Raw genomic sequence first — 46,555 nt, 5'->3', positions numbered from 1 at the left:
AACCGAGCCAGCATGTCGCCAGATGCCTCAACAACATCGTTCAGATCGTTTGCAATAGACATAAAAAATCCGGAACCAGTGATTGGTTCCGGATTGTCCTACAGCAGAAGGATCGGTCAATGGATCCTTAACTGATCAGCATTGCCCGGGTGGCGGGGGCTGGTGCATCGATGAGGGAGATCACTCGATGTTCTGGATCTGCTCGCGCATCTGCTCGATGAGCACTTTCAACTCGACGGCGGACTGGGTCACCTCGGCGTTGATCGACTTGGAGCCCAGCGTGTTCGACTCGCGGTTGAACTCCTGCATCATGAAGTCGAGGCGACGGCCGCAGGCGCCACCCTTCTTCATGATCTTGTTGGTTTCGCTGATGTGCATCTCCAGGCGATCCAGCTCTTCGGCCACGTCGATCTTCTGGGCCAGCAGCACGATCTCCTGCTCGATGCGGGCAGGATCCAGCTCCACTTTGGCCTCGGCCAGGCGGTCGGTGAGCTTCTGGCGCTGCCACTCGATGATCTGCGGCAGGTGCTCCCGCACCTTCTTCACTTCTACCTGAATGCCGGCCAGACGCTGTTCGATCAGCGCCTTGAGGTTGGCCCCTTCGCTGGCGCGGGAGGCGAGGAAGTCTTCCATGGTCAGGTCGAAGCCGGCCATCAGCTCGGTGGCGACCACGTCCATGTCCTGCTCGGCGGCAGCCATCACGCCCGGCCAGCGCAGCACGTCCACCGGGTTGAGCTGACCCTGGCCCGCCTCTTTCATCACCCAGTTGGCGCTCTCGATGATGAGTTTGGCCAGCTCTTCATTGATGTGCAGCTGGCTGGCGGCGGCCTGGGCGGCCTCGAAGCGCAGGTTGCACTCCACCTTGCCGCGCTGCAGCTTGGCGCGGAAGCGCTCACGCAGAACCGGCTCCAGGCTGCGCAGTTGTTCCGGCAGGCGAATGTAGGTCTCCAGATAGCGCTGGTTGACCGAACGAATTTCCCAAACGGCTGTGCCCCAGTCGCCCTTGAGTTCCTTGCGGGCGTAGGCGGTCATGCTGTGAATCATTGATTGTTCCGGGCTTGATGAAGTGTGCGGCCAGTATACTCAGCCAGGCCTGCTCCGTCAGCCGACGAGGTGGTTTTAGCGGCTGATATTTGAGTAGCGATCGCTTATACTCCTGCGCCAATTCAGCCAGCCCAGAGGTCAGTCCCATGTCCCGTCCCAGCGATCGCAGCGCCGCCCAGGTGCGTCCGGTAACCATCACCCGCCACTTCACCAAGCATGCTGAAGGGTCCGTGCTGGTGGAATTCGGCCACACCCGCGTGCTCTGCACCGCCAGCGTCGACACCAGCGTGCCGCGCTTCCTCAAAGGCAAGGGGCAGGGGTGGGTCACTGCCGAGTACGGCATGCTGCCGCGCTCCACCCACTCCCGGATGAACCGCGAAGCGGCCTCCGGCAAGCAGAGCGGCCGTACCCTGGAGATCTCCCGTCTGATCGCCCGCTCCCTGCGCGCGGCGGTGGACTTGAGTGCCCTGGGCGAGCACACCATTACCGTTGACTGCGACGTGTTGCAAGCCGACGGTGGTACCCGCACCGCCGCCATCACCGGGGCCTGCGTGGCGCTGGTGGATGCGCTGAACTGGATGGTGGAGAAGGGGCTGATCAAACAGAGCCCGCTCAAGCAGATGATCGCAGCCGTCTCCGTCGGCATGTTCGAAGGGGAGGCAATCTGCGATCTGGAGTACATCGAAGACTCCGCCGCCGAGACCGACATGAACGTGGTGATGACCGAAGATGGTCGCATCATCGAGGTGCAGGGCACCGCGGAGGCCGAACCCTTCACCCACGAGGAGCTGCTGGCCATGCTGGCGCTCGCCAAGGGCGGCATCGCCGACATCATTGCGCTGCAGAAGCAGTCGCTTGCATGATTTTAAAAACGCGGCATTGACCGCGTTTTTTTATACCCCCACACAAGACAACGACAAGCCAAGCAAGGAGCCAGAATGAAAGCCTACCAGCGTCAATTTATCGAGTTCGCCCTGGAGAAACAGGTCCTCAAATTCGGTGAATTTACCCTGAAATCCGGTCGTAAAAGCCCCTACTTCTTCAACGCCGGCCTGTTCAACAGCGGCCGCGATCTGGCCCGTCTCGGCCGCTTCTACGCCGCCGCCCTGATGGATGCCGGTATCGAGTTTGATGTGCTGTTTGGCCCGGCCTACAAGGGGATCCCCATCGCCTCCGCCACCGCGGTGCAGCTGGTGGAGCAGCACGACGTGGACGTGCCCTGGTGTTTCAACCGCAAGGAGACCAAGGATCACGGCGAGGGCGGCAACCTGGTGGGCAGCCCGCTCAAGGGGCGCATCATGCTGGTGGACGACGTCATCACCGCCGGCACCGCCATCCGCGAATCCATGGATCTGATCCAGGCCAATGGCGCCTCCCTGGCAGGGGTGCTGATCGCCCTGGATCGCCAGGAGAAGGGTAAGGGGGAGCTTTCCGCCATTCAGGAGGTGGAGCGTGACTACGGCGCCCACATCATCGCCATCATCCAGATGAGCGATCTGATCCAGTATCTGGAAGAGAAGCAGGCCGAACAGCCGGAGCTGGCGGCGCAACTGGCCGCCATGAAGGCTTACCGCGCCCAGTACGGTATCTGAATCACCGCGCCCACCGCGCAATAGCTGAAGGCGGCGCTCGTTTGTTCTCTGGCAGCAAACGGGCGCCGTTTTTTCATCTGCAAAAAGTGGATCATGTGGCTTGAGCTTACCCTTACAGTAAAGGTTAGGGTTTGCCAGTCGGCGTTTTGTGGTGCCGACGGGTTCCTGGGAGGAACAACATGACCACTCATCTTCAATCACCCATTCATCTGCAGTTGCCGCTCAGCGGCATGAGCTGCGCCAACTGCGCCGGCCGCATCACGACCGCCCTCAACAAGCTCGACGGGGTATCGGCCACCGTCAACTTTGCGCTGGAGCAGGCGGCCATCGAGCTGACCAGCCCCGACCGTCTGCCGGCGGTACTGGAGAGCATCCAGGCGCAGGGTTATGACTACGGCAGTGAGACCATCCTGTTTCAAATCACCGGTATGACCTGTGCCGGTTGCTCGGCCCGCCTGAACAAGATGCTGGCGGCGCTGCCCGGCGTCATCTCCGCCGACGTCAACTTCTCCATCGAGCAGGCTCGTATCGTGCTGGTACCCGGGATGCAGACGCCCGCGGCCCTGCGCGAGCAGATCGAGGCCCTCGGTTTTGGCGCCCAACTGGCGCAAGGCTCGGCCAGCGGCCGCCGCCAGCAGTTGCTGGAGCGGGAAGCGCAGGAGGCCGCCAGCGCCCGTCAGGCGCAAACCCGGGTCATCGTCTCGGCTTTGCTTACCCTGCCGCTGCTGGTGGGGATGCTGGCCATGGCCGGTCTGCTGCCCTGGCATCTGCCCGCCTGGCTGGAGCTGGTGCTCGCCACCCCGGTGCAGTTCTGGATCGGGGCCCGCTTCTATCGCGGCGCCTGGCTCGCCATCAAGAACCGCTCCGCCAATATGGATGTGCTGGTGGCGACCGGTACCAGTGCGGCCTACTTCTACAGCCTCTATCTGCTGCTTAATCTGGGGGTGGCCGCCAGTGGCCAACTCTACTTCGAGGCGAGTGCCATCATCATTACCCTGATTTCCCTCGGAAAACTGCTGGAAGCGCGAGCCAGACGCAGCACCCAGTCCGCCATTCGCGAACTGATGGCGCTGCGGCCGGAAACCGCCACCGTCTGGCGCGGCGAGCGCTGGCAGATCGTCGCCATCGACGAGGTGCTGCGCGGCGACAGGCTGCAGGTGCTGGTGGGGGAGCGGGTGCCGGTGGACGGCAGAATCGTGAGCGGTGAGAGTGAGCTGGACGAGTCGATCCTCACCGGCGAGAGCCTGCCGGTGCCGCGCGGTGAGGGCGACAAGGTGCTGGGCGGCGCCATCAACCGCTCCGGCGTGCTGGAAATTGAAGCCACTACGGTGGGGGAGGACTCCAGCCTCAGCAAGATCATCGCACTGGTGGAGAACGCCCAGATGGGCAAGGCGCCGCTGCAACAGCTGGTGGACAAGGTCTCCGCCGTGTTCGTGCCGGTGGTGATGGCCATCGCCCTGTTCACCCTGCTGGTGTGGTACGCCATCAGTAACGACTTCGGTCAGGCGCTGCTGGCGGCGGTGGCCGTGCTGGTGATCGCCTGCCCCTGTGCGCTGGGGCTGGCGACACCGGCGGCCATCGTCACCGGTACCGGGGTGGCGGCGCGCCACGGCATTCTGATAAAAGACGTGGATACCCTGCAGAAGGCCCACGCCATCAAGGCGTTGATCTTCGACAAGACAGGTACGCTCACTCAGGGCAGGCCCGTGCTGGCCAGCTGGAGCGGCAACGACGAGCAACTGTGCCTCGCTGCCGCCCTGCAGCAGGCGAGTGAACACCCGCTGGCACTGGCCATGCGCGAGGCGGTCGACAAGGAGACTACGCTGCCCCAGCCGGAGGCGGTGGAGGTGCGGGTCGGTGCCGGTATTGTCGGTCAGGTCGCCGGTCATACGGTCACCATCGGCAATGGCTCTTTGCTGGCCCAGCTCGGCATTGAGGTGCCCGCGCAGGATAAACAGCCTGCCGACGGCGCGACCCGGGTCTGGGTGGCCATCGACGGCGTGGTGGCTGGCATTGCGGCGCTGGCCGATACCCTGCGCCCGGAGAGTCCGGATGCCATCGCCACCCTGCGCCAGCGCGGCATCGCCAGCTGGCTGGTGAGCGGTGATGCGCCGGCGCCGGTGGCCCATATCGCCGCCAAGCTGGGGCTGGACGGGGCCTTTGACTCCGTGCTGCCAGCCGGCAAGGTGGAGAAAGTGGAGGCGCTGCGGGCGCAAACCAGCGGGCTGGTCGCCATGGTGGGAGACGGGGTAAACGACGCCCCGGCGCTGGCGGCGGCGGATGTGGGTATCGCCATGGGCTCCGGCTCCGACGTGGCGATGGAGACCGCCTCCATCACCCTCATGCGATCCGACCCGCGGCTGGTGGCCGATGCCATCGACATCTCGGCGGCCACCTGGCGCACCATCCAGCAGAACCTGTTCTGGGCCTTCGTGTTCAACATCATCGGCATTCCGCTGGCGGCACTGGGTTACCTCAGCCCGGAACTGGCGGGGGCGGCCATGGCCCTGAGCAGCATCACCGTCTTGAGCAATTCCCTGTTATTGAAGCGCTGGCAGCCCCGGGCGGGCAGCCTGCGTGCATCTGAATCCCAAAGGAGTCATTCATGAACATCAGCAAGGTCGCCAAGGCCACCGGCCTGACCGCCAAGACCATCCGCTACTACGAGAGCATCGGCCTCATCTCGTCGCCAGTGCGCAGCGACAACGGGTATCGCAGTTATACGGATGCCTCCCTACGGGAGCTGCGCTTCGTCAAGCGGGCGCGGGAGACCGGCTTCAATCTGGAGGAGTGTCAGGAGCTGCTGGCGCTCTATCGGGACGAGCACAGAACCAGTGCCCAGGTGAAGAAGCTGGCCCAGGAGAAAATCGTCGATCTGCGCTCCCGCATCGCCGGTTTGCAAGCCATGCTCAGCGCCCTCGAGGAGGTGGTGAGCTGCTGTCACGGAGATGCGAATCCCCAGTGCCCCATCCTCGACGAGCTGGAGAAAGGGTGAGGGAGGGCTGCGCCTTTCGACCCTGCAGAAAAGGGTCTGTCGGGGCCTGTACGGGAGAGGACGCGCTGAGTGGCAGCTTAATAGCGGTCGATTGATTGTTGAGCAGGAAAGGGGAGTGTTAAACTGTGCGGCTCTTGTACAGGGAGTACCCAGTTGACACAGAGTGTGAAATATCAGGTGCGGCGGGCCATCATGGTCCAGCTCTATACCCACGCCTCCTTCAGCCTGCCTTGCCTGGGGCTGCTGGCGATCAGCTGGAGCCTGCTGTTCCACGATTACCTGCCGGCCAGCGAGTCGCTGGGCTGGCTCGGTCTGGTCCTGCTGCTGTTGCTGGGGCGCTGGTGGCATTTGCGCTGGCGCCAGCCCAGGCTGGCGGAGCTTCCGCTGCCGGTGCTCGAGTGCGAGCTCTTTGTCGGGGTGACCATCACCTCCATCATCTGGGCACTGGGCGTGCTTCTCTACATGGACAAGCTGCCCGACACCTATCGTGCCGCCATGATGATGCTCTCCAGCCTGATCCTGACCGGCAGCGCCATCATGCTGTTCGGCAGCCGTCGTACCCTCTATGGGGCCGTGCTGCCCCTCGGGTTTGCCATGTTGTTCGAGCTCAGTGGCGGCAACACCCAGGAGCGTATCGTCTCCTGCATGCTGGCGGGATATCTGTTCGTCTTTCTGCCGACCCTGCTGCGGCGCCTGCGGCGGGATCAGGTGGCCTCTCTCTACCACAGTTTTTCAAATGCGGATCTGGTGGCCGAGCTGAAGGCGGTCTCCGAGCACCTCAAGCTCACGTCCCGCCTCGACGGTCTGACCGGCATCGCCAACCGGGCCCATCTCGACGACTCCCTGGCGCGCGCCTGGCGTCGCTGTCACCGGGCCAGGGCGCCTCTCTCTCTGGTGCTGGTGGATGTGGACTACTTCAAGCAGTTCAATGATCACTATGGTCACCAGGTGGGGGACCAGTGCCTGCAACAGGTGGCGAGCCTGCTGGCCGAAGTGCTGCGGCGGGAAGACGATCTCGCTGCCCGTTACGGCGGAGAGGAGTTCGCCCTGCTGCTGCCCTGCACCACCTTGCAGGGGGCCATGCAGATCGCCGAGCAGGTGCGTACCTCGTTGCGAGCCCTCGGCATTCCCCACCACAAATCCCGGGTCTCGGGGCGGGTCAGTTGCAGCTTCGGGGTGGCGACCCTGGTGCCGGATCAGCATCACTCCATTGCCGAGCTTATCCAGAAAGCGGATGCGGCGCTCTATCAGGCCAAGCATAATGGCCGGGATCGTATCGAAGTAGCCTTGATGGGTAAGGTTGCCTGAGTTTCACAAGACAGATTAAAGAGGTCGTCTATGCAATGTCATCGTATCGAAGAGCTGCTGGAACTGCTGCAGCCTGCCTGGATCAAGGAGCAGGATCTCAGCCTGGTGCAGTTTGTTGCCAAACTGGCCGAGGAGGCGGGATTTGACGGTCCCCTGTCCGCACTGACCGACGACATGCTGATCTACCACCTCAAGATGCGGGAATCCGACAAGCAGGCGATGATCCCGGGGCTGGCCAAGGATCACGTGCCCGACTTCAAGGAAGCCCTGCTCAAGGCCCGCGGCATCAAGTAATCCGGCCGTCACATCGCCATCAGAGAAAGGTTTCAAGAGAATCTGTGAAAAGGCGCATAGTCAACTGGCTATGGGCCTTTTTTGTTGCCTGAAATTGCGACGGGACTCGAACTATAGATACATTTAACCCACACAATTAGCAGGTTGTTTAAGATATAATCGCTTTCATAACAATATGAGTGGAGCGATGTGTTGCAATGGCCGACAAGGACAAGATCGACATCAAGGATGTGACCGGTGACGTCACCGGGACTTTCAATCCCAACACCTTCAAGGCGGGAGATGACAGGTTCAACCCCGGCAACCGCATCTATGTCCGCTCCCAGACCGGCTACTGGCAGCGGGTGCGCAAGGCCATGGGCTGGTTCTTCGTCGCGCTCTTTGTCCTCCTGCCCTGGCTGCGTTATGACGGCCGTCAGGCGGTGCTGTTCGATCTGGAGCACCAGCAGTTCCATATCTTCGGTGCCACCATCTGGCCGCAGGATCTCACCCTGCTGGCCTGGGTCTTCATGATCGCGGCCTTCGCCCTCTTCTTTGTGACCACCTTCCTGGGCCGGGTCTGGTGCGGCTACCTCTGTCCCCAGACGGTGTGGACCTTCCTGTTCATCTGGTTCGAGGAGAAGCTGGAAGGGGCCGCCAACAAGCGTCGCAAGCTGGATGCGGCGCCCTGGAGCGGCGAGAAGCTGGCCCGGAAGGGCGCCAAGCACCTGGCCTGGATCCTGCTGTCGCTGGGCACGGGGCTGACCTTCGTCGCCTACTTCCAGGATGTCTTCCACCTGGTGCCCGATTTCTTCACCCTGCAGGCGGGAGGCTGGGTTATCTTCTGGGTGCTGTTCTTTGCCGCCTGCACCTATGGCAACGCCGGCTGGATGCGCGCCATCATGTGTATCCACATGTGCCCCTATGCCCGCTTCCAGTCCGCCATGTTCGACAAGGACACCTACATCGTCGGCTATGACAGCCAGCGTGGCGAGACCCGCGGTGCCCGTGGTCGCAAGGCCGATCCCAAGGCTCTGGGGCTGGGGGACTGCATCGACTGCGACCTCTGCGTGCAGGTCTGCCCGACCGGCATCGACATCCGTGACGGTCTGCAGTACGAGTGCATCAACTGCGGCGCCTGTGTCGACGCCTGCGACCAGACCATGGAGCGGATGGGGTATCCGAAAGGGCTCATCAGTTACACCACCGAGCACAAGCTGGCCCACAGTGAAACCCAGGTGGCGCGGCCCAAGCTGATTGGCTATGGCCTGGTGATGGTCGTCATGCTGGGGGTTTTCGTCTATAACGCCATGTCCATCATGCCCATGGGGCTCGACATCCTGCGGGATCGCAACCAGCTGTTCCGGGAAAACAGCGAGGGGCTCATCGAGAACACCTATACCCTGAAGATCCTCAACAAGACCCTGAACTCCCAGACCTACCGGCTGGACGTGGAAGGGCTGCCGGAGTACCAGTGGTTCGGACCCCGCGAGGTGACACTGAAGGCGGGCGAGATCTATACCCTGCCGGTGAGCCTGGCGGTGGATCCCTTCAACCTGAAGCGCCCCACTCTGGACGTCCAGTTCGTGCTCAAGCGGGAAGGCGCGGCGCCGGATGACAGCAAGGGGACCTTGCGCCAACCGAGCAAGTTTATCAGCAGGTTGTGACGGCAAGGCGCACCGCCATGCACGGAAACGGCAGACAGTGGTGATAGAATGGGGCGCAACAGCGCCCCTTTTCTATGGTGGATGACATGCGTTTCAACTATTCCGACCTCAATCCCGATCTCATCATGGATGCCATCGATCTCAGCGGCTTGCGCATCGACTCCGGCCTTATCGAGCTCAACAGTTACGAGAACCGCGTCTATCAGTTCCAGGATGAGGATCGCCGTCGCTACGTGGTGAAGTTCTACCGCCCCGGTCGCTGGAGCCGGGCACAGATCCTAGAAGAGCACGCGTTTGCCGCTCGCCTCTGTGAAGCTGAGATCCCGGTCGCCGCTCCCATTGCCTTTGCCGGCGAGACCCTGCTGGAGCATCAGGGCTACCCGTTTGCCATCTGGCAGAGCGTCGGGGGGCGTCAGTTCGAGGTGGACAACCTGGACCAGCTGGAGTGGGTGGGGCGTTACCTCGGTCGCATTCACAGCGTCGGTGCCAGCCATGCCTTTCATCACCGGGTTCCGCTGGATGTGGAGAGCATGCTGCACGAGCCGCGTCAGTTGCTGGCGGCAGGCGAGTGGTTGCCGAGCGGGCTGGCCAAGTCCTTCTTCGGGGTGCTGGACGAGCTGATCCGGCACGTATGCGACGCCATGACCCTGGACGTGGCGCGCATCTCCCTGCATGGGGACTGCCACCCGGGCAACATCCTGTGGCGTGACGGCCCCCTGTTTGTCGACCTCGACGATTGCCGCACCGGCCCCGCCATCCAGGATCTCTGGATGATGCTGAACGGGGAGCGTCATGAGCAGCAGATCCAGCTCGATACCCTGCTGGCGGGGTATGAGGAGTTCATGGAGTTCGACCCGCGGGAGCTGGCGCTCATCGAGCCGCTGCGTGCCATGCGCATCGTCCACTACATGGCCTGGCTGGCAAGACGCTGGGAAGATCCCGCCTTCCCCCGCCACTTCTCCTGGTTCAACACCGAACACTACTGGCGCCAGCAGATTGCGACCCTGCATGATCAGCTCGAGGCATTGAAGGCCCCGCCGCTCAGCCTGATGCCGCAGTGGTAGGGGCGTGAACCCGGCAGATCGCCACGCCACGGGGCGTCCGCTGGTGGTGTCGCCCGCACCATTGCCACAGCGGCAAGGTGCCCGTGGGAGGCGGGATGGCGGTCCCGCCTGTCTGCCTTTGCCATTGACGGCACGAGGGTGAGGCAATAGGCTTGGACTGCTTCGGTTCGCCGGGCGTGCCTCACAGTGATCCCTTAACAGGAAACGTCATGAAAAAAGTACTATTTTTCCTCGCTGCCATGCTGATGATCCCCATGGTTCACGCCGCCCCGCAATTCAAGGAAGGTGTCAACTATGACGTGGTCAGCCAGACCGGCAGCGCCCAGCCGGAAGTGATGGAGTTCTTCTCCTATTTCTGCCCGCACTGCGCCAAGTTCGAGCCGATTGCCGAGGATCTGAAGAAGAGCCTGCCGGAAGGCGTGCCGATGAAGAAGAACCCGGTGGCCTTCCTGGGCCGTGAAATGGGTCCCGAGATGCAGCGTGCCTACGCCGTCGCCAATCTGCTGAACGTGGAAGGCAAGCTGACCCCGGCCATCTTCGACAAGATCCACACCCAGCGCCAGATCCCCCAGAGCCGTGGTGACGTGAAGCAGATCTTCGTGGACAACGGCGTGCCGGCCGAGGAGTTCGACGGTGCTGTCGACAGCTTCGCCGTCTCCGGCATGGTCTCCCAGTTCGACCGCAACACCGAGAGCTACAACGTGCGCGGCGTGCCGGCCTTCCTGGTGAACGGCAAGTACATGGTGAAAATCGAATCCATCACCTCCCAGGAACAGTTCAACCAGCTGGTGCAATTCCTGCTGGCGAAGAAAGACTGATCCAGACTGACCTCGTGAAAAAAGGCCCGCCGGTGCAAACCGGCGGGCTTTTTGTTTATCAGGGCCATGTAAGGCGGGCCTCAGATCTGGCAATCCCGCTGGCTGGGGGCCGGGCGAGGCAAACGGGTGCGGCGGCTGAGGGCCTCCGCCAGCCAGACCAGCAGCAGTATGGCCAGCAGCAGGGTGGCGGTCTGGTCGTAGCGGAACAGGCTGAGCGAGACATAGAGCTGCTGTCCCAGGCCGCCGGCGCCAACCACGCCGAGTATGGTGGCGGCCCTCAGGTTCATCTCGCCGCGATAGAGGCTGTAGGCCAGCCACTGGCGCGCCACCAGGGGGAACACCCCGTACCAGAAGCAGGCCGTAGGGCCGGCCCCGCTCAGCTGCAAGGCGAGGCGAGGGGCGGGATCCGCGTTCTCCAGGGTCTCCACGAACAACCGCGCCAGCACCCCGGTGGTGTGCAGGGTCAGCGCCAGTATGCCCGCCACCGGCCCCAGTCCGACCGCGATCACCAGCAGGCTGGCGAAGATGAGTTCGGGCACGGAGCGCAGCAGGTTGAACAGCAGCCGCAGCGGCCAGCAGTGGCGCGCGAGGCAGGCCAGCGGCAGGGCCAGCAGGGCGCTGAAGAGGGTGCTTAGCAGCGCCATCTGCACCGTATCGAGCAGGCCCATAGCCACTGTCTTGAGGAAGGGCCATGACCAGTCCGGTCGCAAAAACTCCCCCAGGAAGGTGCCCAGGCCCCCCAGTGAGAAGCTCAGCATGCGCCAGTCGAGCTGATACAGCGCGAGGACAGCGGCCAGCCCCAGGCAGATCAGCAACAGCAGGCCGGGGGAGCGGCTGTGGCGCAGCCAGGCGCTGAGGCCATCCGCGAGCGTCACCAGCAGGATGAAGGCCAGCAGCAGGGTCACCACCTCGCCACCGGCAAACATGCGCAGGGAGAGTTCGAGCTGCTGACCGAGCCCGCCGGCGCCGACGAAGCCCATGATGACGGAGGCGCGCAGGGCGCACTCCCAGCGGTAGACGGTGTAGGAGAGCAGTTCCTGACGCACCGCAGGCAGCACGCCGTACCAGAGCGCCTGCAGCCGGCCGCTACCGCCCAGCAGCAGGGCGCGGGCCGGTTGCAGGGCACCGCTCTCCATGATCTCGTTGTAGACCTTGGCCAGCATGCCGCCGTAGCTGACGGCGATGGCCAGGATGGCGGCGAGCGGCCCGAGCCCCGACAGACGCACGAACAGCAGCGCCCAGATGAGCTCGGGCAGGCTGCGCAGCACGATGGCGACGAGGCGCGAGAGGGCCCGCAAGGCGCCGCGCAGCGGGCTGGGCACCGGCCCCAGTTCGGCCAGCGACAGGGCGCGGGAGCCGAGCAGGGCGAACGGCACGCCGAGCAGCAGGGCGCCCGCCAGTCCCAATGTCGCCACCGCCAGACTCTCCAGGGTCGCGGTCAGGGTCAGGACGAGGAAGTCCCGATCCATGCGGGGCGGCCAGCTGGTGGCGAGGAAGTTGCCCATCTGCCGCCAGCTCTGGCCGTCGAACAGGCCGAGCCAGCCGTCGGCCTGTTGCCACAGGCTGTAGCCGATGAGCAGCAGCAACCAGGGCAGGGGATGGCGCCAGCGGCTAGTCAAATTGAACACGCCGCCGCCTCGTCATCACCGGCGTAGAGCTCGGCCAGCATGGCCGGGGTGACGGCCGCCGCCGGACAGTCGAACAGCACTCGCCCCTCCCGCAGGCCGATGATGCGGGGGAAACGGCCGAGCGCCAGCTCGACCGCATGCAGGTTGGCGATGAGTGTGCTGCCCCGGGCGCGGGCCTGTGCCAGCAGGGCATCCAGGCTGCCTTGGGCGAGCACGGGATCGAGGGCGGAGACGGGCTCGTCCGCCAGGATCAGATCCGGCTGCTGATAGAGCACCCGTGCGATGCCGACCCGCTGCAACTGGCCACCGGAGAGCTCGCCGCAGCGCTGTTGCCACTTGTCGGCGAGGCCGAGGCGCGCCAGCTCGGCTAGCGCGCCTTCGGGGTCGCAGGGGCGCAGCAGGGAGAGTAAGGAACGGCCGAGGGACCACTGACCGAGCCGGCCGGCCAGCACGGCGGTCACCACCTGCTGGGAGGCGGGCAGCGGCGGTTGCTGCCAGACCATGCCGATCCGGCTGCGCAGCCGCTGGCGGTCCCGGGTGGAGAGGGTCCAGGGATCCTGGTCCCAGAGGGTGAGCCTGCCTTCGCCGCGCAGCTCGGTGCCGAGCAGCCGCAGCAGGCTGGTCTTGCCCGCGCCGCTCGGCCCTATGATGGCCACGCACTCGCCTGCCGTTATCTGCAGGTTGAACGGCTGCAGGATGCGGCTCTGGCCGAGCCGCAATCCTTCCCCGTCCAGCGCGACGGCGATCACTTCAGCAGGCCGGCCTGGGTGGCGGCGGCTTCGATGCCCAGGTAATTCTCGGGCTTGGTCTCGATGAAGCGGGTAGCGCGTTGCAGCTTGAGGATCTCGGCCTGGGCGGGCACCGCCGGATCCAGGCTGAGGAAGGCTTGCTTGATCTTCTCTTGCAGGGCCGGATCCATATCACCGCGTACTGTCCAGTTGTAGTCAAAGTAGGTCGGGGTGGTCCAGATCACCTTGACCTTGGTGGTGTCGACCTTGCCCTCTTCCACCAGTTTCTCCCACACGGAGGCGTTGAGCGCACCGGCCGGCACCTTGCCGGAGGCGACCCAGGCGACGGTGGCGTCGTGGGCGCCGGAGAAGGCGACGTGGGCGAAGTCACGTTCCGGGTTGATGCCCTGCTCGGCCAGGAAGTGGCGTGGCATCAGGTGACCGGAGGTGGAGGAGGGGGAGCCGAACGCGAAGTCCTTGCCCTTGGTGTCGGCCAGGGTCTTGATGCCGCTGTCGGCATTGGCGATGAACTTGGAGGTGAACTGGGCATCTTCCTGACGCTGCACCAGGGGTACCACCTTGTCGGCACGGCGGTGTGCCTGCACATAGGTGAAGCCCCCGAGCCAGGCCATGTCCAGCTTGCCGGCGGCCAGCGCCTCGACCACGGCGGCGTAGTCGTTGACCGGCACGAACACCACCTCGCGGCCTGTTTTCTCGGCCAGGTAGTCACCCAGGGGGGCAAACTTGCGCTGCAGCTCGGTGGGGGCTTCGTCCGGGATGGCGGAGACCCGCAGCGGTTCGGCGGCGACGGCGCTCAGGCTGGCGAGCAGGGTGGTGAGGGCGAATATCCATCTGGAGGTCATGAGTGGTTCCTTGTGGTCTGGCGTTCGAACAAGCGAAAGGTCCGACGGGGGCCGGACCTTTCAGGTGAGTCATGGTAGGGGGCCATCGGCGCAGTGCGCAAGATGGGACACTCAAAAAGGCGTCTTATACCCCGACGTGGAAGGCCTGCTTGAGGTTGCGGATGAAGTCCGCGTCCCGGCACAGGGTCTTGCCCGGGCTGTCGGAGATCTTGGCGACCGGGCCGCCGTTGCACTCCATCAGCTTGAAGACGATGTTCATCGGGGTGACGCCTGGCAGATCGCAGGTGAGCTTGGTGCCGATGCCGAAGCTGGTGTTGATGCGACCACTGAAGTGGCGGAACAGCCGGACTGCCTTGTCGAGGTCGAGGCCGTCGGAGAAGACCAGCGTCTTGGTGGCGGGATCGATACCGAGGCGCTGGTAGTGGCTGATGGCCTTCTCGCCCCAGACCACGGGGTCACCGGAGTCGTGGCGCAACCCCTGATATCGGCTCGCCAGCTCGAAGTCGAAGTCGCGCAGGAAGGCATCCATGGTGATGCAGTCGGTCAGGGCGATGCCGAGGTGGTTGGTGAACTCGTCCAGCCAGCTGGTGAGGGCCGCGCGCTGGCTGAGTTCCAGCGGGAAGCCGAGTTGCTGGTGAGCCTGGAACCACTCGTGGGCCTGGGTGCCCACCGCCGGCAGCCGGTATTTCTGGGCCAGCTGGTAGTTGCTGGTGCCGCGAAACGCCGGCAGCCGATCCTGGAGGCGGCCCACCACGGCATCCTGCACCGCATGGGAGAAGCGGCGGCGGGTGCCGAAGTCGATGAGGTTGAACTCGGTCATCTCCTCCCGGCTCAGCTCCCGTTCCAGCTTGTCGATCTTCTGGTCGAGCCGCTCCAGTGCCTGGCTGACGCCGAACTGGGGGTAGCGGAAGCGGTTGCGCATCTCGCTGATGATGGCGAGCACCGGGATCTCCCACAGGATGACGTCCTGCCAGGGCCCTTCGACCCGCACATTGATGCGGCCATCCTGCTCGAACACCTTGAGCAGGGAGGCATCCAGCGGCTTGCGGCGCAGGTGATCCAGATAATCCGGGGTGAAGAAGGGGCGCTCGGCCAGAAAATCGAGCTCGGGTCGGGTCAGCCGCAGGGAGCCGGCGAGGCGCAGTTGTTCCTCGATCTCGCCCATCATGGGCAGCAGATCCTCTTCGTTGCGGCTGTGGAATTCGGCCACCACCTCGGCATCCGGGTAGCGATGGAACACAGCCTGCTGCATGTGCAGCTTGTAGGCATCGGTGTCGAGCAGGCTGTTGAGGATCGGGGGCATATCAGGCGTCCAGCAGGCGTTGTACATCGGCCAGGGTCTGGGCCAGCTCGGCGCCGGCCTCGATCATCCGGGTGCGGGCCTGGTCGATTGTCTCGGGGGCGATGCCGCGGCAGGCATCGAGGTGGACGATGACCCGGAAGCCGGCGCGGAGCAGTTGCAGCACGCTGGTCTTGACGCAGTAGTCGGTGGCGAGGCCGCCGACCAGCACGGTCGCGACGCCGCGGGCCTGCAGGAACTCGATAAGCCCGGTGCTGCGACGCTCGGCGAGGTCGTGGTAGCAGGCGCCATAGGGGTGCAGATCCGGCTCGACCCCCTTCCAGACGAAGAAGTCGTAGTCGATGGGGGCGGGCAGGCCGTCGAGCAGCTCGAAGCCAGGGGTGCCCGGCACGCAATGGGCCGGCCAGGTGAGGTCGGCGTTGGGCAGATCCAGCGGTTGCAGCATGGCGGCCGGCTCGCTCACGACCCAGGCAGCGTTCGCGGGGTGGGCGTCCTTGCTGCCGACTCGCAGGGTGGCGAGGGCAGCCTGGGCATTGAGCGCCGCCACTATGGTATCCCCGCCAGCGACGGGCAGCTCGTTCGGGCAGAGGGGAGTGAATCCCTTCTGCGCATCAATATCCAGGCTGGCGATGATTCCCATGGATGGCTCCTTCACATAATATTCTTGTGATATTATCTACCAAACATTATTAGAAGGCGAGCAGGTCGACCAGGATGCCGAGAATGAGTCTGGATATGGTGGTGCTGCGGTTGCGCGAGGAGCGGCTCGAACTGCTTCTCGAGACCCGGGATCGCCCCCCCTTTGCCCACTGCTGGCAGTTGCCGGCCCTGCGCATCGACGAGACCCGGGATCGGGATCTGGACGCGGCTCGCCATCGCCTGCTGGCAGAGTGGGGGCTGGAGCACTGCTACAGCGAGCAGGTCTGTACCCTCGGCAACCTGGAGCGGGATCCCCGCGGCTGGTCCACCACCCTCGTCTATCTCTGTCTGGCGGATCCCGATGGGGGGGCGGTGCGCGGTCGCTGGCATCCTCTGGACGATCTGCCCGGCCTGCAACTCGCCTTCGATCACGGCAAGCTGGTCGCCATGGGGCTGGAGCGGCTGCGCATCAAGAGCCGTTACAGCACCCTGCCGTTGCATCTGCTGGGGGCAGAATTCACCCTCTCCGAGGTGCAACGGGCGTTCGAGATCGTCCTGCAGACCCCCATGAACACGGCCGCATTTCGCAAGCGGCTCCACCGTGCCGACATCCTGGTGGACACAGGGCGCAAGCGCACCGGCAAGCAACGTCCCGCCATCCTCTATCGGCTGGAGACCCCCTGTTGCGTCATGTTCGATCAGGTGATGCACGGTGCGGAAGCATAAGCCGATGTCTGCGAAAGCCGGATTGTCGCCCCATAGCGGGTCTGGTGCACTGGCACCTCACACAGGAAGTGAAAGCATGGGAGAGACGGGAATGCACAAGGTGCTGGTGAGCGCCTGTCTGCTGGGGCAGCCAGTGCGTTACGACGGCCAGAGCAAGGGGATTGTCAGCGACTGGCTGCAGGCGCTGGGAGCCGAGGGGCGGGCACTGGCCTTCTGCCCCGAGGTGGCGGGTGGCCTGCCGACGCCACGCCCCCCTGCCGAGCGCCAGGGGGAGCGGGTGGTCACCGAAAGCGGGCTGGATGTGACGGCCGAGTTCGATCGGGGCGCCGCCCTTGCGCTGGCCCTCTGTCAGCAGCAGGACATTCGCTTCGCCCTTCTGAAGGAGGGGAGCCCCTCCTGCGGCAGCGGTCGCATCTACAATGGCCGCTTCGAAGGGGTTTCACTGGCGGGAGAGGGCAAGACCACGGCTTTGCTGCGCCGCCATGGCATCGCGGTGTTCAGCGAGGATCAGCTGCCCGAGCTAGCCTCGGCGCTCGCCTTGGCTGCCTGCGGATCGGTCTGAGCCGCCGCATCGGCCGCCTGCCACTGCGCCAGCACCTCGTCTTTTTCCTTCCAGCGTGCATTCAGCCACTCCTGGAAACCGCGTTTGAACTGCTTGTCGTTGAAGTAATCCCCCACCAGTTGCTCGTCCACCGGCAGCTCCTCGATCCGCACCCGGATGCGCTTCATCCTCCCCATCAGGAAATCCTTGAAGGGGGTGTCGGGGTTGTCCGGGTAGCTGATGGTGACGTTGATCAGGCTGTCGAACTGATCGCCCATGGCTGCCAGGGTAAAGGCGAGTCCTGCCGCCTTGGGGGGCATGAGATGGCGATAGCGGGAGCGGGCGGCCTCGCGCTTCTGATCGGTGAAACGGGTCCCCTCCACGAAGTTGATGACGGTGGTGGGAATGTGGCGAAACTTCTCGCAGGCGCTGCGGGTGGTCTCGATATCCTTGCCTCGCAGATGCGGATTTCTTAACAGAAACTCTCTCGAGTAGCGGCGCATAAAGGGCATGTCCAGCCCCCAGCACGCGAGCCCCAGCAGCGGGATGTAAATGAGCTCGTGCTTCATGAAGAACTTGGGCACCGGCAGACGATTGCGAAACAGGTGGCCGAGCACCACGATATCGGTCCAGCTCATGTGGTTGCTGATAATGAGATACCAGCCATCCTTGCGCAGCCGGGTATTGTCCTCAATCTGCCAGTCTATGCGGGTAGTGAGGCGGATCACCAGGGCGTTGCAACCGAGCCACAGGCCCATGAAGCGATTGTTGAGCCGGCTGCAGGCGCGACCAAAGGCCGGCACGGGCAGCAGCAGTTTGGCCAGAGAAACCAGCAGGATCAGGCTGGCACACAGGGCGGTAAACAGTATGGTCAGGCCGGCGCTGATGAACAGCACCAGGGGGCCCGGGAGCAGGTTTGGCATGAGTGTCTTACTGCGTCTTGTCCGCCAGCAGCTTATCCAGGGTCTGGTCCTTCTCGTGCCAGATCCCGTTCAACCACTGTTGAAACTCTTGTTGGAACTCGGGGTCATTGAAGTAATCCCCCACCAGATTGCGTTCGATCGGCAGAAAGCGGACCCGAACCTTGATCTCCTTGACCCGACCGCACATGAAGTCCCAGTAGCTGGGGACGCCGCCGGGATAGGCGATGGTCACATCCACCAGCTTGTGCAGTTGATCCCCCATGGCCGCCAGGGTGAAGGCGATGCCCCCTGCTCTCGGGTGCAGCAGATGACGATAGGGTGCCCCTTGCCTGTCGTGCTTGCCGACGGTGAAGCGGGTCCCTTCCGCGAAGTTCATCACACTCACCGGCATATGGCGGAAACGGGCACACGCCTTGCGCGTGGTTTCTATGTCTTTTCCCCTCAGATGCGGGTGCTTTTCCAGAAATTTTCGGGAATAACGCCGCATGAATGGGAAATCCAGCGCCCACCAGGCCAGACCGAGAAAAGGTACCCAAATCAGTTCTTTCTTGAGGAAAAACTTCAGGAAGGGGATTTTTTGATTAAAAATCCGCTGCAATACCAATATGTCGACCCAGGATTGGTGGTTGGCAATCACCATATACCACTCATTCCGGCGCCCTTTGTCCACTCCGACCACATCGAAAGGGGTGTTGATGATGGTTTTCTGGATCAGATTGTTAAAACCTATCCAGTGGGTGGCGCAGCCGTCCAGGAGTGTGTTGCAGAGACGTCGCGCCCCCTTGAAGGGCAGCAGCAGCTTGATGAGGCCAAGCAGCAGGACGGGGACAAACCAGAACAGGGTGTTGATGAAATAGAGCAGGGTCGAGAGGCTGCCGCGCAGTCGCTCTATCAGCTTGTTGGGCATGGTGGAATCCGTCTTCGTATCGGTGGATGGCAACCAAGTGGTCAGATCTGTTGCCATAATATCAGCCGGCCTACGACTAGACCATGGTGGCGCCCTTTCCGGGTCGGGAGGTGGCTGCTGCCGTTCCCCCGCTCACTGGCCCCCGCGCAGCCGTGACAACAGCCTGTCCATGGCACGATAGCCCAGGGCTTCGATCAGATGCGCTCTCTCGATGGTGGCGTGCCCCGCCAGATCGGCGATGGTGCGTGATACCCGCAGGATGCGGTGCCAGGCCCGGATGCTGAGCCCCAGCTTCTGGATGGCACCTTCCAGAAACTCGGCATCCTGTGGCGATAATCTGCAAACATCTTCGATTTCACGACTATCCAGCAGGTTGTTGAGTTTTCCGCTGCGACTCAGCATGCGCTCTCGCGCCCCCAGCACCCGTTCGCGTATCTGCTGGCTCGATTCCCCCCGCTCCGCCTTGCCGGTCAGGCTCCCCCTGGGCAAGAGCGGGACCTCTACCGTCAGATCGAACCGATCGAGAAAGGGGCCGGAGAGCTTGCCCAGATAGCGCAGGATCTGATCCGGGCTGGAGCGGGTCTGGCCGTCGCCATAATGGCCGCAGGGGCTGGGATTCATGGCACCCACCAGCTGGAAGCGGGCGGGAAAATCCACCTGGCGGGCGGCACGACTGATGGTGATGTGCCCGGTCTCCAGCGGCTCGCGAAGGGAATCGAGCACCTTGCGCTCGAACTCCGGCAGTTCATCCAGAAACAGGACCCCGTTGTGGGCGAGGGAAATTTCGCCAGGCCTGGGATGGGTACCCCCGCCCACCAGCGCCACCGCCGAGGCGCTGTGATGGGGCGTGCGATACGGCCTGTGGTGCCAGTGGCCGGCGCGGGGGGTGAGGCCGCCGATGGAGTGGATGGCGGCGGTCTGCTGCGCCTCCTGTTCGCTCAGCGGTGGCAGAATGCCGGGCAGACGGCTGGCCAGCATGCTCTTGCCGGTGCCGGGGGGGCCGATAAACAGCAGGTTGTGGCTGCCGGCTGCGGCGATCTCCAGCGCCCGCTTCGCCTGGGACTGACCGATCACGTCCTGCAGATCCGGCACGTCGGGCAGGGTCTCCGCGCTCTGGGGTTCCGGCAGCGGCAGTTCGTACTGGCCCGCCAGCCAGGCGGTGACCGCCAGCAGCTGGTGGGCGGTGCGCACCTCAGCATCCTGTATGAGGGAAGCCTCCGGACCGTTCTCCCGTGGGACCAGCAGGGTGCGCCCCGCGTCGCGGCAGGCGAGCACCGAGGGGAGCACCCCAAGCACGGGGCGGATCTCGCCCGTCAGGGCCAATTCCCCTAAAAATTCGTGATCGAGCAGGTATTTTGCGGGTATCTGCTTGGATGCGGCGAGAATGCCGATAGCGATGGCCAGGTCGAAGCGGCCCCCCTCTTTGGGCAGATCCGCAGGGGCCAGGTTGACCGTGATGTGCTTGGCCGGAAATTCGAAATTGCCGTTGAGAAGGGCGCTGCGCACCCGATCCCGCGACTCTTTCACCGAGGTTTCCGGCAACCCCACCATGTTGAAGGCGGGCAGGCCGTTGGAGAGGTGCACTTCCACCGTGACTTGCGGCGCCGCTATCCCCAGGATGGCACGGCTATAAACAACAGCTAATGACATAAATACCGTCCTTGGTTTGATGTATATGCTGGTTAACCGTTTTTTATTAGTTTTTTGTTCCAGTCGTCAGGTTTCAGAGCAGTCAAAATCAGAGTCTTGTCAGGTAAAAAGTGCTTGCCCAATAAAAATCACCGTGCTAGTTCTAATAGCCATTCGCGGCAAGCTCCGCTCCCATTTCACAGGATTTCCGGTTGTAACTATGAACATGGCCTCCCGTTTCGTCAGCATTATTGTGGTCCTAGTGGTGATTATTATCTCACCGCTCGGGGCTCGTTTGGCTGCACGGAACAAGGGATAGACCCACCACCGGACAGAACGAAACAAGCGACCCCCGAGCCTCACGGCCCGGGGGTTTTTTTTCGACCAAAGGACAGGATTTTCCACATGAACGGCGCGCAGTTTTTGGTACAGGCTCTCAAGAAACAGGGTGTGACCCAGGTGTTTGGTTACCCGGGCGGGGCCATCATGCCGGTCTACGACGCCCTGTATGACGGTGGCCTGGCCCATCAGCTCTGCCGCCACGAGCAGGGTGCCGCCATGGCTGCGGTGGGTTATGCCCGCGCTTCCGGTCAGGTGGGGGTCTGCATCGCCACCTCTGGCCCCGGCGCCACCAACCTGGTCACCGGCCTCGCGGAGGCACTGCTCGATTCGGTACCGCTGGTGGCCATCAGCGGCCAGGTGCCCTGCGCCGCCGTCGGTACCGATGCCTTTCAGGAAGTAGACGTGCTCGGCATGTCCCTCTCCTGCACCAAGCACTCCTTCATGGTGACGGACCCGGCGGATCTGGGACGGGTCATTGCCGAAGCCTTCGCCATCGCCACCGAAGGGCGTCCGGGCCCCGTGCTCATCGACCTGCCCAAGGATGTGCAACTGGCCGCCGTTCCCTCTCAAAGCCCGCTGTTTGCCGTGGAGGAACCCGACCCCCTGAATCCGGCCGAACTGACGGTCGCCCGTACCCTGCTGGCCGGTGCTGAGCGTCCGGTACTCTACGTCGGCGGCGGGGTGGGCATGGCCAATGCCGAGCAGCAGCTGCGCGACTTTGCCGCCACCACGGGGATGCCGGCGGTCACCACCCTCAAGGGGATAGGTGCCCTCGACCCCGACAGCCCCGTCTATCTGGGCATGCTCGGCATGCACGGTACCAAGGCCGCTAACTTGGCGGTACAGCAGTGCGATCTGCTGGTGGTAGTAGGCGCCCGTTTCGATGATCGGGTGACCGGCAAGCTGGAAGAGTTTGCCCCCGAGGCAAAGGTGATCCACCTGGATGTGGACGCCGCCGAGTTCGGCAAGCGTCGCGCCGCCGATGTGGGGATCACCACGGATCTCAAGCGTGTGCTGCCCGCCCTGGCGATGACGCTGACCCTCGACCCCTGGCGCGAGCACTGCGCCACCATGGCTCGGGAATACGCCTTCCGCTACGACCATCCGGGTCAGGCCATCTACGCCCCGGCCCTGCTCAAAGAGCTTTCAAGCCAGCTGCCTGACACCAGCGTGGTGGCCTGCGACGTGGGTCAGCACCAGATGTGGGTGGCCCAGCACATGCGTTTCACCAGCCCGCGCAACCACCTCTCCAGTGCCGGCCTCGGCACCATGGGTTTCGGCCTGCCCGCCGCCATCGGCGCCAAGATGTCGCGCCCCGATGACGAGGTGGTGCTGGTGAGCGGTGACGGCTCCTTCATGATGAACGTGCAGGAGCTCGGCACCATCCGCCGGGCCCGGCTCAAGGTGAAGATGGTGCTGCTGGACAACCAGCGCCTCGGCATGGTGCGCCAATGGCAGGAGCTGTTCTTCGACGGTCGCTACAGCGAGACCAATCTGTCCGACAACCCCGATTTCGTCGCCCTGGCTGCCGCCTTCGGCATTCCCGGCGAGACTATCACATGCAAGGAAGAGATAGGTCCGGCACTGGATCGCCTGCTGGCGAGCGAGAGTGCCTATCTGCTGCATGTGGCTATTTCAGAGGAAGAAAATGTCTGGCCCCTGGTTCCGCCAGGAGTCGCCAACCACAAGATGATGGAGCAACGCCCATGAACCAGCTCAATACCAGCACCCTGGAAATCCATGCCCAACCCAGACCCGAAGTGATGGAACGGGTGCTGCGGGTGGTCCGTCACCGCGGTTTCAATCTCTGCGCCCTCAACATGGAGCAGGATTGCCAACAGCTGCGGATCACGGTTACTGTCGAATCGGTACGTCCCATCCAGCAGTTGTGGAGCCAGCTGGTGAAGCTGGTGGATGTCTCCCGGGTCGATGCACTGGAACAGCAACCCCGGATCAGAGCTTAAGGAGCCAAGCCAATGTCACAGCCTTCCCAATCCGCCGCCCACCCCCAATACATCTGGTTCAACGGCAAGCTGGTCCCCTGGCAGGATGCCCAGGTGCATGTCATGAGCCATGCCCTGCACTACGGCTCCTCGGTGTTCGAGGGGGTACGGGCCTATGACACTCCCAAGGGGACCTGCATCTTCCGCCTGCAGGAGCACACCCGCCGCCTGTTCGACTCCGCCAAGATCTACTGGATGGACGTCCCCTACAGCGAGTCCGAAGTGAATGAAGCCTGCCGCACCGTGGTGCGCGAGAACGGCCTGAAGAGCGGCTACCTGCGCCCGCTGGCCTTTGTCGGCAACGTGGGGCTGGGGCTGCATCCGCCGCTGGATGCCAAGGCCGACCTCATGGTCGCGGCCCTGCCCTGGGGCGCCTACCTCGGTGAAGAGGGGCTGAAAAACGGGGTGGATGTGTGCGTCACCTCCTGGAACCGGCTCGCTCCCAACACCATCCCGACCGGTGCCAAGGCGGGAGGCAACTATCTCTCCTCCCAGCTCATCAGCCGCGAGGCCAAGCGCAACGGCTTCGCCGAGGGGCTGGCGCTGGATGTGAACGGCTATCTGAGCGAAGGGGCGGGGGAGAACCTGTTTCTGGTGAAGAACGGCGTGCTGTTCACCCCGCCCGCCACCGCCGCCATCCTGCCCGGCATCACCCGCGACACCATCATGACGCTGGCGCGCGACTTGGGTTACGAGGTACGCGAGCAGGCGCTGCCCCGTGAGGCGCTGTACGTCGCAGACGAAATCTTCATGACCGGCACCGCCGCCGAGGTGACCCCGGTGCGCTCGGTGGATCGGATGAAGGTGGGCGCCGGTTGCCGTGGCCCGGTGACCGAGCAGTTGCAGAACGCCTTCTTCGGCCTGTTCAACGGCAAGACCGAAGACAAGTGGGGCTGGCTGACGCCGGTCAACGACTGATGATAGCGGGGAGGCGTCACGCCTCCCCGAGTCGCTTCCGGTGAAGGCTCCCCGAGGTGCCTTCACCAGGATCGATTCCCGATCCGCGAATCACACATTCATGTTGAAAGACAATGCGCCCCAGGGGCATTCAGGGAGTAGAGACAATGCCGAAGTTGAGATCCGCCACCACCACCCACGGACGTAACATGGCCGGGGCCCGCGCCCTCTGGCGTGCCACCGGCATGACCGATCAGGATTTCGGCAAGCCCATCATCGCCGTGGTCAACTCTTTCACCCAGTTCGTGCCGGGCCACGTCCACCTCAAGGATCTGGGCCAACTGGTCGCCCGCGAAATCGAGGCGGCTGGCGGGGTCGCGAAGGAGTTCAACACCATCGCCGTGGATGACGGCATCGCCATGGGCCACGGTGGCATGCTCTATTCCCTGCCGTCCCGGGAGCTCATCGCCGATTCCGTGGAGTACATGGTCAACGCCCACTGCGCCGACGCCATGGTCTGCATCTCCAACTGCGACAAGATCACCCCGGGGATGCTGATGGCTGCCCTGCGCATCAACATCCCGGTGATCTTCGTCTCCGGCGGCCCCATGGAAGCGGGCAAGACCAAGCTTTCCGACCAGATCATCAAGCTGGATCTGGTGGACGCCATGATCCAGGGCGCCGACCCCAAGGTCTCCGATGCACAGAGCGATCAGATCGAGCGCAGCGCCTGCCCCACCTGCGGCTCCTGCTCCGGCATGTTCACCGCCAACTCCATGAACTGCCTGACCGAGGCACTGGGTCTCTCCCAGCCGGGCAATGGCTCCCTGCTGGCGACCCACGCCGATCGTGAGCAACTGTTCAAGCTGGCGGGCCAGCGCATCGTCACTCTGGCCAAGCGCTGGTATGAGCAGGACGATGCCTCGGCACTGCCGCGCAACATCGCCACCAAGGCGGCGTTCGAGAACGCCATGGCGCTCGACATCGCCATGGGCGGCTCCACCAATACCGTGCTGCACCTGCTGGCGGCAGCCCAGGAGGCGGGCGTCGACTTCACCATGGCCGACATCGACCGCATGTCCCGCAAGGTGCCCCAGCTGTGCAAGGTGGCGCCTTCCACCCAGAAGTACCACATGGAAGACGTGCACCGCGCCGGCGGCGTGGTTGCCATCCTGGGTCAGCTGGAAAAAGCGGGCCTGGTGCACGGGGATACCCGCAACGTGCTGGGCACTTCCCTGGTGGAGCTGCTGGCCGAATATGACGTCAGCCGCAGCAATGACAAGGGGGTTCACGACTTCTACCGTGCAGGCCCTGCCGGCATCCGTACCACCAAGGCGTTCAGTCAGGATTGCCGCTGGCCCGAGCTGGATCTGGACCGCGCCGAGGGGTGCATCCGCTCCTTCGATCACGCATACAGCCAGGAAGGTGGCCTGGCGGTCCTCGCTGGCAACCTCGCCCTCAACGGGGCCATCGTCAAGACCGCCGGGGTGGACGAGGAGAATCTCACCTTCCGCGGCCCGGCCCGGGTATTCGAGAGCCAGGAGAGCGCGGTGAGCGGCATTCTGGACGGCACGGTGAAAGCCGGTGAAGTGGTGGTGATCCGCTACGAGGGCCCGAAAGGGGGCCCCGGCATGCAGGAGATGCTCTACCCCACCACCTATCTCAAGTCGATGGGATTGGGCAAGGCATGCGCCCTCATCACTGACGGTCGCTTCTCCGGCGGTACCTCGGGTCTCTCCATCGGCCACGTCTCCCCGGAGGCGGCCTCCGGTGGCACTATCGGTCTGGTGGAGGATGGCGACATCATCAACATCGACATCCCGGCCCGCAGCATGGTGCTGGAGGTGGCCGACAGCGTGCTGGCTGCCCGTCGCGCCGCCGTCTCTGCCCGTGGCTGGAAGCCGGTCGATCGTCAGCGCGAGGTCTCCTTTGCCCTGCGCGCCTACGCCATGTTCGCCACCAGCGCCGACAAGGGCGCGGTGCGCGATCGCACCCTGCTGGGGGAGTGAGAGAATGAACTGTCATGATATGGGCGCATTGCGCGCCCTTCGCCACGAGACGGGGGTATAAACCATGGTCTCTGCGGCGGATTATCTACGCAAGGTACTGCTCTCCCCCGTCTACGAGGCGGCGAGGGTCACCCCTTTGCAAACCCTGAAGAAACTCTCCGAGCGGCTCGGCAATCACGTCAGCCTGAAGCGGGAGGATTTGCAACCGGTTCACTCCTTCAAGCTGCGCGGCGCCTACCACAAGATCGCCACCCTGACCCAGGAGCAGAAAGAACGCGGCGTCATCGCCGCCTCTGCCGGCAACCACGCCCAGGGGGTCGCCCTGTCGGCCGCCAAGCTCGGCATCAAGGCGATCATCGTGATGCCCAAGACCACGCCGGACATCAAGATCGACGCGGTGCGCCGTCAGGGCGGCAACGTCATGCTGTTTGGCAACAGCTTCGATGAGGCCTACGGCGAGAGCCGCCGACTCGCCGAGTTGGAGGGCTACACCCTGATCCCGCCGTTCGACGACGTCGAGGTGATCGCGGGCCAGGGCACCATCGGCAAGGAGCTGCTGGAGCAGGATACCCACCTCACCCACGTCTTCGTGCCGGTGGGCGGCGGCGGCCTGGCCGCCGGGGTGGCGGTCTACATCAAGCAGCTGCTGCCGGATGTGAAGGTGATCGGGGTGGAGGCGGAGGGGTCCGCCTGCCTCAAGGCGGCGCTGGCGGCTGGCGAGCCGGTCAATCTGGAGCGGGTCTCCCTGTTTGCGGACGGGGTGGCGGTCAAGCGCATCGGCGAGGAGACCTTCCGGCTGTGCAACCAGTATCTGGACGAGGTGGTGACCGTCTCCAACGACCAGATCTGCGCCGCGCTGAAAGACATCTTCGATGACTGCCGCGCCATCGCCGAGCCGTCGGGGGCCCTGTCGCTGGCGGGCCTCAAGGCCTACAGCGAGCGGGAGCAGGTCAAGGGTGGCCGGATGGCGGCCATTTTGTCCGGCGCCAACGTCAACTTCCACAGCCTGCGTTACGTGTCGGAGCGCTGCGAGATCGGCGAGAAGCGCGAGGGCATGCTGGCGGTGACCATCCCCGAGCGCAAGGGGGCCTTCCTCGACTTCTGCCGTCAGCTGGGGCCCCGCATGGTGACCGAGTTCAACTATCGCTATGCGGACGCGGAGCAGGCGTCGCTGTTCGTTTCGGTGCGCCTCACCGGCGGTGACGAGGAGCTGGGCCAGATCATCGATCAGCTCGGCGGCAACGGCTATCCGGTGGTCAACATGACCGAGAGCGAGCTGGCCAAGAACCACGTGCGCTACATGATTGGCGGTCGCCCGGCCCGGCCCCTCGGTGAGCGTCTCTACAGCTTCAAGTTCCCGGAGCAGCCGGGGGCCCTGATGCGCTTCCTGGAGACCCTGGGCTGTCGCTGGAACATCAGCCTGTTCCACTACCGCAACCACGGAGCCGACTATGGACGGGTGCTCTGTGCCTTCGAGCTGCCGGACGAGGACGTGGCCGCCTTCCACGACTACCTGCACGAGATTGGCTACGGCTGGAAAGAGGTGAGCGAGGATCCCGCCTACCGCCTCTTCTTGGCGAGCCAGGGCAGTCAGTGAGCGGGGAGCCATCCCCTTGCCAGATGAAAAACGAAGAGCCCGGCTCTTCGTTTTTTTATGGGCAACGCGCCGGCCCCCATGATTGGGGGCACGGTGGCCGATAATGTCGCCAATATCACACTCCTGAGTCCCTGGTCGTTTGAGGCTGGTTGCAGATGGGATAATCTGAATGCGGGGCTTGGGTTCAGGGCCCCGTCAGGGAAGAGAGACGCAGCCGCGTCATAACAATTCATTGCAGGGGCTCATCCATGAACAGATCTATGCTCGCCGTCCTGATCGGCGCTTTGATGGCAACAGGGACGGTGCAGGCTGCCGCCCAGGACAACACCTGGTATGTCGGCGGCAAGGCCGGCTGGTCAAATTATTACGGGGTGGATTACAACGCTCAGGTCGAAGAGCTGTTCGATGCGACCAAGGTGAACGAGAACAGCGATGATCTCGGTCTGGGGCTGTTTGCCGGTTATCAGGTAAACAGAAACGTGGCGATTGAGCTCGGCTATGACTGGCTCGGCAAGTATCAGGTGGACAAGCACTACTCGGGCAACGGGGTTGATTTCGCACTCGATGGCGAGGCCAAGGCCCAGATGGTGCAGGCCACCATGAAGATCATCCTGCCTGCAACCTCGGCACTGGATATCTACGGCCGTCTCGGGGGGGCCTATGCCTGGACCGAGAGCTCACTCAACGTCAGGGCCAGCGATGGCACCAGCAGCCTCTCCGAATCCCATGAGGGCAACAAATATCATGGTGCCGCCTTTGTCGGGGCGCTGGGGGTCGAATACGCCATCGACAAGGATTGGGCCGCCCGCCTCGAATACCAGTACACCACCCCCCTTGGCAAGACTTCCCTCGACGAGTCAGGCATCGAGATGGACAACGGCCTGCTGTCGGTCGGCATGCTCTATCGCTTCGGCCAGATCGGCGAAGAGCCGGTGGCACCAACGCCTGCGCCCGAACCTGCGCCCGCCCCGGCCCCCGTGCTGGTGGAGAAACAGTTCAGCCTGGATTCCGATGTGCTGTTCGAGTTCAACAAGGCGACCCTGAAGCCAGCCGCCAGCCAGGCCCTCGACAACCTGTTTGCCCAGATCCTGGCGGCCAATCCGAAAGACGGGGTGGCGACGGTGATCGGTCATACCGACCGCATCGGCTCGGAGGCCTACAACCAGTCCCTCTCCGAACAGCGTGCCCGCACGGTGGCGGATTATCTCATCGCCAAGGGATTGTTTGCCGACAAGGTGCGTGCCGAAGGGCGGGGAGAGTCTTCGCCCGTGACCGGGGGCAGCTGCCCGGATGGCGCCAAGGCGCAGATGATCGCCTGCCTGGCCCCAGATCGCCGGGTCGAGGTACGCCTGACCGGGGTCTCCCAGGTCGCCGAATAAGCCATCTTTGCCTTGCTATTAAACAACGAGGGGGCCTTGGCCCCCTCGTTGTTTATGTGGTTGTGAGTCGTGACGTTTGCAGCCGCCTGGCGCAATGACTCACCATGATCAGCAGCAAGGCGCCGGGCAGCACTGTTTGCCAGAGGAAAGGCCAGGACTGGGTGGTGAGCAGGATCAACAGTGGATTGGCTCCGGCAGGGGGGTGGATCAGCCCCAGTCCCTGCATGAGTGCAATGGACAGGCCCACACCCAGCGCCAGCTTGAGTTCCATCGGTAGCGGTAGCAATTGCACCACCAACCCCACGGTGGCCGATAACAGGTGGCCTCCCAGCACGTTCTGCGGACGGGCCAGCGGACTGTCCGGCAGGGAGAAGAGCAGCACACAGCTTGCCCCGAACGGTGCCATCAACAGGGTCGACTGCCAGCTCATGTCCAGCCAGCCGAGCAACATTATGGCCAGGCAGGCACCGAGCCCTGCCAGCCAGGCACTTCGCCATCGTCTTGTTTCCATCTCCTGTCTCCTTGTCTGTGCCGGATCACTTGATCCAGCCTGCGACATTAGGTAGACAGATCGGTGTACTTCAAGAGGAAAGTCACCATGAGCGACAAACGGCAACAGCTGATGACGACAGCCTATCGGCTGTTCAATCGTCACGGTTTTCACGCCACCGGCATCGATCGCATCTGGGCCGAGGCGGGCAGTACCAAACGCACCCTCTATCGCCACTTCCCCACCAAGGATGCCTTGATCGAAACGGTGCTGATGGCGCGGGATGCGGAGTTCTTTGCCCTGCTCGATGCCAGGATGGATGGGGTATCGGGGCGGGAGGCCAGGTTGCTGGCGCTGCTCAATGGCTTTGCGGACTGGTTTGGTCGCAGTGACTTCTACGGCTGCAACTTCATCAACGCGAGCGCCGAGTTCTCCGATCCTCGCCACCCGGTGCGCAAGCTGGTGGTGGCCCACAAGCGTGCGTTGCTGAACTGGGTCAGGGAGGCCCTCGAATGCACCGAGGTGCAGGCCACCGGATTATGCCTGCTGCTGGAAGGGGCCGTAGTGATGGCCCACAGCTATCAGCAGCCTCTGGCTCTGGAACAGGCCAGGGTGTTGGCGGAGGCCGTGCTGGCAGAGCCGCGCTAGCTCAGTTCCGTGGGGTCGATATCCAGACTCCAGCGCACCCGCTTGGTCTCGGGCCACCCCTCCAGCTCCGTCACCGCCCAGTCGAGCAACTGGGCCAGCGGTGCCCGGCTGGGCCCCTGCACCAGCAGCTGCATGCGAAACTTGCCCGCCTTGCGCTCCATGAAGCCGCTGATGGGCCCCAGCACCTGCACCTGGGGATAGCGGGCGCTGCGCAGGGTATCGGCGAGGCGACTGAGGAACAGCTGTACCTCGTCGCGGCCGTTGGCCTCGGCCCGGAACAGTCCCTGATGGCTGAAAGGTGGCAGCCCCAGCAGGCGGCGCTCTTTCAGCGCCGTGTCGGCGAAGTGGCCGTAACCGTTCTGGGTCAGATCCTGCAGCAGGGCATGCTCGGGATGGTGGCTCTGCAACACCACCAACCCGGGTTTGCTGGCACGACCAGCCCGGCCCGCCACCTGGGTGTAGAGCTGGGCCAGTTTCTCGGCGGCGCGAAAATCGGCGCTGAACAGGGCGCCATCCACATCCAGCAGGCCCACTAGCGTCACGTCCGGGAAGTGGTGGCCCTTGGCCAGCATCTGGGTGCCGATCAGGATCTTGTACTTGCCCGCCTTGATGTCGCCGAGGTGCGTTTCCAGCTCCCCCTTGCGGCGGGTGTTGTCCCGGTCGATGCGCACCACCGGATATTGCGGGAACACGGTGCCAAGCAGTTGCTCCAGCTGCTCTGTGCCGACCCCGGAGCCGATGAGCTCGCTGCTGCCGCACTCGGGGCAGTGGTGGGGCAGCGGGCGCACGCTGTCGCAGTGGTGGCAGTGCAGCCGCCGACCGGCCTGGTGCCAGGTGTACCAGGCGTCGCAGCGCTCGCAGGCGGCACTCCAGCCGCACTGGTGGCAAATCAGAGCCGGGGCATAGCCACGGCGGTTGAGAAACAGCATCACTTGGTTGCCCGCCGCCAGGTGCTCTGCCATCAGCTGTTCCAGCTGGGGGGAGAGGCCCGCCTGCAGCCGCACGTTCTTGATGTCGAGGATCACCTGGCGAGCGGTCTGGGCGTTGCCGGCGCGGCGAGTGAGAGTGAGGTGGTGATACTTGCCGCTGCGGGCGTTGTGCAGCGTCTCCAGCGACGGGGTGGCAGATCCAAGCAGGATGGGAATGCCGGCGCGATGGGCCCGCATCACTGCCAGATCCCGCGCGTGGTAGCGAAAGCCGTCCTGTTGCTTGAAGGAGCCGTCGTGCTCCTCGTCGATGATGATGATGCCGAGGTCCTTGAACGGCGTGAACACCGCGGATCGGGTGCCGATCAGAATGGCGGCACCGCCGTCGCGGCAGGCCAGCCAGGCATCGAGCCGCTCCCTGTCGTTCATGGCGGAGTTCATCGCCACCACGGGCACGTTGAAGCGGCGGCGAAAGCGGTTGATGGTCTGGGGGGTGAGGCCGATTTCCGGCACCATCACCAGCGCCTGCTTGCCAGCCTTGAGCAGGGGCTCGAGGATGCTGAGGTAAACCTCGGTCTTGCCGGAGCCCGTGATGCCGTCCAGCAGGAAGGCACCGAACTTGTTGCTCTGGCTGGTGACGGCGGCCACCGCCAGCGCCTGCTCGCCGTTGAGGCGCAGCCCCTCACCCGGCTCGAAGCGGGTGGCCCAATCACCATCATGGCTCGGCTCCAGCGAGCGCTTCTCCAGCAGTCCCTTCTTCTCCAGCGCGGTGAGGGCTGCGCTCTGGATCTCCTCCTGTTTGAGGGCGGAGGGGGTCTGCGGCCCCTTGCGCAGCAGGGCGAGGGCCTGCTGCTGCTTGGCCGCCCGCTTGAGCTCGTTGAGGTCGATGGCCATGCCGGCCTCGGTGGCAAACCAGAACTCCAGCTCCCGATAGGCGGCGGGCTCCCCCTTGCGCACCAGCACCGGCAGGGCATGGGGCAGCACTTCCCCCAGCGGATGCTGGTAGTAACCGGCGCTCCAGGCCATCAGCGCCAGAATGTCGGGCCCCAGCACGGGGGAGCTGTCGAGCACCCTCTTCAAGGGTTTTAATTTGTTGCGGGGGACCTGGCTCTCGGTCGGGTGATCCACCACCAGACCAACCAGGGTCTGCGGGCCGAACGGGATCTCGACCCGGCAACCGGGGGCAGGCAAGGGCAGGGGAGAGAGATAGTCGAAATGACGGCGTAACGGCACCGGCACAGCCACACGAACCAGATCCAGCGTTTGGGAAGAATTCACCAGGGGTTGCCTATTTTTTCTGCGAAGCCACTTGCCTGATCTCAGGCGTTTCCTATATTATTCGCAGCCTTTGAAACTGTGTTCAACAATCGTGTGGTGTCCGACAAGAGATCGGATGGCGACACGGCCTGATAATTGAGGTTGTCCATGAAAGCTGGTATCCATCCTGACTACGTAGCCATCACCGCCAAGTGCTCTTGCGGTAACGTCATCAACACCTTCTCTACCATTGGTAAAGATCTGAACCTGGACGTGTGCTCCGAGTGCCACCCGTTCTACACCGGCAAGCAGAAAGAAGTTTCTAGCGGCGGCCGCGTAGACAAGTTCAACAAGCGTTTCGGTGGCTTGACCTCCAAGAAGTAATCTTGCTTCTGAAGAATTCTGAAAAAGGCGCCCATCGGGTGCCTTTTTTATTGGCCGCCATTCTGTAATTCCCCGCTTTGCCCTATGGTGTTGGCTCAACCAAGGGAGAAGAGCCGATGCGCACATGTCTGGTGATGGGAGCTGCCGGGTACATAGGATCCTACCTGGTGCCCCATCTGCAGGGTCTGGGGTACAGGGTCATCGCCGGGGCCCGTCGTCCCTGCCGTCTGCCGGAGGGGGTGGCGTTTCGCCTCGCCGACAGCCTCAAGCCTGCCACCCTGCCCCCTGCGCTGGCGGGGGTCGACACCGTCTTCTATCTGGTACACGCCATGGGGGCGGGGGCCGGTTTTCACCGGCTGGAGCAGCAGGGAGTGAAGAACTTCGCTGCTGCCGCCCGTGCCGCCGGGGTGCGCCGCATCGTCTATCTCGGCGCCATCCAGCCCGAGCCCTGCAACAGTCGCCACCTCAACTCCCGGCGCTACTGTGGCGAGCTGTTTCGCAGCGCAGGGGTGCCCACGGTAGAGCTGCGTGCCGGCATCATCATAGGCCCCGGCTCGGCGGCGTTCGAGGTGATGCGGGATCTGGTGTACAACCTGCCCATGATGGTGACGCCCAAGTGGGTGCGCTCCCGCACGCCCCCCATCGCCCTCTCCAACCTCTTGCACTATCTGGGCGGGCTGGTGGAAGCCGACGGGGTGGATGGCCAGATCTTCAATGCGGCGGGCCCCGAGCTGCTCAGCTACCAGCAGCAGCTCCAAAAATTCGCCGCCCATATCGGCAAACGCTGCCCCATCATTCCGATCCCCTTTTTGAGCCCCCGGCTCTCCGCCTGGTGGCTGCAGTTCGCCACCTCGGTTCCCCAACCCATCGCCAAGGCGCTGGTGGGGGGGCTCAAGCACGACATCCCGGCGGATGACGGCCCCTTGCGCGCCCTGCTGCCCCAGCATCTGCTCAGCTTCGATGAGGCGCTGGCGGAGAGCCTGGCGCTGGAGCAGAGGCTCGGTGCCGAGCAGCACGGGGAGGAGACGCCCCTTGGTCTGCGCTGGCGTCATCCCGAGTATGGCTTCTACGACCGCACCGCCAGCGGGGAGGCGGATTGCCTCGCCGCCCGCGAGGTGGTGTGGCAGGTGTTGCAGCAGCTGGGGGGTGAGCAGCGCTACTTCTACATGAACGAGCTGTGGGTGGTGCGCGAATGGATGGATCATCTGATCGGCGGCCCGGCCCGGACCCGGGGACGCACCAACCCGGATCGCTTCGTGAAGGGGGACATGCTGGACTCCTGGCAGATCCTCGGGGTGGATGAAGGACGCAGGCTGGATCTGCTGTTCAACATGAAGGCCCCCGGCGTCGGTCGGCTGGAGTTCAACATCCAGCCCCTGGAGTCCGGCCTGACCCGGCTGCGGGTGACGGCCCACTGGCATCCGCAGGGGGCCTGGGGGCTGGCCTACTGGCTTGCCATGCTGCCGTTTCACCTCTTCATCTTCCAGGGGATGACGGAGGCCATCGCCCGGCAGGCAGAGGCAAAAGCCGGCATTCCAGTCATGGATTGAAATCGAATCTATAACTAATTGGGTGGTTTTGGGTGGCATGACATGCTACTGATTAGTCTGTCATTGCTATCCAGCGATATTTTATGCTGTGAAAGGGCGGGGGATTTCTTTATGATCCTCAGCCCTCGCCCGCTGGCGAGCCAACGCATCACTCATTCATTTCCGTATCGGGGTCCCCCATGTCCGATCAGCAGCACGATCTCCGCCAACAAGCACTCGACTACCACGCCCAACCCGTTCCGGGCAAAATCGCCATCGCCCTCACCAAGCCCGCCGAGACCGCTCGCGATCTGGCGCTGGCCTACAGCCCGGGCGTTGCCGAACCGGTACGCGAGATCGCCGCCAATCCGGCCGATGCCTACCTCTACACCGGCAAGGGCAATCTGGTGGCCGTCATCTCCAACGGCACCGCCATCCTGGGGCTGGGCAATCTGGGCCCGCTGGCCTCCAAGCCGGTGATGGAGGGCAAGGCCCTGCTGTTCAAGCGCTTTGCCGGCATCGACGCCATCGACATCGAGGTGAAGCACGAGACCAGCGCCCAGTTCATCGATACGGTGGCCGCCATCGCCGACACCTTCGGCGGCATCAACCTGGAAGACATCAAGGCCCCCGAGTGCTTCGAGATTGAAGAGGCACTGATCGCCCGCTGCGACATCCCGGTGTTCCACGATGACCAGCACGGTACCGCCATCGTCACCGCCGCCGGGCTGCTCAACGCGCTGGAAGTGCAGGGCAAGGAGATTGGCACCAGCCGCATCGTCTGCATGGGCGCCGGCGCCGCCGCCACCGCCTGCATGGATCTGCTGATCAAGTGCGGGGCTGCGCCGCACAACATCTTCATGCTGGACCGCCAGGGTGTGATCCACAGCGGCCGCACCGATCTCAACCAGTACAAGCAGCGTTTCGCCAACGACACCCCTCTGCGCACCCTGATGGATGTCATCGACGGGGCTGACGTCTTCGTCGGCGTCTCCGGCCCGGACGTACTGCCCGCCGAGGCGGTGGCCCTGATGGCCCCCAACCCGGTGATCTTCGCCTGTTCCAACCCGGACCCCGAGATCAAGCCTGCCCTGGCTCACGCAGTGCGCGGGGATCTCATCATGGGAACCGGCCGTTCGGACTACCCGAACCAGATCAACAACGTGCTCTGCTTCCCCTTCATCTTCCGCGGCGCCCTCGACGCCCGTGCCAGCCGCATCAACGATGCCATGAAGATCGCGGCAGTGGAGGCGATCCGTGCTCTGGCCAAGGAGCCGGTGCCCGCCGAGGTGCTGACCGCTGCTGGCGTGAGTGAACTCGCCTTCGGCAAGGACTACGTCATTCCCAAGCCCATGGACGCCCGCCTGCTGCCGCGGGTTGCCCGTGCCGTGGCACTGGCGGCGGTTGCCTCCGGGGTGGCCCGCATCGAACTGCCGGCGGATTACATGCTGGATTGAGTCACGGCAAGCGCGCAAAAACAGAAGGGGCCCCCTGTCGGGGGCCCCTTTTTCATGGCGGAAGCGGGCAGCTTACTTGGTCTTGGGGGCAACCTTGACGGCCGGCGCCTTGGCGTGGGCAGCCTTGTGATGCTTTTTCACGACCTTGGTCTGGGTGGCGTGGGGAGCGGCGGCCTTGGTCGGGGTGGCGGCCATGGTGAAGCCGGAGGTCAGGGCGAAGACAGCGGCCAGAGTCAGGGGGATCAGCTTGTTCATATTCCAGTTCCTCGTTCGGTTTGATGACATGGAGCGTTTCTCCATGACTTCATCCTAGGGCTGTTCGACCTGCGGTTCAGTGAGCGACTGGTGACGGTTTGTATCCAAATGTACGGGCAGGGTCAGGCAGAAACGGGCACCGCTGCGGCTTGGCAGCAGTTGCACCTCGCCGCCGTGGTGGTGGGCGATGCTGCGCACGATGGCCAGCCCCAGCCCGGCGCCGCCGGTGCGTCTGTCCCGGCTCTGATCCAGGCGCACGAAGGGTTCGAAGATTTGCGGGGCCAGGGCGGGATCGATGCCGGGGCCATCGTCGGCCACCTCCAGCTGATAGTCGTCCCCCTGTCGCGCTATGCAGAGGCTTGCCTGGCTGGTGGCATGGCGCAGGGCGTTGCCGATGAGGTTTTCCAGCGCCCGGTCCAGCAATCGGGTGTCGCCGCGCCAGGGCAGAGCCATGGCCGGGCGCACGAAGTCGAGCCGCTTGTCCGGTCGCAGGGCCTGCCAGTCGGCCAGGCGGCTGCCGGCCCAGCTGCCGAGCTCCAGATCGCTGCATTGCAGCGGCAGTTCGGGGCGATCGAGCCTGGCATAGGTGAGCATCTCCTCGATGAGGGCATCGAGGGCGCCGAGGTCCCGCTCCAGTCCCTGCTGCTCCTCGGGTGAGGGAGGCTCGGCCAGCATGGCGAGGCGATAGCGCAGCCGCACCAGGGGGGAGCGCAACTCGTGGGCGATGGCGTCGGTCAACTGCTTGCGACTGGCCAGCATGGCCTGCAACTGCTCCGCCATCTGGTCGAAGGTGCGGCCGACCTGGCCCAGGCTGCTGCCGGGCGGCAAACCGGTGCGACAGGAGAGATCCCCGTCGCCGACCCGGCGGGCGGTCTGTTCGAGCTGTTGCAGGCCGCGCCAGTGGGGGCGCAGCCAGAGCAGGATGGGCAGGCCGAGGGAAAGGCCGATGAGCAGCAACAGCCCCACGTCCACCCAGTGCAGCTCGTGCAGGTAGGAGAGGTAGGGGACGGGGCCGACGATCAGCACCTTGTCGGTGTTCGGGATGCGCTGCAGGAAGGTGTCATCCTCTTCGACGATGACGATGTTGCCCGCCTCGAGGAAGGCCTGATCCTCGCTGGCCAGGGGCTGGTTGGCGAGGACGCCGATCTGCAGCGGCAGATTGAGCTGGCGGCTCTGCTCGCCGGTGCGGGTGGCCCAGTGTTCCGGCGGCAGCCGGGCCAGCTCGCCAGTGAGCAGGCCGAGGGAGCCTTGCATCATCCGCTCCAGATAACGGTCCCCCGCCCGCTCTGCACTGACCTGATAGACCAGCCCGATGAGCAGAATGGCGAGGGTGAAGCAGCCTATCAGCAACAGATAGAACTGGATAAACAGGCGTCGCATCGGGGCTCTCCTCTTGCCTGGATTGCGTCTGGACATTGCCTTGTTGCCCCTCATCCCCAACCCTTCTCCCGCAAGGGGAGAAGGCTGAGTGCATCAAGGTCATTCGGCGGGGCTTATTCCCAGGCCTGGGGCACCAGCAGGTAACCTTCTCTGGCGCACCGTCTTGATCCAGATCGAGTTGTTGCTGTCATTCCCTGGCTTCTGGTGTGCAGGCGTGTGAGACACCAGCTCATTCCCAAGCCTGGGGTACGAGTAGATAACCCTTCTGGCGCACCGTCTTGATGCGGGTCGGGTTGTTGCTGTCATCCCCGAGCCGGCGGCGCAGACGGGAGATGGCCACGTCCATGCTGCGATCCTGGCCGTCGTAGTCGCGCCCCCGCAGGCTGCGAAACAGCGCCTCCCGCCCCAGGATCTGGCCGGCGTGGCAGGCCAGCTCCCACAGAAGGTCGAAATCGGCGGTGGAGAGGGGAATGCTCTCCCCATCGAGGCGCACGTCCCGACCCGGGCCGTCTATCTGGAGGCGGCCGAACTGCAGGCGCTGGGGTGGGGCGGCGGGGACCACGGCCTGCTGGCTCTGCCCCTGCTGGCTCTGCCCCTGCTGGCGAAACTGGACTCGTAGCCGGGCCAGCAGCACCGGGGGGGGCGTGGTCTTGAGGATGTAGTCGTTGGCCCCCAGCTCCAGGCTCAGGATCTGGTTCATGTCGCTGTCGAGCGAAGTGAGCATGACGATGGGGCCGGCAAAGCGCGGGCGCAGATCCCGGCACAGGGAGAGGCCATCCTGCCCCGGCAGCATGATGTCGAGCAGCACCAGATCCGGCTGCTCGGCCAGGGCCCTGTCGAGTGCCCGGTCACCCCGGGTCTCCAGCAGCACCTCGATGTCGTGGCGACCGAGCCAGCTGCTGATGAGCTGGCCTATCTCGGGATCGTCTTCAACAAACAGAACGCGTGGCATGGTGGCGTGGTTCCCCGGTCATGGCGTGAGTGGGCGTGTCGCCAGCATAACGGCTGCGTCCGCGCTCTGCACCGGGATAACTAATCAATGCGGGGGTTTTTGCCCCTTCTCCCGGGGGAGAAGGGGGGACAGGATGAACCGGTTGGCATCGGGCCGCCCCACTTGCCCCGTGGCGGGTCGGGGCAGCGCGATGAGGCAGGATCCGCGCCCTTTAGTGGCCAAAGCGGCTCCGGCTGCCATGGAGCAGCCGGGGAACCGCCCGGATCAGCCGCCCTTGCGCTTCAGGTACACCCCGGCTTCCATGTGGTGGGTCCAGGGGAACTGGTCGAACAGGGCGAAGCGGGCGATCTCGTGGGTTTCACCGAGCACGGCCATGTTGGCCTGCAGGGTCTCGGGGTTGCAGGAGATGTAGAGGATGTTGTCGTAATCCTGCACCAGCTTGACGGTGGCGTCGTCCAGACCGGCCCGGGGCGGGTCGACGAAGATGGTGTTGCACTGGTAGGCGCCGAGCTCGACCCCCTTGAGGCGGTTGAACTCCCGCTCGCCGCGCATCGCCATGGTGAACTCCTCCGCCGACATGCGCAGGATGATCAGGTTGTCGACACCGTTGGCGGCGATGTTGAACTGGGCGGAGTCCACGCTCGGCTTGGCGATCTCGGTGGCCAGCACCTTGCGAAAGTTCTGCGCCAGGGCGATGGAGAAGTTGCCGTTGCCGCAGTAGAGCTCCAGCAGGTCCCCCTCGCTCCCCTTGGTCACGTCCAGGGCCCAGCCCAGCATCTGTTCGTTGATGGCGGCGTTGGGCTGGGTGAAGCTGTTTTCCACCTGCTTGTAGACCAGCTCGCGCCCCTGGACGGTCAGGCGTTCGATGACGAAGTCATCCCCCAGGCAGATCTTCTGCTTGTGGGCGCGGCCAATCAGTTGCAGCTCGAACTCCTTGGCACGCAGGTCGGCCTGCAGCGCCTCGGCGGCCTGCTGCCACTCGGCTTCCAGCTTGCGGTGGTAGAGCAGGCTGACGCAGATCTGGCCGGACTGGGTGGAGAGGTAGTCTATCTGGAACAGCTTCTTGCGCAGCACGGGGTGCGGGCGCAGCCCCTCCAGCAGCACCGGCATCAGTCGGTTGATGAGCAGGCTGGCGGTGGGGAAGCTGTCGACCCGGATAATCTCCTTGGTGGCCGGTGCATACATGCAGTGGAAGAGGTCATCCCCCTCGTGCCAGATGCGGAACTCGGCGCGCATCCGGTAGTGCTGGGCGGGAGAGGCGTGCAGCTCCAGCGCAGGCGGATTGAAGGGGGCGAACAGCTGGGTGAGGCGATCGCGCTTCTCGTCGAGCTGGGCCTGGTAGTCGGCAGGAGTCCGTCTGCCCTGGGCGTCGGCGGAAGATGGCTGGGATTGAGTCATGGATACCTCGCATGCACCGGGCTGAGCCGGGGAAAGACCGTGGGAAGGCCGCAGCCAACCAAAGGGTGGGGATTTTAAAAGGCCGTTGCGGATTGTCCAAGTTTTTTGTGGTCAAGAAGTGGCCAGTCGGGCCGATAACCGATCCACCACTATAGGCGGGAGAGTAATGATGCAAATTGATGGCATGGGCGCAGCCCAACCCAAGGGAGTGGGCATTGCTCCCAAATCGCCTCAACAGACGGAGTCGAAGACGGCGGACAAGGGGGATGAGGTCTCCCTGAACAAGCCCCCGAAATGGGCCCAGGTGCTGATCCAGCAGGCGCTGCAATTTGCGCTGGAGATCAACGGCCAGGGCTACAAGGCACCCAAGGTGCAGGAGCCCCAGGAGATCACCCCGGAGACCCTGTTCGATTTCCAGTCGGTGGCGGACAACGTGTTGCAGTTCGTCACCGGGCGGATAGGCGCGGCCCGTGCCGACGGCAAGTCCGACGACGACCTGACCAAGATGATGGAGCAGGCCCGCAAGGGGGTGGACAAGGGCTTCGGTGACGCCAGGAAGCAGCTCGGTGACTGGGCGGACAACGAGGATATCAAGACCGGCATGGATCAGAGCTACAAGCTGATCCAGAAGGGGCTCGACGAGTTCGAGAAGGAGTTCTTCGGCAAGGTGTCGACCACGGATCTGGGGGATGCCAGGATGGCCAGCCGCCAGCAGGCCCTCCTCGAGATCGAGACCCGGGATGGGGACAAGGTGATGCTGCGCTTCAGCGACAGCTGGCAGTTCAAGTCCCAGAGCGATGGGGGCGGCAGCCAGTTCAGCCTCAAGTCGAGCCAGAGCTTCGACTTCTCCCTGGAGGGGGATCTCGACAGTGCCGAGATGGATGCCATCGGCACCCTGGTCAAGGGGCTGGACGAGCTGGCCGGGCAGTTCTTCAAGGGGGGCGACGGCAAGACTCTGGCTGACGGGCTGAACGGGCTGCAACTGGATGACAGCCAGCTGGTCTCCTACTCCCTCAAGCTCAAGCAATCGGCCAAGTTGAGTCAGACCTACCAGGGGGCCAGTTCCCTGCAGGAGAGCCTCAAGCCCCTGGCGGACTACCTGCCGAGGCTCAGCCGGTTGCAGCAGCAGGCCGACGCCCTGCTGCCCCCTTCCCAGCAGGAGGCGCTGACGCCCACCGTGCTGGCGGCGCGGGGTCAGGACGGGGCGATCCAGGGGGCAGGCTTCATGGGCTTCAACCAGCGGATGCTGGAAGCCATGCGACTGCTTGGCCAGCAGATGGCGACCGGCTAGTCTGGCGACGCCCCCGTGATGCCGGCGGGGGCGGGGTGTTTGCCAGCCCGTCCCCGGGCTGGCACACTGCCCTTTTCCCCAGCCCGGCGATGCCATGAACCCCAAGAAGCCAAGAGACAAGCGCGAGCTCTGCTACCCCTTCATCTTCGAAACCCAGTTCCAGTGCGACTACGAGATCGCCACCGACGAGCTCTGCTGCCAGGTGGGGGCCGTGCTCTCTCATCTGATGCCGGATGAGGATACCCGGCCCGTGATGGCGGATCTGGCGACCCTGCAGCGGCTCATCTACAACCTCAACGGCTCGGTGCGGGGACGGCTCGGCATCTTCGAGGAGGATCTGGACTGGCTGAAGGGACGGTACGATCACTACAACGAGGCGAGTCGCGGCCGGGTGACCGGCTTCGTGCTGCCCCAGGGGCCCCAGCCCATACCCACCCTGCACCTGTGCCGCTGTGGCAGCAAGAAGGTGGTGCGTCTGCTGGTACGCCTGGAAGAGAGCGGCGTGCGCTTCGATCCTATCCTCTATCGCTTCGCCAATCTGCTGGCCAACTTCTTCTTCGTGCTCACCGTCTACCTCAAGCAGGCGTGGGATGTGACCGAAGTCCCCTATGTCAGCATCAACTACTGATATAAATGACTGAAAAGGCTTTTATTTTTCTAGAAGATCAAAGACGATCAAGCAAAGTTATTAAAACTTGGATGGTGCCGACAGCGGAGTGGGAGAAGCCATGACATCGATTCATCTCAGTGGCAGTTCGTTCTTGATGCCGGGCAACCTCGCCTGGCGACCCCTGGCTGAATATGGCGAAGTGCAGGTGGCCCCCCATGGCCAGTGGTTGCAGACCCTGATGAATCAGGGCGCCGATGCCGCGGCCGGGACCCACATCATCATCTGGCTGTGGGAAGATCTGGTGCCCGCCCGGACCCTGCAGGAGTGGGGCCGTCTGGCGCAGGACGATCAGCAGCTGGCGGTTGCCGCCTTTGTCGACGCGCTCTGCCTGCCTCTGTTGCAGCATCTGCAGCGCCGCCCGCAGGATCACCTGCTGGTGGGGGCCTGCAGCCATGCTCCGCTCTGTGTCTATGGCCCTGCTCCTGCCGTGCTCGCCGCGCTGGCCAGTGCGTTCGAGCAGCAGATGGCCCGCCTGCGCCTGCAGCAACCCGGCCTGGACGACCTGCACCTGCCGCTCTGGCTGCAACAGCATGGCCGCCAGCACTGCTTCGATCGGCGCAACCTCTATCTGATGTCCTGCCCCTTCTCCATGGCCGGTCTGGCCAGCCTGGCGCAGTGGATGCTCCCCTTGCTGCAGCGGTTGCAGCAACCCGCCCACAAGGTGCTGGTGCTCGACTGCGACAATACCCTGTGGGGCGGTGTGGTCGGCGAAGACGGTGTCGGCGGCGTCCTGCTGGGGCAGGACGGGATGGGCCGGCTCTACCAGGCCTTCCAGCAGGCGGCCAGCCACTGGCACGGGCAGGGCATAGTACTGGCGCTCTGCTCCAAGAATCTGGCGGACGATGTGTGGCGGCTGTTTGACGAGCATCCGGGCATGGTGCTGACACGGGCGCAGATCGCCGCCGCCGAAATCGGCTGGGAGCCCAAATCCCAGGGGCTGCGGCGGCTGGCAACCCGCCTCAATGTCGGGCTGGACAGCCTGGTCTTCTGGGATGACAGCGAGCTGGAGCGGGCCGAGGTGCGGGCCAACTGCCCCGAGGTGCTGGTGATTACCCCGCCGGCCGATCTCTGGAGCTGGCCGGATGTCCTGCTGACGCTGCCGGCCCTGTGCAGTCGCCACCAGAGCCGGGATGACGGCCTGCGGCAGCACTCCTATCAGGCCCAGGTCGAGGCCGAGGCGGTGCGCCGGCAACTGGGCGACGAGCACGCCTTCCTGCAGCAATTGGCGCTGCAGGCCGACTGGCAGCCGCTCTCCCCGGGCAACCAATTGCGAGCCGAACAGCTCAGCCAGAAGACCAATCAGTTCAACCTCTCCGGCCGCCGCTATCAGGCGGCGGAACTGGCCCGGCTGGCCGCCGAGGGGGGCTACGTCTGGCTGGCCGGCCTGCGAGACAGATTCGCCGATCACGGCATGACGGCGCTGCTGGTGGTGCGCCCGCTCGATGAGGGCAGGGCGCTGCTGGATACCCTGGCCATCAGCTGCCGGGTGCTGGGGCGCGGTTTCGAATACTGGCTGCTGGCGCAACTGACAAACCATCTGCGGGCGCAAGGCGTGACCGAGCTGGTCATCAGCCTGGTTGTCACCACCCGCAACCAGCCGGCGCGGGATTTTCTGGCGAGCCTGCCAACCCGGCCGATAACCACTCCAGCGGGCTTGCTGCCGCTGGCGGACGAGCTGTTCCTCACGCTTGATCTCTGTTCTCTTTCTCTCCCGTTTTTGGAGTTCTATGCCAATGAATGACCTTATTGCGCTGGCACATCAGCAGTTCCCCCAGGCCAGCATCAACGCACAGTCTGCCCTCGGCAGCTTTCCCGAGTGGGACTCTCTGGGTCACTTCAACCTGCTGCTGCTGGTCGAGCAGCACTATGCCGTGCGGTTCGAGCCGCAGGAGCTGGCCGAGTTGAAGAGCCTGGCCGACATCCAGCAAGCCCTGCTTAGCAAAGGGGTTGCCGTGTGAAACAGGTGCTCGAGCAGGCGCTGACCGAGCTGGGGATCCCCAGAGGCGGCGCCCTGATGGTGCACTCGGATGCCATGGTGGTGGCCCAGTTTGCCGGCATGGGCAACGCCGCGGGTATCGCGGCCTTCTGGACATGCCTCGAGCAGTGGCTGGGCGGGCACCTGCTGGTGCCGACCTTCAGTTACAGCCCGATGGCGGACGAGTGCTTCGACCCTGCGCAGACCCCGAGCAAGGTGGGCTTGATGACGGAGCTGTTCCGCCAGCGGGAAGGGGTGGTGCGCACGCGTGATCCCGTCTTCAGCATGGCGATCAGCGGCCCGCAGGGGGCTGCGCTGGTGGCCCGGGAGTGTCACGACTGTTTCGGTCAGGAGAGCCCGTTCGGCTGGCTGGCGGAGCAGGACGGCTGGCTGCTGGGGCTGGGTTGCCACCCCGACCGCATCACCTTCACCCACTACGTGGAGCAGCGGCTGGCCGTCCCCTACCGCTATCACAAGATGTTTGCGGGCCAGGTGCGCGTCGATGGCCGCGTGCGGGAGTGGCAGGCGGATTACTATGTGCGCGACCTGTCGCTGGCCAGCGAAATCGACCTCTCCCGGCTGGTGGCCCTGCTGCAGGAGCGGGGCGCCTGGCGCCAGACGCTGTGCCAGCGGGTGCCGGTCTGGGCTGTGTCGTGCCGCGACTTCATCCTGGCCGCCAGCGAGTTGCTGGCGGCGGCCCCATACGCCCTGATCCGGGCGGGAGGAGAGTCCCATGCAGTTTGATCACATCGGACTGGTGGTACCGGACCTGGCGAGCGGTGTGGCCTATTGCCGCGACGTGCTGGGGCTGAGCCGCTTCTCGGCGGCGGTGGAAGATCCGCTGCAACGGGTCTGGGTGCAGTTCGCGCACGACGACCATGGTATCTGCTACGAGCTGGTCGCCCCGGCCGGCGAGGAGAGTCCGGTTGCCCAGGTACTCAAGACCCGGCGCAACGTCATCAACCACCTTGCCTATCGGGTGAGCAACCTGCAGGAGAGCGCCGAACGGCTGCGCGAACAGCGTCACCTGCCCCTTGGGCCCAGCCTGCCAGCGATCGCTTTTGGGGGCTCTCATGTCCAGTTTTTTCTCAGTCCCTTGGGACATATTGTTGAGCTAATTGAGGGGGTTGAATGATGCCGAATCATGACAGTTGTTATTTGCCTACAGACTGGGCTGACCAGGATCAGCTTGGCGAACAGCTGCATCGTTTGCTTTCCTTGCTGTTTCCGCTCAATCGCAGCTTGACAGGCGATGGTGTAAGAAAAACATTGGCCCTGTTTCGCGAACATTGTTTACCTGAATTGCAGATCCATGAAGTTGCCAGCGGAAGCACATTTTTTGATTGGACAGTGCCGGATGAGTGGAATGTCAGAGAGGCTTACATCTTGGGACCTGATGGGCACAAGGTGGTTGATTTCAATGATAGTAACTTGCATTTGGTGGGTTACTCAGAACCGGTACGCTGTACTCTCCCTTTAGCAGAATTACAACCTCACTTGCACTCCTTGCCTGAGTTACCGGATGCCATCCCCTATGTCACGTCTTATTATCAGCGCCGTTGGGGCTTTTGTTTACCCCACAATGTGCGGGAAGCGTTACCCGAAGGAAATTATGAGGTTGTGATCGATACCAGCTTGCAACCGGGCTCACTGACTTATGCCGAGTGGGTGCTACCGGGGGAGAGTGAGCAGGAAATCTTGTTATCCAGCTATGTTTGCCACCCCTCCATGGCCAACAACGAGTTGTCCGGCCCAGGTGTCGGAGTGTTTTTGATGGCCTGGCTGGCCTCCTTGCCTAAGCGACGCTACAGCTATCGATTGATGCTTGTTCCTGAGACAATCGGGGCTATCGTTTATCTCTCTCGCCATCTGGAGCACCTCAAGTCTCATACGTTGGCTGGTTTTAATCTGACATGTATGGGGGATGAAAGGTGTTACTCATTCTTACCATCCAGACAGGGGAATTCTATAGCTGATCGCATAGGACGCCATGTGTTGGGCCATATCGCACCTGATTATATGGCGTATAGCTATCTTGATAGGGGTTCCAACGAACGTCAGCTATGTGCTCCTGGCATAGACTTGCCAGTCACCACCATGATGCGCAGCAAGTACGGTTGTTATTCCGAATACCACACCTCTTTGGACGATCTTACTCTGGTCACGCCGCGGGGGCTGGCGGATAGTTTCCTAGCGTTGCGGCGGGCGATCGAGTGTCTGGAGTTGGATGAATACTGTGAGGCTACCGTATTGGGTGAGCCCCAATTGGGGCGTCGTGGCCTCTATCCGAATCTATCAACACGTGAGTCCGGTGCACAGGTAAAGGATATGATGAACCTGCTGGCTTACAGCGATGGTCATCTGAGCCTTTTTGAGATTGCCGAGATCATCGAAGTACCGTTTTGGCGAGTCGAGCCCTTGGCTAGAAAGCTTATGGATGCAGGGGTTCTGCGCAGGCGTAGTCGTCTTTGAGAATAGGTATTTCGTTGCATGATGTGATGGATGAGAATCCATAGATATTGCGATCGTTCAACTTTGTTTCATCAATCCTGATCACATCGTTAGGAGAGGACCATGAGATGTCCATATTGTCACAGTGATAACACATTGGTTTTCCTTGAACGCAAGATGCCAGCCGTTTTATCTGCATACTCAGGTGATTTTCCGGTAAAGGTGTCGGAATTGCAGGTCAGTGCCTGCAAAGATTGTCTGGTGGGGTTTGCATCCAAGAAATTATCATCGGAAGAACTAACGGAAATATATGACAACTATCTATATATTTCTCCGCTGAATAATATCGGCGCCTCTAAATATGACGGTATGTTTGATACCATAACAAGTCATTTTGGCAAAGATGAAAATATACTGGAGATTGGCTGTTCAGAAGGATATTTGCTGAAAAAACTGAACGAGAGCGGATTCTCCAACCTGATTACCCATGACCCTCAGCCAGCTTCAAGAGCCGATATGGCATCGGAGGGCTTGCCACGACTGCATGCCCCAATTCAACCAACATGCTCTTGAGGTCAAAACGATGATTAAACCGGAAGCAGTATTCCGCAAGATGCCTT

General features: G+C 63.4%; 43 protein-coding genes and 1 pseudogene. 28 read left to right on the top strand and 16 right to left on the bottom strand.

Annotation, left to right across the window (positions count from 1 at the left end; genetic code table 11):
* Positions 1-180 precede the first annotated feature (180 nt).
* Positions 181-1,044: a YicC/YloC family endoribonuclease gene (locus tag J9889_RS02095; protein WP_010676104.1), complete on the bottom strand. Its 864-nt coding sequence runs from the start codon at positions 1,042-1,044 to the stop codon at positions 181-183.
* Between the two features lie 146 nt (positions 1,045-1,190).
* Between J9889_RS02095 and rph the strand changes: the two genes are divergently transcribed.
* The 9 genes from rph (at position 1,191) to J9889_RS02050 (ending at position 10,761) form a co-directional block, all read left to right on the top strand.
* Entirely contained in the window at positions 1,191-1,907 is a 717-nt protein-coding gene (gene rph, locus J9889_RS02090; protein ID WP_010676103.1) for a ribonuclease PH, read from the top strand.
* A 75-nt stretch (positions 1,908-1,982) separates the two neighbouring features.
* Positions 1,983-2,636 carry an orotate phosphoribosyltransferase gene (gene pyrE / locus J9889_RS02085; protein WP_210555893.1) on the top strand — a complete coding sequence of 218 codons (654 nt, stop codon included), beginning with the start codon at positions 1,983-1,985 and terminating at the stop codon, positions 2,634-2,636.
* Positions 2,637-2,815: 179 nt separating this feature from the next.
* Positions 2,816-5,245 carry a heavy metal translocating P-type ATPase gene (locus tag J9889_RS02080; RefSeq protein WP_210555892.1) on the top strand — a complete coding sequence of 810 codons (2,430 nt, stop codon included), beginning with the start codon at positions 2,816-2,818 and terminating at the stop codon, positions 5,243-5,245.
* Positions 5,242-5,631 (top strand): Cu(I)-responsive transcriptional regulator, encoded by a 390-nt coding sequence (gene cueR, locus J9889_RS02075; RefSeq protein WP_010676100.1) that lies wholly within the window; start codon positions 5,242-5,244, stop codon positions 5,629-5,631. The genes J9889_RS02080 and cueR overlap by 4 nt, the downstream gene beginning before the upstream one ends.
* 153 nt (positions 5,632-5,784) lie before the next feature.
* Positions 5,785-6,939, top strand: coding sequence for a diguanylate cyclase (locus J9889_RS02070; protein ID WP_210555891.1), 1,155 nt, complete (start codon positions 5,785-5,787; stop codon positions 6,937-6,939).
* A gap of 30 nt (positions 6,940-6,969) precedes the next feature.
* Positions 6,970-7,233, top strand: a complete 264-nt coding sequence (locus J9889_RS02065; RefSeq protein ID WP_010676098.1) for a YihD family protein — start codon at positions 6,970-6,972, stop codon at positions 7,231-7,233.
* 197 nt (positions 7,234-7,430) lie between these two features.
* Positions 7,431-8,879: a cytochrome c oxidase accessory protein CcoG gene (ccoG, locus tag J9889_RS02060; RefSeq protein ID WP_010676097.1), complete on the top strand. Its 1,449-nt coding sequence runs from the start codon at positions 7,431-7,433 to the stop codon at positions 8,877-8,879.
* A 74-nt stretch (positions 8,880-8,953) separates the two neighbouring features.
* Positions 8,954-9,943 carry a serine/threonine protein kinase gene (locus tag J9889_RS02055; protein ID WP_039039688.1) on the top strand — a complete coding sequence of 330 codons (990 nt, stop codon included), beginning with the start codon at positions 8,954-8,956 and terminating at the stop codon, positions 9,941-9,943.
* 209 nt (positions 9,944-10,152) lie between these two features.
* Complete coding sequence (locus tag J9889_RS02050; protein WP_053287991.1) at positions 10,153-10,761, top strand: thiol:disulfide interchange protein DsbA/DsbL; 609 nt, start codon at positions 10,153-10,155, stop codon at positions 10,759-10,761.
* Positions 10,762-10,841: 80 nt separating this feature from the next.
* On the opposite strand, the gene phnE is transcribed toward J9889_RS02050, so the two are convergent.
* From phnE to J9889_RS02025, 5 genes are all read right to left on the bottom strand, one after another.
* A complete protein-coding gene (gene phnE, locus J9889_RS02045; RefSeq protein ID WP_109112443.1) occupies positions 10,842-12,389 on the bottom strand; it encodes a phosphonate ABC transporter, permease protein PhnE in 1,548 nt (515 codons plus the stop codon).
* Positions 12,377-13,138, bottom strand: coding sequence for an ATP-binding cassette domain-containing protein (locus tag J9889_RS02040; protein WP_043153387.1), 762 nt, complete (start codon positions 13,136-13,138; stop codon positions 12,377-12,379). Before J9889_RS02040 ends, phnE begins: the two co-directional genes overlap by 13 nt.
* Complete coding sequence (locus J9889_RS02035; RefSeq protein WP_043153390.1) at positions 13,135-13,980, bottom strand: putative selenate ABC transporter substrate-binding protein; 846 nt, start codon at positions 13,978-13,980, stop codon at positions 13,135-13,137. Before J9889_RS02035 ends, J9889_RS02040 begins: the two co-directional genes overlap by 4 nt.
* Positions 13,981-14,104: 124 nt before the next feature.
* Positions 14,105-15,283: a nicotinate phosphoribosyltransferase gene (gene pncB / locus J9889_RS02030; RefSeq protein WP_104452104.1), complete on the bottom strand. Its 1,179-nt coding sequence runs from the start codon at positions 15,281-15,283 to the stop codon at positions 14,105-14,107.
* Between the two features lies 1 nt (position 15,284).
* Positions 15,285-15,920: a nicotinamidase gene (locus J9889_RS02025; protein WP_119197178.1), complete on the bottom strand. Its 636-nt coding sequence runs from the start codon at positions 15,918-15,920 to the stop codon at positions 15,285-15,287.
* Positions 15,921-15,994: 74 nt separating this feature from the next.
* On the opposite strand from J9889_RS02025, the gene J9889_RS02020 reads away from it, so the two are divergent.
* Together J9889_RS02020 and J9889_RS02015 are read left to right on the top strand one after the other, a co-directional pair.
* Positions 15,995-16,645, top strand: a complete 651-nt coding sequence (locus J9889_RS02020) for a DNA mismatch repair protein MutT (protein WP_029314880.1) — start codon at positions 15,995-15,997, stop codon at positions 16,643-16,645.
* Positions 16,646-16,721: 76 nt separating this feature from the next.
* A complete protein-coding gene (locus J9889_RS02015) occupies positions 16,722-17,207 on the top strand; it encodes a DUF523 domain-containing protein (protein ID WP_029314879.1) in 486 nt (161 codons plus the stop codon).
* Here J9889_RS02015 and J9889_RS02010 read toward each other — a convergent pair.
* The 3 genes from J9889_RS02010 to J9889_RS02000 all read right to left on the bottom strand — a co-directional run bounded on the left by J9889_RS02010 (position 17,153) and on the right by J9889_RS02000 (position 20,666).
* Positions 17,153-18,109 carry an acyltransferase gene (locus J9889_RS02010; RefSeq protein ID WP_210555890.1) on the bottom strand — a complete coding sequence of 319 codons (957 nt, stop codon included), beginning with the start codon at positions 18,107-18,109 and terminating at the stop codon, positions 17,153-17,155. The two genes, J9889_RS02015 and J9889_RS02010, sit on opposite strands and share 55 nt — an antisense overlap.
* Positions 18,110-18,116: 7 nt before the next feature.
* On the bottom strand, positions 18,117-19,016 hold the full coding sequence (locus J9889_RS02005) for an acyltransferase (RefSeq protein WP_210555889.1): 900 nt from the start codon (positions 19,014-19,016) through the stop codon (positions 18,117-18,119).
* A gap of 132 nt (positions 19,017-19,148) precedes the next feature.
* Complete coding sequence (locus J9889_RS02000; protein ID WP_210555888.1) at positions 19,149-20,666, bottom strand: YifB family Mg chelatase-like AAA ATPase; 1,518 nt, start codon at positions 20,664-20,666, stop codon at positions 19,149-19,151.
* A gap of 384 nt (positions 20,667-21,050) precedes the next feature.
* On the opposite strand from J9889_RS02000, the gene ilvG reads away from it, so the two are divergent.
* The 6 genes from ilvG (at position 21,051) to ompA (ending at position 28,872) form a co-directional block, all read left to right on the top strand.
* The gene (gene ilvG / locus J9889_RS01995; protein WP_041211990.1) at positions 21,051-22,697 is read left to right on the top strand and encodes an acetolactate synthase 2 catalytic subunit; all 1,647 of its coding nucleotides are present in this window, start codon (positions 21,051-21,053) and stop codon (positions 22,695-22,697) included.
* Positions 22,694-22,951 carry an acetolactate synthase 2 small subunit gene (ilvM, locus tag J9889_RS01990; protein ID WP_010676086.1) on the top strand — a complete coding sequence of 86 codons (258 nt, stop codon included), beginning with the start codon at positions 22,694-22,696 and terminating at the stop codon, positions 22,949-22,951. Before ilvG ends, ilvM begins: the two co-directional genes overlap by 4 nt.
* Before the next feature lie 12 nt (positions 22,952-22,963).
* Positions 22,964-23,908 (top strand): branched-chain amino acid transaminase, encoded by a 945-nt coding sequence (locus tag J9889_RS01985; RefSeq protein WP_039039680.1) that lies wholly within the window; start codon positions 22,964-22,966, stop codon positions 23,906-23,908.
* 146 nt (positions 23,909-24,054) lie between these two features.
* Positions 24,055-25,896 (top strand): dihydroxy-acid dehydratase, encoded by a 1,842-nt coding sequence (gene ilvD / locus J9889_RS01980; RefSeq protein WP_043153414.1) that lies wholly within the window; start codon positions 24,055-24,057, stop codon positions 25,894-25,896.
* A gap of 64 nt (positions 25,897-25,960) precedes the next feature.
* Positions 25,961-27,493 carry a threonine ammonia-lyase, biosynthetic gene (ilvA, locus tag J9889_RS01975; RefSeq protein WP_041211987.1) on the top strand — a complete coding sequence of 511 codons (1,533 nt, stop codon included), beginning with the start codon at positions 25,961-25,963 and terminating at the stop codon, positions 27,491-27,493.
* A 248-nt stretch (positions 27,494-27,741) separates the two neighbouring features.
* Positions 27,742-28,872 carry a porin OmpA gene (ompA, locus tag J9889_RS01970; protein WP_104452107.1) on the top strand — a complete coding sequence of 377 codons (1,131 nt, stop codon included), beginning with the start codon at positions 27,742-27,744 and terminating at the stop codon, positions 28,870-28,872.
* A 52-nt stretch (positions 28,873-28,924) separates the two neighbouring features.
* On the opposite strand, the gene J9889_RS01965 is transcribed toward ompA, so the two are convergent.
* Complete coding sequence (locus J9889_RS01965) at positions 28,925-29,320, bottom strand: HPP family protein (protein ID WP_174213895.1); 396 nt, start codon at positions 29,318-29,320, stop codon at positions 28,925-28,927.
* A gap of 150 nt (positions 29,321-29,470) precedes the next feature.
* On the opposite strand from J9889_RS01965, the gene J9889_RS01960 reads away from it, so the two are divergent.
* Positions 29,471-30,010, top strand: a complete 540-nt coding sequence (locus J9889_RS01960; RefSeq protein ID WP_210555887.1) for a TetR/AcrR family transcriptional regulator — start codon at positions 29,471-29,473, stop codon at positions 30,008-30,010.
* Here the strand turns inward: J9889_RS01960 and priA are convergent.
* Positions 30,007-32,214: a primosomal protein N' gene (priA, locus tag J9889_RS01955; protein WP_210555886.1), complete on the bottom strand. Its 2,208-nt coding sequence runs from the start codon at positions 32,212-32,214 to the stop codon at positions 30,007-30,009. The genes J9889_RS01960 and priA overlap by 4 nt on opposite strands.
* Positions 32,215-32,361: 147 nt before the next feature.
* Between priA and rpmE the strand changes: the two genes are divergently transcribed.
* From rpmE to J9889_RS01940, 3 genes are all read left to right on the top strand, one after another.
* Complete coding sequence (gene rpmE, locus J9889_RS01950) at positions 32,362-32,577, top strand: 50S ribosomal protein L31 (protein WP_010676078.1); 216 nt, start codon at positions 32,362-32,364, stop codon at positions 32,575-32,577.
* Positions 32,578-32,693: 116 nt separating this feature from the next.
* Positions 32,694-34,127: a DUF2867 domain-containing protein gene (locus J9889_RS01945; RefSeq protein WP_210555885.1), complete on the top strand. Its 1,434-nt coding sequence runs from the start codon at positions 32,694-32,696 to the stop codon at positions 34,125-34,127.
* Positions 34,128-34,306: 179 nt separating this feature from the next.
* Positions 34,307-35,563 (top strand): malic enzyme-like NAD(P)-binding protein, encoded by a 1,257-nt coding sequence (locus tag J9889_RS01940; RefSeq protein WP_210555884.1) that lies wholly within the window; start codon positions 34,307-34,309, stop codon positions 35,561-35,563.
* A gap of 72 nt (positions 35,564-35,635) precedes the next feature.
* Here J9889_RS01940 and J9889_RS01935 read toward each other — a convergent pair whose 3' ends face one another.
* The 4 genes from J9889_RS01935 to trmA form a co-directional block, all read right to left on the bottom strand.
* On the bottom strand, positions 35,636-35,818 hold the full coding sequence (locus tag J9889_RS01935; protein WP_010676075.1) for a hypothetical protein: 183 nt from the start codon (positions 35,816-35,818) through the stop codon (positions 35,636-35,638).
* A 54-nt stretch (positions 35,819-35,872) separates the two neighbouring features.
* Positions 35,873-37,198 (bottom strand): two-component system sensor histidine kinase RstB, encoded by a 1,326-nt coding sequence (gene rstB, locus J9889_RS01930; protein ID WP_210555883.1) that lies wholly within the window; start codon positions 37,196-37,198, stop codon positions 35,873-35,875.
* Positions 37,199-37,427: 229 nt separating this feature from the next.
* Positions 37,428-38,150 (bottom strand): two-component system response regulator RstA, encoded by a 723-nt coding sequence (gene rstA, locus J9889_RS01925; RefSeq protein ID WP_210555882.1) that lies wholly within the window; start codon positions 38,148-38,150, stop codon positions 37,428-37,430.
* A 264-nt stretch (positions 38,151-38,414) separates the two neighbouring features.
* Entirely contained in the window at positions 38,415-39,548 is a 1,134-nt protein-coding gene (gene trmA / locus J9889_RS01920) for a tRNA (uridine(54)-C5)-methyltransferase TrmA (protein ID WP_210555881.1), read from the bottom strand.
* A gap of 169 nt (positions 39,549-39,717) precedes the next feature.
* On the opposite strand from trmA, the gene J9889_RS01915 reads away from it, so the two are divergent.
* From J9889_RS01915 to J9889_RS01885, 7 genes are all read left to right on the top strand, one after another.
* Positions 39,718-40,839 (top strand): DUF5610 domain-containing protein, encoded by a 1,122-nt coding sequence (locus tag J9889_RS01915; protein ID WP_210555894.1) that lies wholly within the window; start codon positions 39,718-39,720, stop codon positions 40,837-40,839.
* 94 nt (positions 40,840-40,933) lie between these two features.
* The gene (locus J9889_RS01910; RefSeq protein WP_042016441.1) at positions 40,934-41,467 is read left to right on the top strand and encodes an ATP--cob(I)alamin adenosyltransferase; all 534 of its coding nucleotides are present in this window, start codon (positions 40,934-40,936) and stop codon (positions 41,465-41,467) included.
* 100 nt (positions 41,468-41,567) lie between these two features.
* Entirely contained in the window at positions 41,568-43,250 is a 1,683-nt protein-coding gene (locus J9889_RS01905; protein ID WP_210555880.1) for an HAD-IIIC family phosphatase, read from the top strand.
* Positions 43,243-43,467 carry an acyl carrier protein gene (locus tag J9889_RS01900; protein ID WP_065018462.1) on the top strand — a complete coding sequence of 75 codons (225 nt, stop codon included), beginning with the start codon at positions 43,243-43,245 and terminating at the stop codon, positions 43,465-43,467. The genes J9889_RS01905 and J9889_RS01900 overlap by 8 nt, the downstream gene beginning before the upstream one ends.
* Positions 43,464-44,228: an AAC(3) family N-acetyltransferase gene (locus tag J9889_RS01895; RefSeq protein ID WP_210555879.1), complete on the top strand. Its 765-nt coding sequence runs from the start codon at positions 43,464-43,466 to the stop codon at positions 44,226-44,228. Before J9889_RS01900 ends, J9889_RS01895 begins: the two co-directional genes overlap by 4 nt.
* On the top strand, positions 44,218-44,619 hold the full coding sequence (locus tag J9889_RS01890; protein ID WP_210555878.1) for a VOC family protein: 402 nt from the start codon (positions 44,218-44,220) through the stop codon (positions 44,617-44,619). The genes J9889_RS01895 and J9889_RS01890 overlap by 11 nt, the downstream gene beginning before the upstream one ends.
* Positions 44,616-45,956: a DUF4910 domain-containing protein gene (locus J9889_RS01885; RefSeq protein WP_041211975.1), complete on the top strand. Its 1,341-nt coding sequence runs from the start codon at positions 44,616-44,618 to the stop codon at positions 45,954-45,956. Before J9889_RS01890 ends, J9889_RS01885 begins: the two co-directional genes overlap by 4 nt.
* Before the next feature lie 460 nt (positions 45,957-46,416).
* On the opposite strand, the pseudogene J9889_RS01875 reads toward J9889_RS01885, so the two are convergent.
* Positions 46,417-46,555: pseudogene (locus J9889_RS01875) on the bottom strand (IS1595 family transposase); the annotation flags it as partial.

It is taken from the genome of Aeromonas sp. PrichA-15, assembly GCF_017939245.1.
GTDB lineage: Bacteria > Pseudomonadota > Gammaproteobacteria > Enterobacterales > Aeromonadaceae > Aeromonas > Aeromonas caviae.
The sequence above is the reverse complement of the archived record's forward strand: the minus strand, read 5'-3'. Positions and strand labels throughout refer to the sequence as shown.

What these genes read in the sequence shown, in the direction of transcription:
- J9889_RS02035 (WP_043153390.1), bottom strand. Translation starts at nt 13,980, where the DNA reads ATGACCTCCAGATGGATATTCGCCCTCACCACCCTGCTCGCCAGCCTG.
- ccoG (WP_010676097.1), top strand. Translation starts at nt 7,431, where the DNA reads ATGGCCGACAAGGACAAGATCGACATCAAGGATGTGACCGGTGACGTC.
- J9889_RS02055 (WP_039039688.1), top strand. Translation starts at nt 8,954, where the DNA reads ATGGTGGATGACATGCGTTTCAACTATTCCGACCTCAATCCCGATCTC.
- ilvA (WP_041211987.1), top strand. Translation starts at nt 25,961, where the DNA reads ATGGTCTCTGCGGCGGATTATCTACGCAAGGTACTGCTCTCCCCCGTC.
- pyrE (WP_210555893.1), top strand. Translation starts at nt 1,983, where the DNA reads ATGAAAGCCTACCAGCGTCAATTTATCGAGTTCGCCCTGGAGAAACAG.
- J9889_RS02005 (WP_210555889.1), bottom strand. Translation starts at nt 19,016, where the DNA reads ATGCCCAACAAGCTGATAGAGCGACTGCGCGGCAGCCTCTCGACCCTG.
- J9889_RS02080 (WP_210555892.1), top strand. Translation starts at nt 2,816, where the DNA reads ATGACCACTCATCTTCAATCACCCATTCATCTGCAGTTGCCGCTCAGC.
- J9889_RS02025 (WP_119197178.1), bottom strand. Translation starts at nt 15,920, where the DNA reads ATGGGAATCATCGCCAGCCTGGATATTGATGCGCAGAAGGGATTCACT.
- rstA (WP_210555882.1), bottom strand. Translation starts at nt 38,150, where the DNA reads ATGCCACGCGTTCTGTTTGTTGAAGACGATCCCGAGATAGGCCAGCTC.
- J9889_RS02000 (WP_210555888.1), bottom strand. Translation starts at nt 20,666, where the DNA reads ATGTCATTAGCTGTTGTTTATAGCCGTGCCATCCTGGGGATAGCGGCG.
- J9889_RS01945 (WP_210555885.1), top strand. Translation starts at nt 32,694, where the DNA reads ATGCGCACATGTCTGGTGATGGGAGCTGCCGGGTACATAGGATCCTAC.
- J9889_RS01935 (WP_010676075.1), bottom strand. Translation starts at nt 35,818, where the DNA reads ATGAACAAGCTGATCCCCCTGACTCTGGCCGCTGTCTTCGCCCTGACC.
- J9889_RS02050 (WP_053287991.1), top strand. Translation starts at nt 10,153, where the DNA reads ATGAAAAAAGTACTATTTTTCCTCGCTGCCATGCTGATGATCCCCATG.
- ompA (WP_104452107.1), top strand. Translation starts at nt 27,742, where the DNA reads ATGAACAGATCTATGCTCGCCGTCCTGATCGGCGCTTTGATGGCAACA.
- ilvD (WP_043153414.1), top strand. Translation starts at nt 24,055, where the DNA reads ATGCCGAAGTTGAGATCCGCCACCACCACCCACGGACGTAACATGGCC.
- J9889_RS01890 (WP_210555878.1), top strand. Translation starts at nt 44,218, where the DNA reads ATGCAGTTTGATCACATCGGACTGGTGGTACCGGACCTGGCGAGCGGT.
- ilvG (WP_041211990.1), top strand. Translation starts at nt 21,051, where the DNA reads ATGAACGGCGCGCAGTTTTTGGTACAGGCTCTCAAGAAACAGGGTGTG.
- J9889_RS02015 (WP_029314879.1), top strand. Translation starts at nt 16,722, where the DNA reads ATGGGAGAGACGGGAATGCACAAGGTGCTGGTGAGCGCCTGTCTGCTG.
- pncB (WP_104452104.1), bottom strand. Translation starts at nt 15,283, where the DNA reads ATGCCCCCGATCCTCAACAGCCTGCTCGACACCGATGCCTACAAGCTG.
- rpmE (WP_010676078.1), top strand. Translation starts at nt 32,362, where the DNA reads ATGAAAGCTGGTATCCATCCTGACTACGTAGCCATCACCGCCAAGTGC.
- J9889_RS01960 (WP_210555887.1), top strand. Translation starts at nt 29,471, where the DNA reads ATGAGCGACAAACGGCAACAGCTGATGACGACAGCCTATCGGCTGTTC.
- J9889_RS02010 (WP_210555890.1), bottom strand. Translation starts at nt 18,109, where the DNA reads ATGCCAAACCTGCTCCCGGGCCCCCTGGTGCTGTTCATCAGCGCCGGC.
- J9889_RS01885 (WP_041211975.1), top strand. Translation starts at nt 44,616, where the DNA reads ATGATGCCGAATCATGACAGTTGTTATTTGCCTACAGACTGGGCTGAC.
- J9889_RS01905 (WP_210555880.1), top strand. Translation starts at nt 41,568, where the DNA reads ATGACATCGATTCATCTCAGTGGCAGTTCGTTCTTGATGCCGGGCAAC.
- J9889_RS01940 (WP_210555884.1), top strand. Translation starts at nt 34,307, where the DNA reads ATGTCCGATCAGCAGCACGATCTCCGCCAACAAGCACTCGACTACCAC.
- J9889_RS02020 (WP_029314880.1), top strand. Translation starts at nt 15,995, where the DNA reads ATGCCGAGAATGAGTCTGGATATGGTGGTGCTGCGGTTGCGCGAGGAG.
- J9889_RS01985 (WP_039039680.1), top strand. Translation starts at nt 22,964, where the DNA reads ATGTCACAGCCTTCCCAATCCGCCGCCCACCCCCAATACATCTGGTTC.
- J9889_RS02065 (WP_010676098.1), top strand. Translation starts at nt 6,970, where the DNA reads ATGCAATGTCATCGTATCGAAGAGCTGCTGGAACTGCTGCAGCCTGCC.
- J9889_RS02095 (WP_010676104.1), bottom strand. Translation starts at nt 1,044, where the DNA reads ATGATTCACAGCATGACCGCCTACGCCCGCAAGGAACTCAAGGGCGAC.
- J9889_RS01900 (WP_065018462.1), top strand. Translation starts at nt 43,243, where the DNA reads ATGAATGACCTTATTGCGCTGGCACATCAGCAGTTCCCCCAGGCCAGC.
- J9889_RS01910 (WP_042016441.1), top strand. Translation starts at nt 40,934, where the DNA reads ATGAACCCCAAGAAGCCAAGAGACAAGCGCGAGCTCTGCTACCCCTTC.
- trmA (WP_210555881.1), bottom strand. Translation starts at nt 39,548, where the DNA reads ATGACTCAATCCCAGCCATCTTCCGCCGACGCCCAGGGCAGACGGACT.
- rstB (WP_210555883.1), bottom strand. Translation starts at nt 37,198, where the DNA reads ATGCGACGCCTGTTTATCCAGTTCTATCTGTTGCTGATAGGCTGCTTC.
- cueR (WP_010676100.1), top strand. Translation starts at nt 5,242, where the DNA reads ATGAACATCAGCAAGGTCGCCAAGGCCACCGGCCTGACCGCCAAGACC.
- J9889_RS01915 (WP_210555894.1), top strand. Translation starts at nt 39,718, where the DNA reads ATGCAAATTGATGGCATGGGCGCAGCCCAACCCAAGGGAGTGGGCATT.
- rph (WP_010676103.1), top strand. Translation starts at nt 1,191, where the DNA reads ATGTCCCGTCCCAGCGATCGCAGCGCCGCCCAGGTGCGTCCGGTAACC.
- ilvM (WP_010676086.1), top strand. Translation starts at nt 22,694, where the DNA reads ATGAACCAGCTCAATACCAGCACCCTGGAAATCCATGCCCAACCCAGA.